The sequence below is a fragment of the Paractinoplanes maris genome (genome assembly GCF_023544465.1).
GTDB lineage: Bacteria > Actinomycetota > Actinomycetes > Mycobacteriales > Micromonosporaceae > Actinoplanes > Actinoplanes maris.
The window spans coordinates 964,649-1,013,972 of the sequence record NZ_JALPVL010000001.1; the positions used below are offsets into that span (position 1 = coordinate 964,649).

The 49,324-nt window shown below is 71.5% G+C and carries 40 protein-coding genes and 1 tRNA gene (1 of these 41 only partly in view); 19 read left to right on the forward strand and 22 right to left on the reverse strand.

From position 1 onward, the window contains the following. Positions 1 to 237, reverse strand: the beginning of a protein-coding gene (locus NAG42_RS04670; protein WP_250028232.1) for an alpha/beta fold hydrolase. The gene continues 2,526 nt to the left of window position 1, outside the view; 237 of the gene's 2,763 nt are visible here — the first part of the coding sequence; its start codon is at positions 235 to 237; its stop codon lies beyond the left edge, outside the window. Positions 238 to 349: 112 nt separating this feature from the next. Here NAG42_RS04670 and NAG42_RS04675 point away from each other — a divergent pair, with 112 nt between their 5' ends. Beyond that, positions 350 to 2,569: an AAA family ATPase gene (locus NAG42_RS04675; RefSeq protein ID WP_250028234.1), complete on the forward strand. Its 2,220-nt coding sequence runs from the start codon at positions 350 to 352 to the stop codon at positions 2,567 to 2,569. On the opposite strand, the gene NAG42_RS04680 is transcribed toward NAG42_RS04675, so the two are convergent. From NAG42_RS04680 to NAG42_RS04695, 4 genes are all read right to left on the reverse strand, one after another. Then, positions 2,566 to 2,904, reverse strand: a complete 339-nt coding sequence (locus tag NAG42_RS04680) for a DUF3263 domain-containing protein (RefSeq protein ID WP_250028237.1) — start codon at positions 2,902 to 2,904, stop codon at positions 2,566 to 2,568. The two genes, NAG42_RS04675 and NAG42_RS04680, sit on opposite strands and share 4 nt — an antisense overlap. A gap of 97 nt (positions 2,905 to 3,001) precedes the next feature. Then, complete coding sequence (locus NAG42_RS04685; RefSeq protein ID WP_250028239.1) at positions 3,002 to 4,012, reverse strand: ABC transporter permease subunit; 1,011 nt, start codon at positions 4,010 to 4,012, stop codon at positions 3,002 to 3,004. Next, a complete protein-coding gene (locus tag NAG42_RS04690; RefSeq protein ID WP_250028242.1) occupies positions 4,009 to 4,998 on the reverse strand; it encodes an ATP-binding cassette domain-containing protein in 990 nt (329 codons plus the stop codon). Before NAG42_RS04690 ends, NAG42_RS04685 begins: the two co-directional genes overlap by 4 nt. Positions 4,999 to 5,049: 51 nt before the next feature. Then, entirely contained in the window at positions 5,050 to 5,835 is a 786-nt protein-coding gene (locus NAG42_RS04695; protein WP_250028245.1) for a DeoR/GlpR family DNA-binding transcription regulator, read from the reverse strand. Positions 5,836 to 6,021: 186 nt separating this feature from the next. Between NAG42_RS04695 and NAG42_RS04700 the strand changes: the two genes are divergently transcribed. Genes NAG42_RS04700 through nagA form a run of 3 tightly spaced genes read left to right on the forward strand, consistent with a single transcriptional unit; the run spans position 6,022 to position 9,022 of the window. Continuing rightward, positions 6,022 to 6,942, forward strand: a complete 921-nt coding sequence (locus NAG42_RS04700) for an SIS domain-containing protein (protein WP_250028247.1) — start codon at positions 6,022 to 6,024, stop codon at positions 6,940 to 6,942. A 20-nt stretch (positions 6,943 to 6,962) separates the two neighbouring features. After that, positions 6,963 to 7,931, forward strand: a complete 969-nt coding sequence (locus NAG42_RS04705) for an ROK family protein (protein ID WP_250028373.1) — start codon at positions 6,963 to 6,965, stop codon at positions 7,929 to 7,931. Next, the gene (gene nagA / locus NAG42_RS04710) at positions 7,928 to 9,022 is read left to right on the forward strand and encodes an N-acetylglucosamine-6-phosphate deacetylase (RefSeq protein ID WP_250028249.1); all 1,095 of its coding nucleotides are present in this window, start codon (positions 7,928 to 7,930) and stop codon (positions 9,020 to 9,022) included. Before NAG42_RS04705 ends, nagA begins: the two co-directional genes overlap by 4 nt. Here nagA and NAG42_RS04715 read toward each other — a convergent pair. Together NAG42_RS04715 and NAG42_RS04720 are read right to left on the reverse strand one after the other, a co-directional pair. Beyond that, positions 8,988 to 9,707, reverse strand: coding sequence for a phosphatase PAP2 family protein (locus NAG42_RS04715; RefSeq protein WP_250028251.1), 720 nt, complete (start codon positions 9,705 to 9,707; stop codon positions 8,988 to 8,990). The genes nagA and NAG42_RS04715 overlap by 35 nt on opposite strands. Positions 9,708 to 9,717: 10 nt before the next feature. After that, positions 9,718 to 11,160, reverse strand: coding sequence for a trypsin-like serine peptidase (locus NAG42_RS04720; RefSeq protein ID WP_250028253.1), 1,443 nt, complete (start codon positions 11,158 to 11,160; stop codon positions 9,718 to 9,720). Positions 11,161 to 11,312: 152 nt separating this feature from the next. Between NAG42_RS04720 and NAG42_RS04725 the strand changes: the two genes are divergently transcribed. After that, a complete protein-coding gene (locus NAG42_RS04725; RefSeq protein WP_250028254.1) occupies positions 11,313 to 12,533 on the forward strand; it encodes a DUF4032 domain-containing protein in 1,221 nt (406 codons plus the stop codon). 140 nt (positions 12,534 to 12,673) lie between these two features. Next, positions 12,674 to 13,657 carry a hypothetical protein gene (locus tag NAG42_RS04730; protein ID WP_250028255.1) on the forward strand — a complete coding sequence of 328 codons (984 nt, stop codon included), beginning with the start codon at positions 12,674 to 12,676 and terminating at the stop codon, positions 13,655 to 13,657. A 64-nt stretch (positions 13,658 to 13,721) separates the two neighbouring features. Here the strand turns inward: NAG42_RS04730 and NAG42_RS04735 are convergent, their stop codons facing one another. After that, positions 13,722 to 16,997, reverse strand: coding sequence for a S8 family serine peptidase (locus NAG42_RS04735; protein ID WP_250028256.1), 3,276 nt, complete (start codon positions 16,995 to 16,997; stop codon positions 13,722 to 13,724). Between the two features lie 323 nt (positions 16,998 to 17,320). Here NAG42_RS04735 and NAG42_RS04740 point away from each other — a divergent pair, with 323 nt between their 5' ends. Beyond that, on the forward strand, positions 17,321 to 20,281 hold the full coding sequence (locus NAG42_RS04740; protein ID WP_250028257.1) for an Hsp70 family protein: 2,961 nt from the start codon (positions 17,321 to 17,323) through the stop codon (positions 20,279 to 20,281). Between the two features lie 58 nt (positions 20,282 to 20,339). On the opposite strand, the gene NAG42_RS04745 is transcribed toward NAG42_RS04740, so the two are convergent. After that, positions 20,340 to 21,425 (reverse strand): ABC transporter ATP-binding protein, encoded by a 1,086-nt coding sequence (locus NAG42_RS04745; RefSeq protein ID WP_250028258.1) that lies wholly within the window; start codon positions 21,423 to 21,425, stop codon positions 20,340 to 20,342. Between the two features lie 137 nt (positions 21,426 to 21,562). Here NAG42_RS04745 and NAG42_RS04750 point away from each other — a divergent pair. Further along, positions 21,563 to 21,636, forward strand: a tRNA-Thr gene (locus NAG42_RS04750). A gap of 778 nt (positions 21,637 to 22,414) precedes the next feature. Here the strand turns inward: NAG42_RS04750 and rlmB are convergent. The 4 genes from rlmB to NAG42_RS04770 all read right to left on the reverse strand — a co-directional run bounded on the left by rlmB (position 22,415) and on the right by NAG42_RS04770 (position 29,390). Continuing rightward, complete coding sequence (gene rlmB, locus NAG42_RS04755; RefSeq protein ID WP_250028259.1) at positions 22,415 to 23,530, reverse strand: 23S rRNA (guanosine(2251)-2'-O)-methyltransferase RlmB; 1,116 nt, start codon at positions 23,528 to 23,530, stop codon at positions 22,415 to 22,417. Then, positions 23,530 to 24,945, reverse strand: coding sequence for a cysteine--tRNA ligase (cysS, locus tag NAG42_RS04760; RefSeq protein ID WP_250028260.1), 1,416 nt, complete (start codon positions 24,943 to 24,945; stop codon positions 23,530 to 23,532). The genes rlmB and cysS overlap by 1 nt, the downstream gene beginning before the upstream one ends. A 72-nt stretch (positions 24,946 to 25,017) precedes the next feature. Continuing rightward, positions 25,018 to 26,373 (reverse strand): class II fumarate hydratase, encoded by a 1,356-nt coding sequence (locus NAG42_RS04765; RefSeq protein ID WP_250028374.1) that lies wholly within the window; start codon positions 26,371 to 26,373, stop codon positions 25,018 to 25,020. Positions 26,374 to 26,411: 38 nt separating this feature from the next. Further along, positions 26,412 to 29,390, reverse strand: a complete 2,979-nt coding sequence (locus NAG42_RS04770) for an AfsR/SARP family transcriptional regulator (protein WP_250028261.1) — start codon at positions 29,388 to 29,390, stop codon at positions 26,412 to 26,414. Positions 29,391 to 29,682: 292 nt separating this feature from the next. Between NAG42_RS04770 and NAG42_RS04775 the strand changes: the two genes are divergently transcribed. Further along, entirely contained in the window at positions 29,683 to 30,192 is a 510-nt protein-coding gene (locus NAG42_RS04775; protein ID WP_250028262.1) for a hypothetical protein, read from the forward strand. A gap of 31 nt (positions 30,193 to 30,223) precedes the next feature. Here NAG42_RS04775 and NAG42_RS04780 read toward each other — a convergent pair whose 3' ends face one another. Both NAG42_RS04780 and NAG42_RS04785 read right to left on the reverse strand, forming a co-directional pair. After that, positions 30,224 to 31,891 carry a fumarate hydratase gene (locus tag NAG42_RS04780; protein WP_250028263.1) on the reverse strand — a complete coding sequence of 556 codons (1,668 nt, stop codon included), beginning with the start codon at positions 31,889 to 31,891 and terminating at the stop codon, positions 30,224 to 30,226. 70 nt (positions 31,892 to 31,961) lie between these two features. After that, on the reverse strand, positions 31,962 to 33,293 hold the full coding sequence (locus tag NAG42_RS04785) for a PQQ-binding-like beta-propeller repeat protein (protein ID WP_250028265.1): 1,332 nt from the start codon (positions 33,291 to 33,293) through the stop codon (positions 31,962 to 31,964). Between the two features lie 180 nt (positions 33,294 to 33,473). Here NAG42_RS04785 and hppD point away from each other — a divergent pair, with 180 nt between their 5' ends. Genes hppD through hisC form a run of 4 tightly spaced genes read left to right on the forward strand, consistent with a single transcriptional unit; the run spans position 33,474 to position 37,484 of the window. Further along, positions 33,474 to 34,628: a 4-hydroxyphenylpyruvate dioxygenase gene (gene hppD / locus NAG42_RS04790; RefSeq protein ID WP_250028266.1), complete on the forward strand. Its 1,155-nt coding sequence runs from the start codon at positions 33,474 to 33,476 to the stop codon at positions 34,626 to 34,628. 10 nt (positions 34,629 to 34,638) lie between these two features. After that, entirely contained in the window at positions 34,639 to 35,229 is a 591-nt protein-coding gene (locus NAG42_RS04795; protein ID WP_250028267.1) for an RDD family protein, read from the forward strand. Beyond that, positions 35,226 to 36,368 (forward strand): RDD family protein, encoded by a 1,143-nt coding sequence (locus NAG42_RS04800; protein WP_250028268.1) that lies wholly within the window; start codon positions 35,226 to 35,228, stop codon positions 36,366 to 36,368. The genes NAG42_RS04795 and NAG42_RS04800 overlap by 4 nt, the downstream gene beginning before the upstream one ends. A 33-nt stretch (positions 36,369 to 36,401) precedes the next feature. Then, positions 36,402 to 37,484 (forward strand): histidinol-phosphate transaminase, encoded by a 1,083-nt coding sequence (hisC, locus tag NAG42_RS04805; RefSeq protein ID WP_250028270.1) that lies wholly within the window; start codon positions 36,402 to 36,404, stop codon positions 37,482 to 37,484. On the opposite strand, the gene NAG42_RS04810 is transcribed toward hisC, so the two are convergent. Then, a complete protein-coding gene (locus NAG42_RS04810; RefSeq protein ID WP_250028271.1) occupies positions 37,481 to 38,692 on the reverse strand; it encodes an MFS transporter in 1,212 nt (403 codons plus the stop codon). The genes hisC and NAG42_RS04810 overlap by 4 nt on opposite strands. A 46-nt stretch (positions 38,693 to 38,738) precedes the next feature. Here NAG42_RS04810 and NAG42_RS04815 point away from each other — a divergent pair, with 46 nt between their 5' ends. Genes NAG42_RS04815 through NAG42_RS04830 form a run of 4 tightly spaced genes read left to right on the forward strand, consistent with a single transcriptional unit; the run spans position 38,739 to position 41,277 of the window. Then, positions 38,739 to 39,851, forward strand: coding sequence for an ROK family protein (locus NAG42_RS04815; RefSeq protein WP_250028272.1), 1,113 nt, complete (start codon positions 38,739 to 38,741; stop codon positions 39,849 to 39,851). Between the two features lie 48 nt (positions 39,852 to 39,899). Continuing rightward, positions 39,900 to 40,247 (forward strand): ArsR/SmtB family transcription factor, encoded by a 348-nt coding sequence (locus NAG42_RS04820; RefSeq protein WP_250028274.1) that lies wholly within the window; start codon positions 39,900 to 39,902, stop codon positions 40,245 to 40,247. Next, positions 40,244 to 40,684 (forward strand): SRPBCC family protein, encoded by a 441-nt coding sequence (locus tag NAG42_RS04825; protein WP_250028276.1) that lies wholly within the window; start codon positions 40,244 to 40,246, stop codon positions 40,682 to 40,684. Before NAG42_RS04820 ends, NAG42_RS04825 begins: the two co-directional genes overlap by 4 nt. Next, on the forward strand, positions 40,681 to 41,277 hold the full coding sequence (locus NAG42_RS04830) for a maleylpyruvate isomerase family mycothiol-dependent enzyme (RefSeq protein ID WP_250028277.1): 597 nt from the start codon (positions 40,681 to 40,683) through the stop codon (positions 41,275 to 41,277). Before NAG42_RS04825 ends, NAG42_RS04830 begins: the two co-directional genes overlap by 4 nt. A gap of 93 nt (positions 41,278 to 41,370) precedes the next feature. Here the strand turns inward: NAG42_RS04830 and NAG42_RS04835 are convergent, their stop codons facing one another. After that, the gene (locus NAG42_RS04835; RefSeq protein WP_308201110.1) at positions 41,371 to 42,255 is read right to left on the reverse strand and encodes a LysR family transcriptional regulator; all 885 of its coding nucleotides are present in this window, start codon (positions 42,253 to 42,255) and stop codon (positions 41,371 to 41,373) included. A gap of 75 nt (positions 42,256 to 42,330) precedes the next feature. Between NAG42_RS04835 and NAG42_RS04845 the strand changes: the two genes are divergently transcribed. Next, on the forward strand, positions 42,331 to 43,635 hold the full coding sequence (locus NAG42_RS04845) for an aspartate aminotransferase family protein (RefSeq protein WP_250028278.1): 1,305 nt from the start codon (positions 42,331 to 42,333) through the stop codon (positions 43,633 to 43,635). Here the strand turns inward: NAG42_RS04845 and NAG42_RS04850 are convergent. From NAG42_RS04850 to NAG42_RS04865, 4 genes are read right to left on the reverse strand one after another with little or no spacing between them, the layout of a single operon-like run. Next, entirely contained in the window at positions 43,628 to 44,677 is a 1,050-nt protein-coding gene (locus NAG42_RS04850; RefSeq protein ID WP_250028279.1) for an outer membrane protein assembly factor BamB family protein, read from the reverse strand. The two genes, NAG42_RS04845 and NAG42_RS04850, sit on opposite strands and share 8 nt — an antisense overlap. Before the next feature lie 14 nt (positions 44,678 to 44,691). After that, a complete protein-coding gene (locus NAG42_RS04855; protein WP_250028280.1) occupies positions 44,692 to 45,150 on the reverse strand; it encodes an SRPBCC family protein in 459 nt (152 codons plus the stop codon). A gap of 33 nt (positions 45,151 to 45,183) precedes the next feature. Next, positions 45,184 to 46,281 carry a fumarylacetoacetate hydrolase family protein gene (locus NAG42_RS04860; RefSeq protein ID WP_250028282.1) on the reverse strand — a complete coding sequence of 366 codons (1,098 nt, stop codon included), beginning with the start codon at positions 46,279 to 46,281 and terminating at the stop codon, positions 45,184 to 45,186. Further along, the gene (locus NAG42_RS04865; RefSeq protein ID WP_250028283.1) at positions 46,278 to 47,123 is read right to left on the reverse strand and encodes a hypothetical protein; all 846 of its coding nucleotides are present in this window, start codon (positions 47,121 to 47,123) and stop codon (positions 46,278 to 46,280) included. The genes NAG42_RS04860 and NAG42_RS04865 overlap by 4 nt, the downstream gene beginning before the upstream one ends. Before the next feature lie 77 nt (positions 47,124 to 47,200). Between NAG42_RS04865 and NAG42_RS04870 the strand changes: the two genes are divergently transcribed. Continuing rightward, positions 47,201 to 48,358 carry a homogentisate 1,2-dioxygenase gene (locus NAG42_RS04870; RefSeq protein ID WP_250028284.1) on the forward strand — a complete coding sequence of 386 codons (1,158 nt, stop codon included), beginning with the start codon at positions 47,201 to 47,203 and terminating at the stop codon, positions 48,356 to 48,358. Here the strand turns inward: NAG42_RS04870 and NAG42_RS04875 are convergent. Continuing rightward, positions 48,355 to 49,038, reverse strand: coding sequence for a hypothetical protein (locus tag NAG42_RS04875; RefSeq protein ID WP_250028285.1), 684 nt, complete (start codon positions 49,036 to 49,038; stop codon positions 48,355 to 48,357). The genes NAG42_RS04870 and NAG42_RS04875 overlap by 4 nt on opposite strands. Positions 49,039 to 49,324: the final 286 nt, after the last annotated feature.

The following is a 49,324-nucleotide window of genomic DNA, read 5'->3' on the forward strand; positions in this document are numbered from 1 at the left end:
CACCCGGCCGTCCCGGTCGCGGGGCAGATAGAGCCGCGCGTCGAGCCGCACGTTCTCGTTGCCCTCGGGCCCGCTGACCACGGTGATCGTCTCGTCCTGCGACGTCCACCCGGTGCGCTCGGGCCACACGGCCCAGCCGACCAGCCCGGCGACGAGCACGAGGACGGCCGAACCGGCGACGACGCGCCCGCGGGTGGGCCGGGGCAGGGCACGGCGGAGCCGGCTCGTCCATGACATGCCTGAACGCTAGCCGCACGCGACTGGGCGATGCTGTGAAACCTCTCAGGGGCGATCGGGCGATAGCGTGGACCCTGGGGACGAGACGATCTATCGACAGGGGCCTGCGCGCGTGGATGAGGAACTGAAGCTGACCGCGGCCCTGCGGCTGGCCGGGCTCGACGACCGCCGGGGCATCGTGCGCCTGCACCCCGAGGTGATGACCGCCCTGGAGATCAACGCGGGCGATCCCGTACGCCTGAGCGGGGTCACCACGACGGCGGCGCTCGCGGCCAAGGCCGAGCCGGGGGCGAGCCGCGAGTTCCTTTACGCCGACGACCTCACCCTGGGCAATCTCGGTCTGCGCGACGGCGGCCAGGTCACCGTCGCCCGGCAGCCGGCGGTGGCCGCCCGGCGGGTCACGCTGGCCGCCGAAGCCGACGTGGTGGCACTGGTCTCGCCCGAGATCCTGCGGCTGGCCCTGCTGGGCAAGGTGGTCAGCACGGGCGACCAGGTCTCGCTGCGCCCACAGGACGTGCTGCCGCTCAGCGGTCGTCCCCAGATGCCCGACATCGGCCGCCGGTTGCGCAACCGGCTCGGCTATCAGTGGAACGTCGCACTGCTCACCGTGGCCGAGGTCACCGAGTCGGACGGTGCCGTGATCACCATGGACACCGTGGTCGGCTGGCAGGACGGTCCGGTGTCCACCCCGGTGCCCGGGCCGGCCGCCCGCCCCGAGGCCCCGGCCACCACCGACCCCGAGGTGCCCCCGCTCAGCATCGACGACCTGCCGGGCCTGCGCACCCAGGCCAAGGAGCTCGAGGAACTGCTCGACCTGGGCTTCAACCACGGCGAGGTGCTGGCCCGGCTGGGCACCAAGATCTCGCTCGGCGTGCTGATCACGGGTCCGGCCGGGTCGGGCAAGTCGGCGCTGGTCCGCGCGGTGGCCGCCCAGGTGCAGGCGCGCGTGGTGCAGGTCTGGGCGCCCGGCCTGGCCGCGCTGACCAACACCGCCGCCGCCGGCCGCCTGCGCGAGCTGGCCGGCGAGGCCCGGGCGGGCGGCGGCCCGACGGTGCTGCTCTTCTCGGACGTGGACGCGATCGCCCCGCGCGACGAGCCGGGACCGATCTCGATCGTCTTCCGGCAGCTGCTCGAGGAGACGCTGCGGACCGGCGTGGCGGTGGTGGCCACCACCAGCCGGCCGGAGTCGGTCGACACGTCGCTGCGCTCCCCCGACCTGCTGGCCCTGCAGCTGGCCGTGCCCCTGCCGGACACGGCCATGCGGCTGGAGCAGCTGCGGGTGCTCACCCGGGGCATGCCGCTGGCCGAGGACGTCCGCCTGGATGACATCGCCGGCCGTACGCCGGGCTTCGTCGCCGCCGATCTCGGTGCCCTGGCCCGTGAGGCCGGCGTCCGCGCCGCACTCCGGCAGACCGACAAGCGCGAGTCCGAGGGGACCGAGGCCCCCGAGGTGGCCATGGCCGACTTCGAGGGCGCGCTCGACGTGGTGCGCCCGACGTCGATGGCCGACTCCACCCTCGAGGTGGCCTCGGTGACCCTCGACGACGTCGGCGACATGGTCGAGGTCAAGCAGATGCTGACCGAGTCGGTGCTGTGGCCGCTGACCTACCCCGATACGTTCGCCCGGCTCGGCGTCTCGCCGCCGCGCGGGGTGCTGCTCTACGGCCCGCCCGGGTGCGGCAAGACCTACCTGGTCAAGGCCATCGCCGGCACCGGCAAGGCGAACGTGCTGTCGGTCAAGGGCGCCGAGCTGCTGAGCAAGTGGGTCGGTGACAGCGAGCGCGCGGTGCGTGAGTTGTTCCGCCGGGCCCGGGAGGCGGCACCGACCCTGGTCTTCCTGGACGAGGTGGACGCGCTGGCCCCGACCCGCGGTCAGGCCAACGACGGCGGCACCACCGACCGGGTGGTGGCCGCGCTGCTGACCGAGCTCGACGGGGTGGAGGACCTGCGCAACGTCGTGGTCGTCGGCGCGACCAACCGGCCCGACCTGATCGACCCGGCGCTGCTGCGGCCCGGCCGGCTCGAGCGGCTGGTCTATGTGCCGCCGCCGGACGCCGAGGCCCGGGCCGAGATCCTCAAGGCGTCGGCCAAGTCGGTGCCGCTCGACGAGGCGGTCGACCTGGTCGAGCTGGGTGCCGATCTGGAGGGCTTCTCTGCGGCGGACTGCGCGGCGCTGATCCGCGAGTCGGCATTGTCGGCCATGCGGGAGTCGCTCGAGGCGACGACGGTCACCGCGGCCAACGTGGCGACCGCTCGCGAGCGCGTCCGGCCGTCACTCGACCCCGGCCAGGTGGCCTGGCTCGCCGCGTACGCGGAAACGCACCAGGCCTAGCGGCGGCGGGTCCGCGCCTTGCTCGATCGCAGGCGCCGCAGGCGGCCGACCAGGACCGGGTCGTGCTCGAGCGCGGCCGGGTTGTCGAGCAGGGCGTTGAGCAGCTGGTAATACCGCGTGGAGCCCAGGCTGAAGGTGTCGCGGATGGCCTGCTCTTTGGAGCCGGCGTGTTTCCACCAGCGCGCCTCGAAGGCGAGTATCTGCTGCTCACGCTCGCTGAGCCGGGGCTCGGCAACCTGGTCGGCAACGGGCTCGGCGACCGGCTCGGTGGTGGGCTCGGCGCGCGGGGCCGGGATGTGCTGCTGCTCTTCGGACGGGTCCGCGGCCGGCTGCATGACGCTCCAAAAGAGAAAGACGAGCACAGATGTACGAAGCGGGGACCGTCAGCATAAGTCCGACGGCCCCCGCTCCGCATGTGCGGTCGACGTTACATCACGTGACATCCCGGCTACGCATAGTCCACATCGCCGCCACCACGACGAGCACGAAGACGCCGGCGAGGATGCCGCCCGCCATCGGCCAGGTGAGCGTGAGCGAGTCGGGCACGCAGCCGGAGGCCGAGGAGAAGTCGCAGGAGTTGTAGTCCTCGACCTTCACCTCCTTGTCCATCCAGGCGATCATCCAGATCGGGATGAGATAGGCCTCGGCGAACTTCACCTCGGCCAGCGAGAGCACGGTGCCCAGTCCGAACTGGAAGACGATCAGCGCACCGATCGTCACGCCCAGCGCCATCGCGGTGTGCCGGCCCAGCGAGGCCAGCCCGAACCCGACCGCGCCGGCCACGATCACCAGGACCAGACCGCGCAGCTCCATCAGCCCGATCGACTGCCAGGCGCCCGAGGTCAGGCCCTCGGTGCTGCCCCGGGCCTGCGCGATCAGATAGAACAACCCGGTCCAGACGGCCGAGAACACGACGGTCAGCGCGGTGAAGAAGGCCAGCAGCGCGACCAGCTTGGTGCCCAGCACGCGCAGCCGTTGCGGCCGCCAGAGCAGCAGGTTCATCATGCCGCCGCTGCTCCACTCGGCGCCGACGAAGGACGCGCCGACGATGAACGCCACCAGGGCGAGCAGCGCAGCCAGCGTGGTCACCATGTCCGGGAAGTTCTCGAGGAAGTCGAAGGTGGGCGGCATGTACCACTGCGCCTGGAAGTCGTCCGGGGTCGGCTCGACCATGCCCTCGCAGCCCGGCGGCCAGTTGCCCGCCCGGTCGGTGCCCTGCGCCGCCCGGCAGTCGGCCATGTCCCGGCCGAACTGCTCCTGTGAGCGCTGGTAGTCCTGCTGCGCCTGGGCCTGGGCCGAGGCGATCTGGGACGGACCGACCTTCTCGTTGGTGAAGAACATCCCGACCGCGACGGCGGCCAGGATCAGCGTCACGCCCAGAATGAAGAGCTTGGTGAAGCGGCGCTTGGTCAGCCGCCGGGTCTCGGCACTGTAGAGGCTCACTGACCCCACCCCCCGCTCGCCGGCGTCGCCGCCGCCGTCTGGTCGACCTGACGGTTCTGACCCTCGACCGGCGCGGTGCCGGTGAGCTCGAGGAAGACGCTCTCCAGATCGGCCGACATCGGGGTCAGCTCGCTGACATAGATCCCGCGCTCGGCGAGGATCCGGGTGATCTGGGCCGGGTTGCCGGCGTTGCCGACGGTGAAGTGGTCGTGCTCGACGCTCACCTGGGCGCCGTTGGCCCGGAGCAACTCGATCGCGGGGCGCATGTCGACACCCGCTTCGAGGCCGACCTTGACCGACGACGAGGTGTGGGTCTTGAGCACATCGGCCACCGAGCCGGCGGCCACCCGGCGACCGGCCGAGATGATCGTGACGGAGTCGCAGATGAGCTGGATCTCGCCGAGGATGTGGCTGGACAGCACCACGGTCATGCCCGACTCGGCCAGGTTGCGCATCAGCGTGCGCATCTCCCGGATGCCGCCGGGGTCGAGACCGTTGGCGGGCTCGTCCAGAATCAGCAGCTTCGGCTCCTTGAGCAGCGCCGACGCCACCGCGAGGCGCTGCTTCATGCCGAGCGAGTAGGTCTTGACCCGGTCCTTGGAGCGGTCCCGCAGCCCGACCAGCTCGAGGACGGCGACGACGCGCTCCTTGCGGACCCCACCGGCGTCGGCCAGCAGCGACAGCGTGTCCTGCGCGGTGAAGTTGCCGAAGAACTGCGGGCTCTCCACGATCGCGCCGACCTGGCCCGCCACCTCGGGGAGGCTCTCGGGGACCTCGCGCCCGAGAATCGCCATGCGACCGCCGTTGGGCTTGATCAGCCCGAGCAGCGTTCGCAACGTGGTCGTCTTGCCCGAGCCGTTGGGTCCCAGGAAGCCGTGCACCTGGCCCGCCTCGACAGTCATGTCGAAGCCGTCGAGCGCTCTTCGCACACCTTTACGGCTGCGATACGTCTTCTGCAGCCCGGCTATCTCCAATACGGCAGTCACGGGCGAGACTCTAGACAGACTCGTCAATATCAGCTGATGGATCGCCGGCAATTACGCCGTGACGACGTGAACTCCAGCCTCCCGGAAACGGGCGACCACCTCGGCCGAGGCCCCGGAGTCGGTCACCAGCGTCTCGATCTTGGTGATCGGGCAGATCCGGGCGAAGGCGTGACCGCCCAGCTTGGACGAGTCGGCGATCACGACGACCCGCTTGGCCCGGGCGACCATGAGGCTGTTCATCGCGGCTTCGCCCTCGTGGTGCGAGGCCGCGCCCAGCTCGACGTCGACCGCGTCCACGCCGAGCAGCACGATGTCGAGGGTGACCTCCTTGAGCAGCGCGCCGCCGAGCGGCCCGACCACCTCGAAGGACTGCGGGCGCACCACGCCGCCGGCCACGACGATCTTCATCCGCGAGCGGACCAGCAGCTCGTTGGCGATGTTGAGCGCGTTGGTGACCACGGTGAGCTGGGAGCCCTCGCTGCCCGCGTTCAGATCGGGGCGTACGGCGAGAGCGCGCGCGACCTCGGTGACCGTGGTGCCGCCGTTGAGCCCGACGACCGTACCCGGGGTGACCAGGCCGGCCGCGGCCTCGCCGATGCGCTGCTTCTCGGCCGAGTGCTTGGCGCTCTTGTAGCGCAGCGGGAGATCGTACGAGACGCCGTTGGCCACCGCGCCGCCCCGGGTCCGGGTGATCATCTGCTGCTGGGCCAGCTGGTCGAAGTCACGGCGGATGGTGGCCTGCGAGACGTCGAGCCGCTCGGCCGCGTCCTCGACGCTGACCCGCCCGCTCTCGGCGAGTAACTCGAGCAGGGCATTCCACCGCGCGTACCGGTCCACCCAGACTCCCCGCTGCACGTTCCGTGATAAGAGTGTGCACATTAGTGCGCGAAAGCCCGGGAAGCAAAGATCGGCCCTGCGCGGTGCGGCGGCGATGGTTGCGTCGGCGCCGGGCTTCCACGCAGAATGACGCTCGAAAGTACCGGGTACCGAGCGCTTATGCGCACGCGGTGTGAAGGGTGGCCCATGACATACGTCAAGGCGGAAATCGCCAGCCAGCCGGAGTGCTGGCGGAAGGCCGCGAAGCTGGCCGACGCCCCCGGCCTCCCGGCGCGGGGCGAGCGCGTCGCCGTGGTCGGCTGCGGCACCTCCTGGTTCATGGCCAAGGCGTACGCGTCGTTGCGGGAGCAGACCGGTCAGGGGGAGACCGACGCGTTCCAGGCCTCCGAGTTCCCGCGCCGCCGCCGCTACGACCGGGTCGTCGCGATCACCCGCTCGGGCACCACCACCGAGGTCCTCGACCTGCTCAACGATCTGGCCGGGGGCACGCCGACCACGGTGCTGACGGCCGACGAGTCGCAGCCGGCCGCACGCCTGGCCGACCAGACCGTGCTGCTCGACTTCGCCGACGAGCAGTCAGTGGTGCAGACCCGCTTCGCCACCAGCACCCTGGCGCTGCTGCGGGCCCACCTGGGCGAGGACATCGAGGCGGCGGCCACCGACGCCGAGGTCGCGATCCGCCTGCCGCTGCCGGTGCACCCGGCACTGGCCGAGCAGATCACCTTCCTGGGCCGGGGCTGGACCGTCGGGCTGGCCGAGGAGGCGGCGCTGAAGTGCCGCGAGGCCGCCATGTACTGGGCCGAGGCCTATCCGGCGATGGACTACCGGCACGGCCCGATCGCGATCGCCGCCCCGCGCCGGGTGGTGTGGGCGTTCGGTGACATCCCGACCGGCCTGGCCGACGAGGTCGAGGCGACCGGCGCGCTCTTCGTGCACAGCCGCCACCACGGCGGGTATGCCGCGCTCGGCCGCTGGTGCGGCGGACGCGCACCGCTCGACCCGATGGCCGACCTGATCGTGGCCCAGCGCGTGGCCGTCCTGCTGGCCACCAGCCAAGGCTTGAACCCGGATCACCCTCGCAACCTCACCCGCTCGGTAGTCCTGTAGGCATGAGCGACTGCACCGGAATGAGCGGAGCGGTTCGAGGGCCAGGAGGGCATGCCACGCCGGCTCAGCGCCGGGTGGTGGTCGCCCTGGATGTGGGCGGGACGGGCATGAAGTGCGCGCTGGTCCGCCCGGACGGGACGGTCCACCACACCGAGCGGCACCCCACCCAGGCCGAGCGCGGCCCGGAGGCGGTGCTCGGCACGATTCTCGACGTCGCCGAGGGACTGGCCGCAAAGGCCCGCGCCGACGGCCTCGAACCGGTGGCGGCCGGGGTGGCCGTGCCCGGCGTGGTCGACGAGGAACACGGCATCGCGGCCTGGTCGTCCAACATCGGCTTCCGGGACGTTCCGGTCCGGGCCCGCGTCGAGGAGAGACTCGCCGTGCCCGCCGTGCTCGGCCACGACGTCCGCGTGGGCGGCATGGCCGAGGCCCGTCTGGGCGGCGGCCGCGGACACCGGCACGTGCTGTTCGTCGCCATCGGCACCGGCATCGCGGCCGCGCTGGTGGTCGGCGGGGCCGGCTACTCCGGGGCGCACGGCGCGGCCGGCGAGCTCGGCCACATCGTCGTCCGGCCCGGCGGCCCGCTCTGCCCCTGCGGGCAGCGGGGCTGCATGGAGTCCCTGGGCTCGGCCCGCGCGGTCGGGCTGCGCTACGCCGAGCTGGCCGGCGCCCCGGGCGCGACCGCGCTCGACGTCGTCACCCGGGCCGGCCAGGGTGACGACCTGGCCCGTACGGTCTGGCGGGAGGCGATCGAGGCGCTGGCCGACGGCATGGTCACCGCGCAGGCGCTCTACGACGTGGGCGTGCTCGTGATCGGTGGCGGCCTGGCCGAGGCCGGCGACGCCCTGCTGCGGCCCCTGGAGGACGCGTTCCGGGAGCGGCTCACATTCCACCGCCCACCCGCGTTCGTCCGCGCCGGCCTGGGGGACGAAGCCGGTTGCATCGGCGCCGCCCTGCTGGCCCTCGACCACCTGGAGAAGCTGTCATGACCCGCATCGGCGGCCGGATCGTCCGGCCCGGCGCCGTCGTCGAGGGATACGTCGAGGTGGACGGGCCGGTGATCCTGTCGGTCGAGGCGGCCGGCGGCGCCGGGGACGACATCGTCGTGCCGGGCTTCGTCGACCTGCACTGCCACGGCGGCGGCGGGCACACGTTCACCACCGGCGACGTCGAGTCGGCGCGCGGGGCGGCCACCTTCCACCTGGGTCACGGCACCACGACCATGCTGGCCAGCCTGGTCAGCTCGTCGTTCGAGCTGATGCGGGACGCCACCGTGGCCTACCGTCCGCTGGTCGAGGCCGGGATCCTCGGCGGCGTGCACTACGAGGGCCCCTATCTGTCCGGCGTGCGGTGCGGGGCGCAGAACCCGGAGTTCCTGCGCGACCCGTCCCTCGACGAGCTGACCGCGCTGGTCAAGCTGGGCGAGGGCGCGGTCCGGCTGGTGACGATCGCTCCTGAGCTGCCCGGCGCCCTGGAGGCCATCGCGTTCCTGCGCGAGCAGGGGGTGGCCGCCGCGGTCGGGCACACCGATGCCACGTACGAGCAGACCCTGGCCGGCGTCGAAGCCGGCGCCACCGTCGGCACCCACCTGTTCAACGGCATGCGACCGCCGCACCACCGCGAGCCCGGACCGGTGGTCGGCCTGCTCGCCTCGCCGGTGGTCTGCGAGCTGATCGCCGACAACATCCACCTGCATCCGGGCATGCTGGCCTTCGCGGTGCGGACGGCCGGGCCCGACAAAGCCGCGCTGATCACCGACGCGATCGAGGCCACCGGCATGGCCGACGGCACCTACGACCTGGGCGGTCAGCAGGTCGTCGTGGCCGACCGGGTGGCCCGGCTGGCCCGGGACGGCTCGATCGCCGGCAGCACGCTGACCATGGACCAGGCCCTGCGCAACACGGTCACCGCCGGCGTCGGGCTGGCCGAGGCGGTGGCCATGGCCTCGACCACCCCGGCCCGCGTGCTCGGCCTCGGCGACCAGGTGGGTGCTCTCGAGGCCGGGCTGCGAGCCGATCTCGTGGTGCTCTCGCCCGACCTGCGGGTCAAACGGGTGATGCGCTCCGGTCGCTGGGTGTGAACCCGGCCGGCCGCTCCCAGCCGCGCAGTGCGGGCAGCGGCAGGCGGTCGAAGGGGATGCGCTCGATCAGGCGGGCCAGCACGACACCGAGCAGCAGGCCGGCGATCGAGTCGGTCAGCCAGTGGAAGCCGGTGTAGACGGTCGTGCAGAAAACGATCACCACCGGCGCCACCCGGAGCGCGTAGGTCTCGGCCCGGCTCAACGGCCGGCGCAGGAGCGCGGCGATCAGGATGGCCAGCACGGCGTACCAGACCAGCGAGTTGCCCAGATGGCCCGAGGGATAGCTCATCGCGTAGCCGCCCTCGGCGTACGGGTTGTGCATGACCACCCGCTCCGGCCCGTCGAATCGCGGTGCGGCCCGGTCGGCCCAGATCTTCAGCGGGCCGATCGTCACGTAGGTCAGCACGAACGCCGCCACGAACGGGAACGCGGCCCGCGCCGACCGCGTCCGCCAGACCAGCAGCGCGCTGAGCAGAAGCGACAGCGGCATCAGGATCTGACCGCCCTGGCCCAGGTAGTTGAGCACGCGGGCGGTCCAATACGGCACCGGCGGCTGGTGGCTCAGCGACCAGTCGGCCACCCGCTCGTCCAGTCGCAGCAGGTGACCGCGCATCAGCGCCACGGTGATCACGACGAACGCCGCCACCAGGACGGCATCCAGCCACCAGCTCTTCTTCTCGGGCACGCCTCTTAAGTTAGAGCAGCTTGCCCAGCTTGGCGGCGAGCAGGTCACCGCGGACGCCCGAGTTGGGGCAGCCGCCGAAGTGGTGCAGCGCCACGACCTTGTTCGTCGCGCGCGACAGCACCGGCGAGCCGGACGAGCCCCCCTCGGTGTCGCAGTAATAGGCCACGTCCGAGCCGGCCGCATACCCGTCGTAGCCCGGGTTGACCACCGCGCAGTTACTGGCCTGCTCACCCAGCGACCCGGCGATCCGGGTCGGCTCGCCCGCCGGGTGCTGCGGGACGTAGAGGGGCTGGTTCTTGGCCGGCCGCTTGGTGTCCAGGGTCAGGTAGCCGAACTTCTGCACCGCCGCGAACTTGTCGACCGTGAACAGCGTGAAGTCGTACGTGCGGTCGGTCGCGATGACCTTGGAGCCCCAGACCTTTGTCGGCTGGTAGACGTCGTACCCACCGCATTTCTCGCACTGATAGTTGAACCAGACCTCGGTGTTGTAGGCCTGGGCCGCGGTGGTGAAGCAGTGGTTGTTGGTGAGCATGCGGTTCTGCGTGCCGATCCGCCACCCGGTGCACAGCTCGGTGCCGTTGATCAGCAGCCGGGCGATAGCCTTCGACTTCGTGTACGCCACCGGGTCGCTCGACCGGTAGCAGGCGGCGTCGGTCGACGTGTCCGACCCGCAGACCGATTCCTCCCGCCCGGTGCGACCCGGGGCGAGGAGCTGCTTCTCCGGTTGACGGTCCTGTTCCGTACGGCTGAAGCCGCGCGCCACCCGGTCGACGTCCACCCCGAGCGTGTCCGGCCGGTTGCCCACCTCGAGCGGGTTGCCGGCCGCGCGGTGCACCTCGAGCACGGCCGTGTCCCCGGTGACCGACATCGCCCAGCGATCCGACTCGGTGGACTCGGCCGGGGCGTCGTACCGGTAGCTCTCGGTGCCGTCGGCGTTCGTCACCGTCACGTAGTCGCCGGGCCGCAGCGCCATCCGGGCGAAGTGCAGCTTCACATAGGACGCTCCCGGGTATCGGAACGTCTCCTGCTTGGGGCCGTCCTGATAGCCGAGCAGCTTGCGCACGCTGACCAGCTCGCCGACCTGCTGCCGGCCGCCCGCCGGGGCCGCGGAGGCCGACTCGACCGGGCGTTCCGCGCTGCCCGCCTCGGGCGCCACCGACTCCGCCTCGGACCGCGCGGTGGTCGTGGTGCTCTCCGGCTCCTCCGGCTCCGGCGCCGGTCCGGAGCTCGACGGCGCCACGATCGGACCCGATCCGGGGGCCGGCGCCTCGCCCGACCGGGTCCGCGCCTGATCGGCCGAGTCCTGCCCCTGGTCGGCCGAGACCGGCGTCCGGGCGGCCGCGGCCGGTGCTTCGTGCCAGGAACCGACCGGCTTCCCGGCGCCGGCGGCCTGCCAGGCGGTGGCCCCGGCCGCGCCGGCCAGAACCAGGGCGGCACACGCCGCGATCGCCATGCCTGCCTTACGTCGACCGGTCTTCAGGGGCACTGTCTCAAACCGCCATTCGCGTCATATCCAGGACGTATGTACTAATCCGGCCTTCTTGCATCTGTGTAACGAGCCACGTGCGACCGCGACGCGCCGAGCGGAACGTGCACACTGGTTCCGTGCGCATCACTTCCGCAGTCGTCGACCCAGCACTGCTGGATCTGCCGTGGGAAATTCCGCTGGAGGATTGGCCGGCCGAGCACCTGGTCGCCCTGCCCCAGGGCATCTCGCGCCACATCGTGCGGTTCGTGAAGCTCAACGACGTCGTCTACGCGCTGAAAGAGACCCGCGAGCGGATCGCCGAGAAGGAGTACGACCTCCTGCGCGCGCTCGAGCGCATCGACTTCCCCGCCGTCGAGGCCGTCGCGATCGTCAACGACCGGGAGGACAAGGCCGGCGAAGCGCTCGAGACCGTGCTGATCACCCGGCACCTGCAGTTCTCGCTGCCCTATCGCGCGCTCTTCTCGCACGTGCTGCGGCCCGACACGCTCAACCGCCTGCTCGACGCGCTGGCCGCCCTGGTGGTGCGCATGCACCTCACCGGTTTCTCGTGGGGCGACTGCTCTTTGTCCAACACGCTGTTCCGGCGGGACGCCGGCGCGTTCGCGGCCTACCTGGTCGACGCCGAGACCGGCAACCTCTATCCCAAGCTCTCCGAGGGCCAGCGCAGCGAGGACATCGAGATCCTGCGGCTCAACATCTTCGGCGAGCTGCTCGACCTCGAGGCGGCCGAGCTGCTGCACGAGTCGATCGACCCCGAGTCGGTGGTCGACGACATCGTGGCCCGTTACGAGCGGCTGTGGCACGAGGTCACCTACGAGCAGGAGGTGCCGCGCGACGCCCGGCACGACATCGAGCGGCGCATCCGGCGGCTCAACGAGCTCGGCTTCGACGTGGCCGAGGTCGACATGTCCACGGTGGACAAGGGCTACCGCATCCGGCCCAAGGTCGTCGACGCCGGCTATCACACCCGGCGGCTGCTGCGCCTGACCGGACTCGACGCCGAGGAGAACCAGGCCCGTCAGCTGCTCAACGACCTCGACACCTACCGCGCCGAGAGTCTGCTGGTCGACGAGCAGCAGGCGGCCCACCGCTGGCTGACCGAGGTCTTCGAGCCGGTCGTCCGGGCCGTGCCGGTCTCGTTGCGGCGCAAGCTCGAGCCGCAAGAGATCTTCACCCAGGTCATCCAGCACAAGTGGCTGCTCTCCGAGCAGGCCGGCCGCGACGTGGGCATGGCCACCGCGGTGCAGTCCTACCTCACCGACGTGCTGGCCAAGAAGCCTGACGAGCAGGCCGTCCTCGGTGTCGAGGTCGGCTCACTGGCCGCCGGCGGGGTCTGAGGCGGGGCCCTCCCGCTGTTCGCCGCGCCGGTTGCCCCGTTCGCGGTCGTAGCCGGGCCGGAACCCGCCCCCGGGCCCGCTCGTTGCCTCCTCCGACGCTTCCCCCCGTTCTCGGGGTCGCTTCTGCCAGGAGGAGAACAGTGCGCAAATTGTGGTACGCCGGAGCGGCTCTCAGCGGCGGGATCATCCTGTTCGGCGCCTCCCCCGCGCAGGCCGATCTGCTGCCCGGCGTGGACGCCGCGGCCCAGCAGGCCGACGAGCGGCTCGCCGACCTGCTGGGGCAGAGCAACGGCGTCAATGTCGACAATCCGCTCGGCCACAGCACCCTGAAGGACACCGCCGCCGGCCAGAGCCCGGTCGCGCGGCTCAAGACCGGGCCGAACAGCCCTGACCTCGACCCGTTGCTGCCCGGCGAACCCGGCGAACCCGGCGGCGCAACCGCCGGCGGACAGCGACGCGGCCTGGTGCCGCGGGAGTCGCGCGACGCCGACGTTCCCCCGGCCGGCGTGGTGCGCCGCCCCGGTCGGACGCTGCCCCTCCAGGACCTGCCGATCTTTGGTTCGGGCGGTCTGCCGCTGCTCTCCGGTCTGATGCCGAACGGCCAGGTGCGCGACTTCTCGGAGCGCCCGACGCGGCGCCAGGCCGAAAGGTTCGACGGCGGGGTGCCGCTGCTCGGCGGCCTCGGCGGCCTGTTCCCGGCCAACGACGGCCCGCGCACCCTCCCGGCCACCGGTGAGCCCGACGTCTCCGGCATGCCGGACGGCGGCGTAGCGATCCTGCCGGCCGCGAAGCCCACCACCGCGCCCACGGCTGACGCTCCGCCGGCCGCCGCCCAGGCGCCGGCCTCCTCCGCTTCCGCCGCCTCTGCCGCGTCCGCGTCCGCCCCCGCCTCCGCCGCCGCCTCCGCCGCCGAACGGCCGACCAAGACCGCCAAGCCCACCAAGGCGGCCAAGCCCGTGAAGCCCCACAAGCCGGCCAAGCCGAAGTCCGCGGCCACGCCCGACGACCCTCGCCTGCACGAGGAGCCGGTCGAGCCGGTCGACGCCGAAACGGACGAGCCCGAGCACCGCGAGTTCTCCTCCGAGGGCCGCCCGGTGGCCGGTGTGGACGAGCAGTACCAGTAGTCCGGCAGCGAAAAGGCCCGCCCGGCAGGACGCCGGACGGGCCTTTCGTATCTGGTGCTGCTTGTTACGGGGTGACCGACGTGATCGTGATCGGGGCCCGGCCGACGACCGCACCCTGGTCGGTCACGATCGCGACCTCGCCCGACAGCTCACGACCGGCCGGCGGCACCGAGAGCGCCGTGACCGTGGCGTCGACCGTGGTCGACGCGCCGTTGGCCAGGGTGATCGGCGTGGCCGGCACACTCACCGAGCCGAGCGCCGGGCTGAAGAAGGCGTCGAGGTAGTCGTACGCCGTGGTGCCCGCGGGCACCGAGTAGCCGTCCACCACGGCGGTGTAGGTGCCCGCCGGCGGGTTGGCCAGGGAGATCGACTCCTCCGAGTCGCCGTCGGCGTCCTGGCCGACCAGGGTGTCACCCTGGTAGAGCGACAGGTCGAGGTCGGCGGCGGCGTCGGCCGGGTTGCCGATCGCCACGTCGAGCCGCGTCGCACCGTCCGGCACCACGATCTCGTACTCCTGGCTCGCGCCCTCGGCGATGGTCGGACGCTGGCGGCTGGCGCTGCCGAGCGGTCCACCCTGCGCGGTCACCGTGACCGGGCCGAACAGGTTCTTGACGGTGAAGGTCACCGGCGTCGGCCGGCCGACCGTCACGCCGGGCAGCGTGACGGACTCCGGCGTCAGCTGAACGCCCTGGACCTTGGCCGCCAGCTTGAACGGGTTGCTCAGCACCGGCGTGGTCCGCCGCGACTCGATCTCGAGCTCCCAGATGCCCGGGATCGGGTTCTCGTAGGCGCGCTCCTCCGGCTTGCAGACGTTCGCGTCGGAGTAGTTCGTGTAGCAGTTCGCGCTGGCGGTGTCCTCGGCCGGCACGCCCCACGGGTTGATCGCGATCCAGCGGGTCTGCGAACCGGCGGCGGTGCCGGACAGGTCCACCTGGAGCGCCTTCGCACCCTCGGGAACAGTGACGTAGAACGAGGTGGTCGAGCTGCGGTCGACCTGGCCTGAGAAGGTGGTCGCGTACGACGGCTTCCTGGTGTCGACACCCGTGACGATCGTGTTGAGCACCTCGAAGTCGACCACGGGCGTGGCCGGGTCGTCGACCTTGAGGATCGCGCTCGCCACACCGTCCTTCGCCCGCACCACGACCGGCACGCTGACCGTCTTGTTCAGCGGCAGCAGGACCAGCGGGGCGGAGACGAACGAGGAACGGTCGCCGATCCACGAGAGCTTGTGCAGCACCGGGTAGCTCGGGCCGGAGGTGCGGGTCAGCTTGATCGTCTGAACCTTCACCTGACCCGGCTTGAGGCCACCGGCGGCCACGGCACAGCGGTTGTAGAGGCCTTCGCCCCGGCCGGGCGTGGCCAGCTGGTCGTCGAGCGGCGTGCAGACCGGCGCCGACGACGTGTACGTGCGGGTGGCCGACTTCCTGGCCAGCAGCTTCCACGCGTCCGGCACGTTGAGCTGACCGTAACCCTGCTCGTTGACCTGCTCACCCGCGATCGAGTCGGCGGTCGAGTAGATCGCCCGCCGCAGCGACAGCGGGGACACCTTGATGCCGTTGGCTTTGGCCGCCGACAGCAGCAGCGCCGCACCACCGGCGGCCTGCGGGGAGGCCATCGAGGTGCCGTTCTGCATCGAGTAGCCCGGCGGCAGGGTGTAGGGCACAGTGGCCAGGCCGGGGACGACCTCCCAGGTCGGCGACAGCGAGATCGCCGAACCGGGGGCGGCGATGTTCGGCTTGAAACCGCCGTCCTCCCGCGGGCCGCGTGACGAGAACGGGATCAGCTGCAACGGCTTGCGGGTGTCCGCGCCGTAGTTGGCCTTCCACGTGTCGTCCGAGATGCTGGCCGCGACGCTGACCACCGCGGTCGCGCCGGACGGCTCGCCGATCGTGTTCACACCCGGACCGCTGTTGCCGGCCGAGATGAACAGCTGGACGCCGTACTTGTTGATCAGGTCGTTGTAGAGCTTGGCCTGCGCGTTGGTGCCGTCGTTGAGCGAGGGCAGACCACCGATCGACATGTTGACCACGTCGACGCCGCGGTTGATCACCAGATCGGACATGCCGGTGGTCAGCGCGACGTTGGTGCAGCCGCCGCCCCACGAGCAGGCCCGCGAGGAAACGATCTTCGCGCCGGGCGCCTGACCGTCGAAGGCCGCGTTGCCGAACAGGTCGTTGCCCGCGGCGATGCCGGCCACGTGCGAGGCGTGCAGGCTCTCCGGGATGCCGATGTTGACGAAGTCGGCCGTGGGCGGGTAGTTCGGGTTCTCCAGCGGCGCGAGGTCGACGTCCTCGCGGTACTCGACGACGAACGGCATGCGCTCGACCACCGCGGTGGCGGCGTTGTCGGTGCCGAAGTGCCCGACGTCGTACTTCTCCTTGTACGGCCGCATGACGGCGTCGTCGGTGAAGTCGAGGTTCTGGTTGGTGTCGACCCGGATGTCGTGGCTCACCGTGTCGTAGAGGATGCCCCAGGTGTCGGTCGTGTCGCCGTCCCGGTTGACGTCACCCGCGGCGTCGGACCCGGCGGTGATCGCCTCGCTGAAGCGGTTGATCCGCCAGGTTCCGGCCGGAGCCTTCCAGGTGCCACCCGCGTACGTGAACGTCGGGCCGGTCACCTCGGTGATCATGCCCCGCCAGGAGGCGTCGGCCTCGAGCAGCGGGTCGGTGGCGGTCACCCAGTCGACGATCTTGCGCTCGCCGGTGGTCGTCTTCGCCAGCGCCGGGTGGTCGATGTCCACACCGGAGTCCATGATGCCGATCGTGATGCCGCGACCGTCGTACTTCGGGTTCTTCTTCTTGAAGTCCACCGAGCCGGTCTCGTCGGTCGGCAGGTACGGGTTCGCGGCCGGCGTCGACGGGCCGGGAGCAGCCAGTTGCACCGGCTTGCCGGGCTTGTCGTGACTACCGGTCTCCGGGAGCTTGATCGTCTCTTCGAGGTCGACGGCGGCCACACCGGCCAGATTCGCGGCGGCCACCACCTTGGCGATCGGCACGGACGCGAGCACGTAGCCGATCTCGTCGAAGTGCCGGGTGACGACACCGCCGAGCGCCTTGATCTTCGACGCGACCTCAGTGGACCGACCGGCGTCGGTGGCCACGATCACCGTGACGAACTTCTTGTGGGCGGCTTCGGCCTTGGCCAGCAGCTCGGCGTCATGCCCGCCGAGGGTGTCGGCCGGTGACTCCTTGGGGGTGGCAGGGTTCTCGGCGGCCTGCAGGGCGCCCTGACCGGGCGCCGCCGCGGCCGGCAGCACACTGCTCAGCGTCGCGCCGGCGGCCACGCCGACAGCCAGCACAGAGGTGAACGTTCGCCGGCCCCAGGTGGATTGTTGTCTCACGTACGGGTCCTCCGGAAGGAAGGCGCCCAGCGGGGGTTCACTGGGCGCATTCCCCGGATCTTCCGATCGATCGGCATAGAAGTCACTACGGTCGATGACGTTGTGACTAGCCCGTGACATTCGGTCCGGCGCATTAATTCGGCCGTGTTACCGCAGGTCACTTCGCATGTCGCTGTATCGACGCATGCGAAAGCAATTGTCCTTGTCGAGAGGCCACTCTCCGCGAGCGTGCCCCTTTCGGACACCGTCGTCCGCCGATCGGCGGCGAGGTCCGGCGTCGCGGGGTCCGTTCGATCGTCGTACCCGGGTCGTAGCATGACGCCGTGACCGAAGGCTTCGAGCTCGGCGTCGACCTGGGCACCTCACACACCGTGGCCATGCTGCGACGTCCCGACGGGCGCACCCGGCCGTTGCTGTTCGACGGCCGTCCGCTGCTGCCCTCCGCGGTCTATCTCGACGCGTCCGGCCGCCTGCACGTCGGGGCCGACGCCCTCCGGCTCGGCCAGGCCGACCCGGGCCGTCTCGAGCCCCACCCGAAACGCCACGTCGACGACGACTCGGTGCTGCTCGGCGACGGCCGCGGCGTGCCGACGCCCGACCTGCTGGCCGCCCTGCTGGGCGCGGTGGCCCACGAGGCGGTGGCCACCGCGGGCTTCCTGCCCCCGGCCACCGTCACCCATCCGGCCTCGTGGGGCGCGCCCCGCCGGGCCGTCCTGGTCGAGGCGCTCGCCCGGGCGGGCTGGCCGGCCGAGACGGCCCTGCTGCCCGAGCCGGTGGCCGCCGCCCGTTACTTCGCCGAGGTGCTGCGCCGCCCGCTGCCGGTCGGCTCGTCGCTGGCCGTCTTCGACTTCGGCGGCGGCACGCTCGACGTGGCCGTGGTGCGCCACGACGGGCCCGGGGCCGGCTTCTCGGTGACGGCCTCGGGCGGCGCCGACGACCTGGGCGGGCTCGACCTCGACGCGGCGCTCGTCGACCATCTGGGCAAGTCGCTGGCCGGGGCCGAGCCCGAGGCGTGGCGGGCGCTGACCGAGCCGGTGACCCTGGCCCAGTGGCGGGCGCGGCGGCAGTTCTGGGAAGACGTGCGGGGCGCCAAAGAGATGCTGTCGCGCAGCTCGTTCGCCCCGGTGCCGGTGCCGGGGGTCGAGCACGCGATACACCTGACGCGCGACGAGCTCGAGGCGGCCGCCGATCCCCTCGTCCGCCGTGCGGTGGGCGAGGCCGGCGCGGTGATCAAGGCGGCCGGGTTGCCGCCATCCGAGCTGGCCGGCCTCTTCCTGGTCGGCGGCTCGTCCCGGGTGCCGCTGGTGGCCCGGTTGCTGCACGCCGAGCTGGGCATCGCGCCGACCGTCCTGGAGCAACCCGAGCTGCCGGTGGCCGAGGGCGCCACCCTCATCGCGTCCTCCGCGGCGCAGCCGGCTTCCGGGCCACCCACGGCGACCGCCGGGCCACCGACTCGGACTGAAGCCGCACCGCCGCCGACTCGGACCGAGGCCGCGCCGCCGCCGACTCCTCTCCCGATCCCCGCTCCGGCAGCGTCGGCCGCTGGGCCGCCTGCTGGCCCGGCCGCTGGATCGGTTGCTGGACCGGCCGCCGGGCCGGTTGCTGGACCGGCCGCCGGGCCGGTTGCTGGACCGGCCGCCGGGCCGGTTGCTGGACCGGCCGCCGGGCCGGTTGCTGGACCGGCCGCCGGGCCGGTTGCTGGACCGGCCGCTGGACCGGGCGCCTCCGGCGACGATCGTCAGTACGCCGAGCCGGTCGACCCGTGGGCCACCGGGGAAGCCGCCGCGATCGCCGCCGGTGGCCCGCCCATGCCCGGCTCGCCGTCCTTCCCCGGCTCCGGCGCGGGCTCGGGTTCCCAGGGCACCTTCGGGCCGCCCAGCGCCGAGCCGTGGCTCGCCTCCGACACACCCCAGCCGGCGCCCGAGCCCACCCCGGCCCGGCCCAACCGCCGCCGCCGCTGGGTCATCGCCGCGGCCGCCGCGACGGTCGTCGTCGTGGCCGCGGGGGCCGTCCTGACCTGGGTGCTCTGGCCCCGGTTCCCGGCCCTTGACTACCAGAACCTGAGCGACCCGACCCACGTCACGCCGGCCGTGCCGATCGGCTCGGCCTGGAAAGACGCCGTCGTCCGCGACGACCGCGCCTACCTGGGCAGCGCCGACTACGACACCGGCAAGGCCGGCGTTGTCGCCATCGACACCGGCGCCGGGAAACCGGCCTGGAGCAACCCCGACGTCGGCACGGCCAAACGCTGGCAGTCGATGGTCGCCCTGCCCGACGGCGTCGCGCTGTTCAGCGAAACCGACTACGACACCGACTCCCGTCAGCTGATCGTGCTCGGCGACGACCGCGGCGAGAAACGGTGGGAGCGCACCCTCGGCGACAACGACCTGGTCTTCTTCGCCGGCGACCACGCTGTCATCGCCGACCGCGCCGGCAAACAGCTGGTCGGCCTCGACCTGGCCCGCGGACGACAGGAATGGCAGATCCCCGACCCGGAGGGCGTCACGGCGCCCGCACTCGTCGCCGTCACCACCCCGGCCGACCTGTCCGGACCGGCCAGCCCCGCCGGGCGCCCGCTGTCCCCCGACTTCGGCGACGACCCCCGCCTCGTCCAGGTCAGCGCCGACCGCACCGCGCGGGTGATCGACGCCGATTCCGGTGAGGTGCTCGCCTCCCGGGCCAACGTCGCCCGCCCCGACGACGAGATGATCGCCCACAACGGCCGTCTCATCGTGCGCGGCTCCGAAGACATCCACCGCATCGTGGCCTACGACCTCGGCCGGCTCGACGGCGACACCATCGCCTACACGGCCCGCTCCGCCACCGCACGGCTGACCGGTCTGGCCCCCTGCGGCGACGACCGGGTGTGCCTGATCGAGGGCACCGGGTCCGGCGACGACAACGCCAAGGTGGTCGCCGTCGACGTGACCGAAGGCCGGCGGGTCTGGGAAGCCCAGGCCCCCGACGCCGACACCGTCATCCCCGTCGGCGAAGCCGTGCTGGTGAGCTACTCGACGACCACCCGGCTGATCGACTCGGACGGCCACGAGATCTGGACCAGGCAGGCCGCCGCCGTCCGGCTCGACGCGGCCAACGTCCTCGAATTCAGCAAACCGCTGGCGGGATACGCCGACGACCCCGCCGTCGCCGGCCGCCACCTCGGCGACGACGCCGTCCAGCTCGGCCCGCTGGCCGACGTCCAGACCGACACCTGCTCGTGGAACACGACCCATCTGGCCTGCGCCACCGCGAAAGACTTCATCGTCGTCCAATACGCCGGATAACGACGAACCGGGCGGCTCCCCCACAGGGGAACCGCCCGGATCATTACTGCTGTGTCGCTCAGATGCGGGCGCCGGACTCCGCGTTGAAGACGTGGATGGCGGTGCCGTGCGGCTTGATGTAGACGGTCTCACCCATGTTGGGCATGTGCTGCCGGTCGGTGCGGACCGTGAACCGCTCCGAAGAACCGTCCAGGTCGGCGTGGCCGTAGACGTTGGCGTCCGAGCCGAGGTCCTCGACCAGGTCGACAACGATCGGCAGCGCACCCTCGGACTCGGTGGTGAGGTCGGCCGACTCGGGACGGAACCCGATGGTGACCTTGCCGCCGGCGTTCTGCGCGGCCGCGACCTGCTCGCGGGTCAGCGGGATGTTGTAGGAACCGAACGCGCCGCCCGACTCGGTCAGCGGAACGGTCTTGATGTTCATGGCCGGGGAGCCCATGAAGCCGGCGACGAAAACGTTGCCGGGGGTGTCGTAGAGCGCCCGCGGGGTGTCCACCTGCTGCAGCACACCGTCGAGCATGACGGCCACCCGGTGACCCATGGTCATGGCCTCGACCTGGTCGTGCGTGACATACACGGTCGTGACACCCAGCTTGGCCTGCAGCGTCGCGATCTGCGAACGGGTCTGGACGCGGAGCTTGGCGTCAAGGTTCGACAGCGGCTCGTCCATGAGGAACACCTGCGGCTCACGCACGATCGCGCGGCCCATGGCGACACGCTGGCGCTGGCCACCGGAGAGCGCCTTCGGCTTACGGGACAGGTACTCGTCGAGCTGCAGGAGAGCCGCGGCCTCCTTGACCCGGCGGTCGATCTCAGCCTTCGAGGTCTTCCGCAGCTTCAGGGCGAACGCCATGTTCTCGTACACCGACATGTGCGGGTAGAGAGCGTAGTTCTGGAAGACCATCGCGATGTCGCGCGACTTCGGCGGGAGGTTCGTGACGTCCTTGCCCTCGATCAGGATGCGCCCACGGTCGACATCCTCCAGCCCGGCGAGCATGCGCAGGCTGGTGGACTTGCCACAACCGGAAGGGCCGACCAGAACGAGGAACTCACCGTCGCCGATCTCGAGGTTCAGCTCGTTGACCGCGGGCCGCTCAGAGCCCGGATAGATGCGCGAGGCCTTGTCATACGTAACGGTAGCCATGCTGAAACAGACTTCCTTTCCACCGGCAGGAACGTGCCGGACGATCCGAGTGGAGGAACAGCCCCGTAAACGTAAAGCTTTTTCCACGTCATGCCAAGGAAGCCCAGCAAGTTCCCAGCCGTTATGCTGGCCCCCACGCCCCTGTAGCTCAGATGGCCAGAGCACCCGTCTTGTAAACGGGAGGTCGTCGGTTCGATCCCGACCGGGGGCTCGTCGGAGTGTTCGTCTGTTTGCCGAAAGCGCAAACCTGGCCGACTCGCATTCCTCCCTGGGGGCCGAGCCCCCAGACCCCCACGTCACGGTGCTGACGGTCGTGGGTGGTCACGCTGGAAGGCCCTTCGGGCCGGGGGTGGGGGCCATTGGCGGCTGCGCCGCCTTGGCGATCACAACCCCAACGTGCGTCGGGTGCCCAGCTCTACATGAGTCGGCCGTTCAGACCGTATAAAGCCGTCCAGTCCTGTGTAAAACAGTCGTGCGGGAAGTAATAGCGACTGGGTCTTAGCTGTGGGCGTCACGGGACGTCTGGCCTGGTGCCCGGCGGGGGTCTGGTTTTTCAGAACAAGGACCCGTTGGGTTGGGGGCTCTCCGGGCGACGGCAGACGTGGCTCATCGTCAGTAGGGGCAGGATGCAAGCCGCCTTTTGCTTGCGTCCTGCCCCTACTGACGATTCGCTTTCGGCTGACGACGGCCGGAGAGCCCCCAAGCCACCCACCGCAACCATCGCCAGGGAGCTCTCCAGCGATGGCCGGGGGTTCGGGGGCAGCGCCCCTGAGGGCTTCGGCCGGAAACCAGTTTCGCCCAGCGTCGTTGGGAAGCGCATGAAGATCAAGTTGTACGTCGCGGTTGTGGCGCTCGTTCTGCTTCCGGCGCCGGCCGCGGCCGTGGTCTCGCTGGCCCCCGCAGCCGTCGCGAGCGCCTCGATCGGGTGAAAGCAGAGCCACCCGCCCGTAACGACGGGCGGGTGGCTCCAGGTCGCTGAGGAGTGCGGGCTAGCCGTACGTGCGGCGGCGGGACACCTCGGCCAGGGTCACGGCGGCGGCGACGCTGGCGTTCAGGGACTCGACGTCGGAGGCCATCGGGATGCTCACCCGCAGGTCGCACGTCTCGCCGACCAGGCGGGACAGGCCACGACCCTCGGAGCCGACCACCACCAGCAGCGGGCCGATCGCGGCCTCGAGCTGGTAGAGGTCGGTCTCGCCGTCGGCGTCGAGGCCGATCGCGGTGAAACCGGCCTGCTGCGCCGCCTTGATCGCGCGGGTCAGGTTGACCACCTGGGAGACCGGCACGCGGGCGGCCGCACCGGCGCTCGTGCGCCAGGCGGTCGCGGTGATGCCGGCCGCGCGGCGCTCGGTCATGAAGACGCCGTGGCCGCCGAACGCCGCGACGGAGCGGATGACCGCGCCGACGTTGCGCGGGTCGGTCACGCCGTCCAGCGCGACCAGCAGCGGGGCGGTCTGCTCGAGAGCGGCGGCGACCAGGTCGTCGTAGTTCTCGTAGGCGAACGGCGGCACCTGGAGGCCGATGCCCTGGTGCAGGACGCCGCCGGTCATCCGGTCGAGCTCGTTGCGGCTGATCTCGAGGATGGGGATGCCGCGGTCGCCCGCGGTGCGCACGATCTCGGCGACCCGCTCGTCGATGTCGATGCCCTGGGCCACATACAGCGCCGTGGCCGGCACCGCGGCGCGCAGCGCCTCGTTCACCGGGTTGCGGCCGAGCAGCAGCTCGGGACCCTCCCGGGTGGGGTTGGAACGGCGTCCGGGGGCGATCCGCGGGCCGCCGCGACCGGGTGCCTTGCCGCGCTGGGCCGTCTGCCGCCCGTACGCGTTGCCGCCGGCCCGGCCCCAGGTGGTGTCCTTGCTGCCGGGGAGGCCGACCTTGGGCGCCCGGCCCTCGGCCGCCGCCGCACGGCGTTCCTTGTCCTGCTTGCGGGCGGTCTTGTCGGGCAGTTTCTCGGTGCCCGAGTATCCCTTGTGCCAGGGACGCTCGTCGGCGGGCAGGGTGCGCCCCTTGCCCTTGAGCCCGGAGCGGTTCTTGCCCCCGGACCCCATCGCGGCGCCCTTCTTGGCCACCGCCCGCTTGCTCGCGTTGCGCGAATTTCCTGGCATCAGTGCTGCTCTCCTACCGTCCAGCGCGGCCCGGCCGGAGTGTCCTCCACCTGAATTCCCGCGTTCTTGAGCTGGTCGCGGACCGAGTCGGCCGCCGCCCAGTCCTTGCGTGTGCGCGCCTGCGAGCGCTGCTCGAGCGCGAGTTTGACCAGTGAGTCGACCACCGGCTTGAGGTCGCTCTGGGGTGTGCCGCCGGTCCAGGCCTCGTCGAGCGGGTCGAGCCCGAGGACGCCCAGCATCGCCCGGACGGCGGTCACCGCCCCGCGAATGCCCGCCTCGTCGCCGGCCGCGAGCGCGGTGTTGCCCTCACGGATGCAGTCGTGCACGACGGCCAGGGCGGCCGACGTGTTGAGGTCGTCGTTCATCGCCTGGGCGAACGCCGGTGGCACGTCCTTGGGGCGGCCCGGGCCGACGACCTCGGCCGCCCGCTGCACGAAGCCCTCGATGCGCCGATAAGCCACCGCGGCCTCGCTCAGCGCCTCGTCGGAATAGTCGATGCGCGAGCGGTAGTGCGGCGAGGCGAGGTAATAGCGGAGCTCGACCGGGCGGATCCCCTGGGCCCGCACGGAGGCCAGGTCGACCACGTTGCCCAGCGACTTGCTCATCTTGGCGTCGCCCAGGTTGAGCAGCGCGTTGTGCACCCAGTAGCGCGCGAACCCGAGCCCGGCCGAGTGGGACTGGGCGATCTCGTTCTCGTGGTGGGGGAAAGTCAGGTCGAGCCCACCGCCGTGGATGTCGAACTCGTCGCCGAGGTAGCGACGGGCCATCGCGGAGCACTCGATGTGCCAGCCCGGGCGGCCCTGACCCCACGGCGACGGCCAGGTGGCGTCGTCCGGCTCGTCGGACTTCTCGCCCTTCCACAGCGCGAAGTCGCGGTAGTCCCGCTTGTCGGGCTCGCCGCCGTTGCTCGGCGGGCGCATGTCGTCGGGATTCTGACCCGAGAGAGCGCCGTATTCCGGGTAGGACGTCACGTCGAAATACACGTCGCCGGAGCCACCGGCCGCGACATAGGCCCGGTCGCGGCGGATCAGCTCGGCGATCAGCTCGTGCATCTCGGGGATGTGCCCGGTGGCGAGCGGCTCGTAGGTCGGCGCCAGCACGTTGAGCTCGCGATAGTTGGCCTCGAGGACCAGCCTGTTCTCGTGGGCGATGGCCCAGAACGGGCGGCCCTGAGCCTGAGCCTTCTCGAGGATCTTGTCATCGACGTCGGTGACGTTACGGATGAACGTGACCTCGTAGTTGGTGTGCCGCAGCCAGCGGCGCAACACGTCGTAGTTGATGCCGCCCCGGAGGTGGCCGATATGGGGAACGGACTGCACGGTGAGGCCGCACAGGTAGATACCGACCTTACCGGGAGTCATCGGGACGAAGTCCCGGACCGATCGGGTCGCGGTGTCATACAAGCGCAAACTCACCTGCCAAGGGTACCGGCCCGGCGATACCCGTTTACGCCCCGCCCGAGCGACCCGGGCGGGGCGCAAGATCGGTTACGGCCGGGTCATCCGCAGGACGTCGAGGGCCTCGTCGAGCTGCTGCTCGGTGAGCTTGCCGCTCTCCAGGTGGCCGCGCTCGACCACGACCTCGCGGATGGTGCGGTTCGAGGCGAGGGCGGTCTTGGCGATCGCCGCGGCCTCGTCGTAGCCCAGGTAGCGGTTGAGCGGCGTGACGATCGAGGGAGACCCTTCCGCGTACGCCAGGGCGACCTCGACGTTCGGCTCGAGGCCGGCGACGCAGCGGTCGGCCAGCAGCCGCGCCGCGTTGGCCAGCAGGCGGATCGACTCGAGCAGGTTGCGCGCCATCACCGGGAGCATCACGTTGAGCTCGAAATCACCCTGCGAACCGGCGAACGAGACCGTGGTGTCGTTGCCCATGACCTGGGCGCAGACCTGGCGCACGGCCTCGGGCACCACCGGGTTCACCTTGCCCGGCATGATCGACGAGCCGGGCTGCAGGTCGGGCAGGCGCAGCTCACGCAGCCCGGCGCGCGGGCCGGAACCCATCCAGCGGATGTCGTTCACGATCTTGTAGAGCCCGACGGCGATCACCTTGAGCTGGCCGGACGCCTCGACCAGGGCGTCGCGGGCGCCCTGGGCCTCGAAGTGGTCGCGGGCCTCGGTGACCGGCAGGCCGGTGCTCTGCCGCAGCCGCTCGATCACCGCCGGGGCGAAGCCGGGCGGCGTGTTCACCCCGGTGCCCACGGCCGTGCCACCCAGCGGCAGCTCGGCCAGCCGCGGCAGCGTGGCGGTGAGCCGCTCGATGCCGTTGGCGACCTGTCGCGCGTACCCCGAGAACTCCTGACCCAGCGTCACCGGCGTGGCGTCCATCAAATGCGTACGCCCGCTCTTGACCACCTCGGACCAGTCGCCGGCCTTGGTCAGCAGGGCCGCGCCCAGGTGCTCCAGGGCCGGGATCAGCTCGCTGGTCACCGCCTCGGTCGCGGCCAGGTGGATCGACGACGGGAAGACGTCGTTGCTGGACTGGGACGCGTTGACGTGGTCGTTGGGGTGCACCGGCCGGCCCAGCTCGCGGGAGGCCAGGGTGGCGATCACCTCGTTGGCGTTCATGTTGGACGACGTGCCCGACCCGGTCTGGAAGACGTCGATCGGGAACTGGTCGTCGTAGCCACCGTCGGCCACGTGCGCGGCGGCCTTGGCGATGGCCTGGGCCAGGTCGTCGTCGAGGACGCCGAGCGCCGCGTTCACCTGCGCGGCCGCCCCCTTGATCTGAGCCAGCGCCTTGATGTGGGCGGGCTCGAGACCGCGCCCCGACAGGGGGAAGTTCTCGACGGCGCGCTGGGTCTGCGCCCGCCAGAGGGCGTCGGCCGGCACCCGGACCTCACCCATCGTGTCCTTCTCGATCCGGTACGCGCTCTCGTCAGTAGTCACCCGTCCATCGTCCCTCCGCGCGCACCAGATCGCAGATGATCCCCGGCACCGAGAACGGCCAGGGACTTCTCGACGTCGCGCAGTTCCGGCGCCTCGAGGCCCGCCAAGCCGGCGGCGGCCTGCTCGAGCAGCCGCCGGGCCTCGGCCGGGTCGTGGTCGATGAGGGAGTCGCCCAGCCGGGCCTGGGCCACCGCGATCGGATGCGGCATGCGGGACTCGTAGGCCAACAGCAACGCCTGCCCGAACATGGCCCGGGCGCCCACGACGTCGCCGCTCAGCAGCAGCGTCGCGCCGAAGCCGCAGCGCAGTCGCGACTGTTGTTCCCGGCTGTTCAGCTGCCCGGCGAGCTCGATGGCGTGCCGATGACCGGCGATCGCGTCGGACAGCCGTCCCCCGGCGGCGAGGAGCAGCGCCAGCTCGTGTCGCGCCTCGGCCTCCCCGTGCAAATGGCCGGCCCGCTGCGTCAGGCGCAGCGCCACGCGGACCTGGCGGCACGCGACGGCCACGCCCACCTCGCCGATCCGATGCTTGATCACCGCGACGTTGAGCAGGGTGTCGGCGATCTTGGTGGGCTCCCGGATCTCCAGCTGCTCGAGCAGCCGCAGCCGGTGGTGGCGCAGAGCCTCCCGATAGTGGCCGAGGCGCTGATAGTTGTTCGCCAGCACGTTGAGCTCGTCGCGGCCGTGCTTCGCTGTGGCCATCCGGCGGACGGCGAGCGCGAGGTCGATGCTCTTCCGCCACCGGCCCGAGTCGCAATGCACGACGGACAGGTTGATCAGCGCCGAGGCCAGAGCGCTTCGGTCGTCCAGTTGCCGGCGCAACACGATGCACTGCTCCAGCAGCCGGGCCGCTTCGTCCATCTGTGACTTCCGGTAGTGCACCGAGGCCAGGTAGTTGAGCACGGTCGCGGTGGCCGCGCGGTCTCCCGTACGTTCGAGGACCTGCAGCGCACGCCGGTTCATCCGCAGGACGTCGTCCAGGTAGCCCCGCGTGAACAGATGACGCCACGCGGCCCGCGGCAGCTGCCAGGTGAAACGGGCCAGCTCGGGCTCCAGCGCGGCGGCATCGACGTAGTCACCCAGCCGCGGCTGCTCCCGTTCCAGCCGGGCGCTCGGATCGGCCACCGCCTCGAGCAGGTCGGGCCGGAGCGGGACGAGGCGGCCGACGTCCCGCTCGACCGCCTCGCGGTAGACCGTGAGGTTGGTCGCCGCCGCCGCGTTCAGCTGCTGGTCGAGCAGCCCGCGAAGGGCCTCGACGCGGGCGCCGGGGGGTAGCTCGGCGGCCAGCGCGGCCGCGTATTGCCGCAGCAGGTCGTGCAGCCGGTAGACCTCCGGCTCCGGCTCGTCGACCAGATGCACGTCGACCAGATCGTCCAGCAGGTCCTGCACCTCGGGCAGGGGCAGTCCGGTCAGGGCGGCCGCGGTGATCGCGTCGAACTCGCCGGCCGGATTGAGCCCGAGCAGGCGGAAGACCCGGCGGGCGGGCGGCGGGAGTTGCTCGTACGACAGGGCGAAGGCGCCGGCCACGGATCTGTCCTCGGCCGCGAGCTCGGGCAGGGCCGACCCACCCAGCCGGCGGACCAGATCGGCGACCCGCCACCGCGGCCGATGCGCCAGCCGCGCACCGGCGAGCCGGATGGCCAGCGGCAGACCGCCACAACGGCGTACCACTTCGGCGCCGGCCTCGGGCTCGGCCCAGACCCGCGCGCCGGCGATCCGGGCCAGCAGCGTGATCGCCTCGTCCGCGGAGAGCACGGAGAGGGACTCGGGGTGCACGCCGTCCAGGCCCAGCAGCCGGCGGCGCCCGGTGACCAGCGCGAGGCTGCCCGGCGCGGTCGGCAGCAGATCGGTCAGCTGGGCGCTCGAGGCGGCGTTGTCGAACAGCACGAGTGCCCGCCGCTGGGCCAGCTCGGTGCGCCACAGGCTGACCCGGTCGACCAGGCCCGGCGGGATGCGGCCGGCCTCGATCCCGAGCTGGCCCAGCAGCACCAGCAGGGCCGCCGCGGGGTCGAGCGGCTGCTCCGCGTCGTGCCCGTGCAGGTCGACGAAGAGATGGGCGTCGGGATAGCGGTCGCCCAGCAGAGCGGACACGTGCAAAGCGAGCGTGGTCTTGCCGCTGCCGGCCATCCCGTCGATCACCGCGACCACCGGCCTGCCGGCGCCGTCGTCGATCGCGCGGACCAGCCGGTGCACGACCCCGGCCCGGCCGGTGAAGTCGCCCACCGTACGGGGAAGGCAGCGGATCCGCGACGGAGCGGACGGGGGCCCGGTGGCGTCTCCGCTGAGCATGGCGGCCTGGAGGTCCCGCAGCTCCCGGCCCGGGTCGAGGCCCAGCTCGTCCCGCAGGACCGACCGGATACGACGGTATTCGGCGAGCGCGTCGGCCGGTCGCCCCGCGCTGTAGAGCGCCCGCATGAGCTGACCGCTCAGCTTCTCCTGCAGCGGGAACCGGTCGACCGCGGCGGACAGCTCGCCGATCAGGTCGCCCTCGTGCCCGGCCGCCAGTTCGAGCTCGGCCCAGCCCTCCAGCGCGGCGACGTGCTGCTGGTCGAGGACGACGGCGGCCTGGCGTACGCCGTGGGCGTCGATACCCGCGGCGGTGTCGCCCCGCCACAGGTCGAGAGCCCGCCGGTACAACGCCGGATCCTGATGCTCCCGGGCCCCGGCCACCAGCCGGGTGAACTCGGCGGCATCGAGCTCACCGGCGCCGGGGGTGAGGCAGTAGCCGGCCGGATCGCTGCGGATCGCGTCGGCGGGCAACGATCGCCGCAGCCGGGAGACGCAGGTCTGCAGCTGGCCGCGCGCGGTAGCCGGCGGGTCGGCGCCCCAGACCGCGTCGGCCAGCGTGCCGACACCGAGAACGCGCCCCGCGTGCAGCAGGAGCATGGCCAGCACGATGCGATCACGGCTGGCCGTGATGGCGACGTCCCGCCCGTCGACAGTGACGGACAGTGGCCCGAGGATGCGATAGCGCATGCCGCCCCTACCGGTTGAGACACATCGAGCCTACTCGACGTGACGAGAGCGGGACGACAGCGGAACGACAGCGAAGTCCGCCAGTCTGTTGGTGACGCCGCCGCATCGTGGATGTTCCGACATCGCCCCAGCACGGTGCGGCGGTCGCAGCGACGGGGGCGAGCAGCCCGTCCGCGGCACCGCGCGGACGGGCTGCCCGTATCTCGCCGATCACTGTCGGTTGGACGATGTGGCGGACGGAACGTACCGTCGTCGGGGCTTGCTCCCATCCCCGACCGAACAGGATCACCTCATGCGACGCGCCCTAGTGGCCGTGCTGGCCGGCGGCATTCTGCTGACCGGAGCCGCCTGCGACAGCGACGCCGGCACCGAGGCGGCCCCCGAGGCCACCCCCACGAGCACCGCTCCGAGCAGCCCGCCGCCGCCGGACTACACGGCCAACACCAAGCTCGTCTGCGGCAAGCTGCAGGCCCTCTATTCGGGTGACCTGCGTGACTTCGGCACCGCGATGGGCAAGCTCATCACCTACCGCGAGGCGAAGCAGACGGCCGAGGCCAAGAAGGCCGAGACCGCGGCGGTGGCCGAGCTCAAGGCCGTCGCGACCAAGATCCGCAAGGAGACCTCGGCCGCCCGCAACCCCGAGTTCAAGGCGGCCGGCCTCACCTCGGCGGCCAAGGTCGACGCGAGCGCGGTCAACAAGGCGTACATCAAGAAGGCGACGACGCTCAAGGTGCTCAACTCGACGATCGAGGCCCAGTTCAAGGAGTGGCTGAGCCCCGTCGCGGGTTACTGCGCGGCCTGACCCGGTCGCCCGGTTCCTGATCCCGTGCGGGTCAGGGCCGGGCGCCGATCCGGAGCAGCGGGTTGGGGCGGGTGACGTCGGCGAAGAAGTCGTTGCCCTTGTCGTCGACGACGGTGAAGGCCGGGAAGTCCTCGACCTCGATCCTCCAGACGGCTTCCATGCCGAGCTCGGGGTATTCGAGTACCTCGACGTGGCGGATGCAGTCCTGGGCCAGCCGGGCGGCCGGGCCGCCGATCGAGCCCAGATAGAAGCCGCCGTGCGTGTTGCAGGACCGGGTGACCTGGGCCGAGCGGTTGCCCTTGGCCAGCATGACCAGGGAGCCGCCGGCGGCTTGGAAACGCTCGACGTACGAGTCCATCCGGCCGGCCGTGGTCGGGCCGAACGAGCCCGACGCGTACCCCTCGGGGGTCTTGGCCGGACCGGCGTAGTAGACCGCGTGATCCTTGAGGTACTGCGGCATCGGCTCGCCCGCGTCCAGGCGCTCGGCGATCTTGGCGTGGGCGATGTCGCGGGCCACGACCAGCGGGCCGGTCAGTGACAGACGGGTCTTGACCGGGTATTTCGACAGCTCGGACCGGATCTCGGCCATCGGGCGGTTGAGGTCGACCTTGACGACCGGCTCGCCACCCAGGTCGACCTCGGGCATGAAACGCGCCGGGTCGGTCTCCAGCCGCTCCAGCCAGACGCCGGACGGGGTGATCTTGGCCAGGGCCTGGCGGTCGGCCGAGCAGGAGACGGCGATCGCCACCGGGCAGGACGCACCGTGCCGGGGCAGGCGGACGACCCGGACGTCGTGGCAGAAGTAGCGGCCGCCGAACTGGGCGCCGATGCCGAAGTCGCGGGTCAGCTCGAGGACGGCCGCCTCCAGCTCGACGTCGCGGAACCCGTGGGCCGACATCGTGCCGTGCCGGGGCAGGTTGTCCAGATATTTCGCGCTGGCCAGCTTGGCCGTCTTCAGCGCGTACTCGGCGCTGGTGCCGCCGATGACCACGGCCAGGTGGTAGGGCGGGCAGGCCGACGTGCCGATCAGCCGCAGCTTCTCGTCCAGGAACTCCATCATCCGCGCCGGGTTCAGCAGCGCCTTGGTCTCCTGATAGAGGTACGACTTGTTGGCCGAGCCGCCGCCCTTGGCCATGAAGAGGAACTTGTAGGCGTCGGGGGCGCCGCCCGGGTCCTCGGCGTAGAGCTCGATCTGGGCCGGCAGGTTCGACCCGGTGTTGCGCTCGTCCCACATGGTGAGCGGCGCGAGCTGCGAATACCGCAGGTTGAGGCGGGTGTACGCCTGGTAGACGCCCTGCGCGATGGCTTCCTCGTCGGTGCCGTCGGTGAGCACGTGCCGCCCGCGCTTGCCCATCACGATCGCCGTGCCGGTGTCCTGGCACATCGGGAGCACCCCGCCGGCCGCGATGTTGGCATTACGCAGCAGGTCGAGCGCGACGAACCGGTCGTTGGCCGACGCCTTGGGGTCGTCGATGATCGCGCGCAGCTGGGCCAGGTGGGCCGGACGCAGATAGTGGGCGATGTCGTGCATCGCCTCGGCGGTCAGCTGCGTCATCACAGCCGGTTCGACGGTCAGGAACCGGCGGCCGCCCGGGCCGTGCACGACGTCGACGCCCTCGTCCGTGACCAGTCGGTACTCGGTCAGGTCGTCGCCGGTGGGCAACAGCGGCGAGTACGAGAATGCGGCGCCTCTGCTCATGACCGGCAAGCCTAGACAAGCGGTCCCGGCATCGGCGAACCGCTCCGCCCCGGTACGCATACCAGTTCGGTCAAGTAAACGGGATATAGGCCATCTCGCGCCCGGCGACGGCGATGAGCCCGCCCGGCCCGACGGCGAAGACCTCGGCCGCCGTACGCAGGTCGGCCAGCACCCGCCCGCTGCCGGGAGCCACCGCCACGATGCGCTCCGGCTTGCGGCTGGTGATCACCGCCGCGTACGGGGTGAGGGCCGCCGCCCCACCCTCGCCCACCGCCCGCGACCAGGTCGTCCGGCCCCGGCTGAAGCCGTATCCGCGCAGCGTGCGCCCGTCCGCGCCGCGGATCACGGCGTAGCTGTCGTTGACCGCGAGCACGGTCTCGCCCCGGGCGCCGCGCCACAGCAGCCGGCCGTCGTGCGCCGCCAGCAACTCCTGCCGTCCGGTCGGGTCGACGCCGAGCACGACGTCCTCGCCACCCGCCGGGTCGTGCTCCTGCTGGCAGTTGGAGCCGTTGTCGGCCGTCCGCAGATTGAGTCCCTCGCGCCGCCAGACCGCCCCCGGTGACGGCGGATCGGTCGCCACCACGCCGTAATAGCAGGTGCCGTCCTGTGCCGTTCCGGTCACCGTGAGCACCCGGCCGCCCGCGATCGCGACGCGCTGGTCGACGGCCGGCTCGGCCACTTGCACGACCTTGCCGGTGGCGGTGTCGATCACCCGGATCTTGCCGTCGTCGGGCAGCCCGATCAGGCCGGGCATCAGCCGCGGCCGGGCCACGTCGTCGTCGACCCGGTCGGCCGTGAGCGGGCGGGTGTCCGGCAGGTCGGGGTTGGCCGCGTTGAGCACGAAGCCGATCCCGCCCGTGTCGACGGTCCAGAGCGGCTTGGCGCCCCGGGGGTCCCCGGCCGTGAGCCGGCAGTCGCCGCCCTTGGCGCAGTGCAGGTCGAGCAGGGCGTTGCGGTAGGTCCAGACCGCCGTGGCCTCGGTGTCGACGCGCAGCTGGGCTCCGTTGCGCGGGTCGAGCACTTGATATCCCTTGGTCAGCAGCCGGCCGGTGGCCACCACCGCGTCGTTGCCACTGCCCGAGACCGCGGCCCAGTCGGCGTCGCTGTCCCACAGCTTGACCCCGGCGGTCAGGCCGTACGCCTCGACCGAGGTCCGGTATTCGACGACGACCGCGTCGCCGACCACCGAGACGCTCTGCGGGCTGCCGCCGATGCGCTGCTGCCAGCGGGCCGCGCCGCCCGCGATCGGCTCGCTCGTGTTGACCCACGCCCAGACCTGTGGCCAGGGATTCCACACGCCGGTCGTGGCCAGCACGATCACGATCACGATCGCGACCAGTGCGTACCCCTTCCAGGGGCTGCCACCCGACGCCATGCGCGACACGCTAGCCAGGTCGATCATCAGGACGACGGATCTAGATTCGCCCGTGTCGATATGATTTGCCGTATATAACGGTCATGGCGCGCGAGACATTGTGCAAGTTGCACCGGCCGACCGGCCCGGCCCGGGCTCGACGGCGCAACCTGCCCAGTCCCGCGGACACATGTTGAATCGGCCTGTGACCTGCGACAACATCGGTCAATGACGCAGACGATGGCACACGGGACCCGCACCGACGACGTCTTCCCCGTCAAGGGCGTCGACCACCTCAAGTTCCTCGTGGGCAACGCCAAGCAGGCCGCTCACTTCTATTCGACGGCCTTCGGGATGACCTGCGTGGCCTACCGCGGACCCGAGCAGGGTTACCGCGACCACGCCGAATACGTCCTGGTCAGCGGGGGCGCCCGGTTCCTGCTGGTCGGCGCGGTGCACGCGGGGGCACCCGGCGCCGAGCACGTGACCAAGCACAGCGACGGCATCCAGGACATCGCGATCGAGGTGCCCGACGTCGACAAGGCGTACGCGCACGCGGTCTCGGCCGGAGCCCGGAGCGTGACCGAGCCGTACGACATCAAGGACGAGCACGGCACCGTGCGCATCGCCACCATCGCGACCTACGGCGACACCGTCCACTCCCTGATCGACCGCTCCCAGTACGACGGGCCCTTCCTGCCCGGCTTCGTCGCACGCCGGCCGATCGTCGACCGGCAGCCCGCCATCGCCGCCGGATTGCAGCCCAAGCGCTTCTTCCAGGCCGTCGACCACGTGGTCGGCAACGTCGAGCTCGGCCGCATGGACGAGTGGGTCGAGTTCTACGGCCGCGTCATGGGCTTCACGAACATGGCCGAGTTCATCGGCGACGACATCGCCACCGACTACTCCGCGCTCATGTCCAAGGTCGTCGCCGACGGCACCCGCAAGGTCAAGTTCCCGCTCAACGAGCCGGCCGTCTCGCAGCGCAAGTCGCAGATCGACGAATACCTCGACTTCTACAACGGCCCGGGCGCCCAGCACATCGCCGTCGCCACCAACGACATCATCGCCAGCGTCGACGCCATGCGCGCGGCCGGCGTCCAGTTCCTGGACACGCCCGACTCCTACTACGAGGACCCCGAGCTGCGCGCCCGGATCGGCCAGGTGCGGGTGCCGATCGAGGAGCTGCAGAGCCGCAAGATCCTGGTCGATCGGGACGAGGACGGCTACCTGCTGCAGATCTTCACCGCGCCGGTGCAGGACCGCCCGACGGTCTTCTTCGAGCTGATCGAGCGGCACGGATCGCTCGGCTTCGGCAAGGGCAACTTCAAGGCGCTGTTCGAGGCCATCGAGCGGGAGCAGGAACTGCGCGGCAATCTGTGACACTGGTCGCGTGACCCAGCCACCGGGGTACGGGCCTCCGCCGGGCTATCCGGCGGGGCCCTCGTACCGACCGCCACCACCTCCGCCGCCCCTCAGCCCAGCCGGGGTGCCGCTGGCCGACTTCGCCCAGCGCCTGCTGGCCTACCTGATCGACTCGGCGCTGCTGAGCGCGGTGCTCTTCGTGCTGGCGATCCCGGCCTTCCTCGTGGTGCTCCGGCAACTGCCCGAGGTCGATCCGTCCGGGCCGGAACTCACCGCCGAAACCATCCTCGCTGAGTTCTTCCTGCCGCTCGTGCTGGTCGAGGCGGGGTTGTTCGTCCTGTTGCTCCTGGTCTACTACCTGTACGAAGTCGAGTTCATGCACCGGACCGGGCAGACCGTGGGCAAGAAGGCCATGCAGATCCGGGTCGTGCCACTGGAGCCCGGCCGCACGCTGACCCGTGGCATGGCCGCCAAGCGCTACCTCATCGAGTTCCCGGCCGGGCTGCTGGTGCCGTTCTTCAGCTGGGCCGACGGATTGTGGCAACTCTGGGACAAGCCGTACCAGCAGACCCTGCACGACAAAGTGGCCCGGACCGTGGTCGTTAAGGTTTCTCCATGAGCTCGCTGCCCGCCGGTTGGTACAAAGACCCCGCCGACCCTGATACCCAGCGTTACTGGGACGGCGAGGGATGGCTCGGGAAGGCCATCCCGGCCGACGCGGTGCCGCCGGACGGCCCGCCGCCCGTGGAAGAGGAGCCGCCGCCCGCCCCGGAGCCGGCACCGCCGGCATCGGCCACGCCGGCCGCGCCACCGGCCGCCGCCACACCGCCGCCGGGCTGGGGCCCGCAGCCGCCGCCCCCGCCGGGCTGGCAGCCACCCCCGGGATGGCAGCCGCCGCCGGGTTGGCAGGCACCTCCCGCGTGGCAGCCGCCGCCCCAGGGCGCGCAAACCCCACCGCCGGGCGCGCAACCGTCGCCGGGGTGGCAGCAGCCGTCGGCGGGCGCACAAACCCCGCCCGGCTGGCAGCAGCCGTCGGCAAGCGCGCAACCGCCGCCCGGCTGGCAGCCTCCGCCCGGGTGGCAGCCTCCGCCCGGGTGGCAGCCTCCGCCCGGCTGGCAGCAGATGCCGCCCGGCATGCGCGCCGGCATGTACCCGACGGTGCAGGCGCGCCCGCACGGCTTCGCGCTGGCCGGTCTGGGCCCGCGCCTGGTCGCCCGGCTCCTCGACATCCTCGCGGTGCTGCTGCTCAACGTGGTGATCAACGGCTGGTTCGCCTATCAGTGGGCGAAGGAGTTCGTGCCGATGTACCGCGCCACCATCGACGAGATGGCCAACGGGGGCAGCGCGTGGGACGTGCAGGCCTCGGGCCGCATGGACGGCCTGCTCTGGGCCATGCTGATCATCGCCACGCTGCTCTGGCTGGCCTACGAGGCGCCGGCCATCGGGAGCAGCGGTCAGACGCTGGGCAAGCGGGTCATGCGCATCAAGGTCGTCGCGGTCGAGGACACCAAACCGCTCGGTTTCGGCCGCGCGTTCGGCCGGTGGGCCCGGCTCGGGCTGTGGACGCCGGCCTGGGGCTGCGCCGGCATCGGCTTCATCCTGCAACTCATCGACTGCGTCTCGCCGGTCTTCGACCAGCAGCTCCGCCAGGCGTTCCACGACAAGACGGCGCGCACGGTCGTGATCGCGCTGCCCCCGGACGACCGCCGGCCCGTCGACGCCACCGCCTCCGGCGGCGGCACCTCGCACTCGCAATAAGGCCAGCACCCACACTCACCCTGAGGACGGACGATGACCCGCCTGACCCGCGCCGACCTGGATGGCCTGCCCGCCTACGTCCCCGGCCGCAGCCTGGCCGACCTGACCCGTGAGCTCGGCATCGCCGAGGCGATCAAGCTGGCCAGCAACGAGGTGCCGTACGGTCCGCTGCCCGGCGTGGTCGAGGCGGTCACCGACGCGATGCTGCACTCGCACCGCTACCCCGACATGGGCTCGGTGGCCCTGCGGGACGCGCTGGCCGACCGGCTCGGGGTGGCCGCCGACCGCATCGTGACCGGCTGCGGGTCGGTGGCGCTGGCCGAGATCCTGGTCAAGGCGACCTGCCTGCCGGGTGACGAGATCGTCTATTCGTGGCGCTCGTTCGAGGCGTACCCGATCATCTCGGCCGGCGTGGGGGCGACCAGCGTGCGGGTGCCCAACACGGACGGACACGGGCACGACCTGGAGGCGATGTCGGCCGCGATCACCGACCGGACCCGGCTGGTGATCGTCTGCAACCCCAACAACCCGACCGGTACGAGTGTCCGCAAGGCCGAGCTCGACCGGTTCGTCGCCTCGGTGCCCTCCGACGTGCTCATCGTGCTCGACGAGGCGTACCGGGAGCTGGTGACCGACCCGGAGGTGCCGGACGGCGTGGCCACCTATGGCGACCGGCACAACGTCCTGGTGCTGCGCACGATGAGCAAGGCGTGGGGTCTGGCCGGTCTGCGGATGGGTTATCTGGTGGCTCAGCCCGAGGTGGCCGCGGCCATCCGTAAGGTGCTCACCCCGTTCTCGACCAGCCTGGTGGCCCAGGCGGCGGCGATCGCCGCACTGGCCCAGGAGGCCGAGGTGCGCCGCCGCTGCGCGCTGGTGGTCGAGGAGCGGGCCCGGGTCACCGAGGCACTGCGCGGGTTCGGCGCCGACGTGCCGTCCAGCCAGGCCAACTTCGTCTGGCTGCCGCTGGGGGACGGCGCGGTGCCGTTCGCCCAGGTCTGCGAGGCCCGGGGCGTCATCGTCCGGCCCTTCCAGGGCGACGGCGTCCGCGTCACGATCGGCACCCCGGAGGAGAACGACGCCTTCCTGGCCGCCGCCGAAGTGGCGCTGAAAAGCTAGACGAGCGCTTCGGTGCGGTGGTGGTCCTCCGCGCTCAGACGAGCGGGGAAGGTCCGCCGGCCGATCGTCACGATCAGCACGACCGCCAGGACGGCGAAACCTGCGGTCACCAGGGGTAGCACGCCCAGGTGACCGGTCCGCACCAGGCGCTCGCCGAGGAAGGCTCCGCCGCCGATCCCGATCTGGAACGCGACCACGTAGAGGGCCGACGCCGCGTCCCGGGCCCGGGGCGCGATCCGCAGCGGTGCGGCGGCCAGCAGCACCGGGATGGCCGTGAAGGCGCCGCCCCAGAGCAGGGTCACGATGATGGTCGGCACCAGCCCGAGTACGGGCGCGAGCAGCACCACCGAGACCGCCAGCACGGTGAGCAACCCGACCAGCATCGTCCCCGGCCGCCGGTCCACGAACCGGCCGACCGCGTAGTTGGTGATCAGCCCGGCGAAGCCGTACCCGAGAAGGAGCACGCTCAGCCCGGCCCCCTCCAGCCCGGCGTCGCGGCGCACCAGCGGGGCGATGTAGGTGTACGCCGAGAAGTGGCCGATCACCAGCACCGCCGTGATCAGGCAGAGCAGCAGCACCTGCCGGTCACGGCCGACGGCGATCGCCGCCCGTAGCTGAGCCGCCGGGCGCAGGGCCAGGTCGTGCGGGCGCGGCGGCAGCTGGGGCAGCACCTTCATCAGCCCGAGCACACAGATCGCGCCGCCGATGACCATGGCCCCGATCGCCGCCCGCCAGCCGAGCCACTGGCCCAGCGCGGTGCCCAGCGGCACGCCCAGCACGATCGCCAGCGAGTTGCCGACGAAGACGAGCGCGGTGGCCCGGCCGGCCTGCCCGGGTGGGGCCAGGCGCGCGGTGACCGGCCCGATCACCGACCAGAACACGCCGTGGGCCAGCGCGCAGATCAGCCGGGCCAGGACCAGCACCAGGAAGGTCGGCGCGAAGGTGGCCGCCGCCTGCGACACCACGAAGATGGCCATGGTGATCGCGAGCAGCAGGTGGCGCGGAACCCGCATGGTCAGCGCGGTCAGCGGGATCGTGCTCACCGCGGCTACGACCGCGTAACTGGTCAGCAGCAGGCCGACGTCGGACTCCGCCACGTCGAGACCGTGGGCGATCTCGGGCAGCAGCCCCACCGGGAGCGTCTCCGCGGTGACGTAGAAGAACGAGGAGGCGCCCAGAATGGCCAGGGCGGGGCGGTTCAAGCTCACCTCCGCAGAATAAGCTCTTAGTCAGAGCAAAAGAAGGGAAGAGTTGGTGACGACGCGATCCACCGAGCTGCTCCGCGTGGTTCACGGCCGGCCCGGCGTCACTCGCGCCGACACCGCGCGCCTGCTGGGCATCGGCACGGGCGCGGCCACCGAGCTGGTCGCCCGGCTGACTCAGGCTTCCCTGCTGGCCGAGGTTCCGGCGGCCCGCAGCGGCACCCGTGGGCGCCCGACCACCGCGCTGGTCGCACATCCGGACGGCCCGGTCGTGCTCGCGGTGGAGATCACCCACCGTGCCTGGCGGATCGACGTGACCGAGCTGGGCGGGCACACCCTCGCTGCGCTGTCCGGCCTCCATGCGGGCGCCACGTGGGCCGAGGTGCTGGCCGGCGTGACCCGGGCGATTCTCGGCCTGCACGAGACGTACGGCGACCGGCTGCGCGCCCTGGGCGTCTCGGTCCCCGGTCCCGTCACCGCCGACCTGCGCCTGGACGCCACCACCTCGGGCTGGCACGACGTCGACCTGCGCGACCTGTGGCCGGACGCCCCGGTGCTGGTCGCCGGCAACGACGCCAGCCTGGCCGCCACCGCCGAGTCGGCCCGCGGTGCCGCCGCCGGCGCCTCGGTCGCCCTGCACCTGCTCATCGAGTACGGCCTGGGCGGCGCCGTGGTCGACCAGGGTCGCCTGGTCATCGGCGCCCACGGAGCCTCCGGCGAGTTCGGCCACATGCCGTTCGGCGACCCGGCCGTGCTGTGCCCGTGCGGCGCCCGCGGCTGCTGGGGCACGGCCGTCGACGGCACCGCCCTGGCTCGCCACCTCGGCCATCCGGCCCCGCCCGACCCGGTGGCCTATGCCCGTACGGTCCTCGCCTCGACCGGCCCGGCCGAGCAGGCCGCCGTCCGGGTCGTCGCGTCAGCGCTCGGCCGCGGCATCGCGGGCCTGGTCAACGGCCTGGACCCCGATCTGGTGACCCTGGGCGGCCTGGGCGCCGACCTGATCGCGGCCGCCCCGGCCGAGCTCGACGCCGCCTACCGGGCCGGTCTGATGGCCCTCCGCCGCGCCACCCCACCGCCGCTGCTCCCGGCCGCCTTGGGCGCCGACGGCCCGATCGCCGGCGCCGCCGAAGCCGCCTGGTCGAGTCTGCTGCCGCGGCTGACTTAGAGCTTTGTCCAGTTGACGCTTGATAAAGCAGATGCTTGAGTAAGCGGCATGACCACGACCGTGGACGACGACCAGCAACTCGATGCCCTGTTCACGGCGCTCAGCGACCGCACCCGGCGCGACATCATCGCCCGGCTGAGCCGGGGCGAGGCGACGGTCAAAGAGCTCGCCGAGCGATACACCATGAGCATGCAAGCCGTGTCCCAGCACCTCCAGGTGCTCGAGCGCTCCGGCTTGATCAGCCGGGGCCGGCACCGGCAGACCCGGCCGTGCCGGCTCGAACCCGAGCGGCTGGAGGTCGCGGTCTCCTGGATCGAGGACAGCCGGCGCACCTGGAGCGAGCGGATGGACCGTCTGGAGACCCGCCTCGCCCATCTGCAGGAGGGCGAGCTGTGAACGACGACGAACTGGTCTACGAGCAGGTCTTCCGAGCGCCTCGCGACCTGGTCTGGCGGTGTCTCACCGAGCCGTCCGAGCTCGCGCACTTCTGGGGCCCCCGGGGGATGACCACGCCGGTCGACGGCATCGTGGTCGAGCTTCGGCCCGGCGGCCGCTTCGAGACCCTGATGCTCGGCCCGGACGGCAGCTACCGCATGGTCGCCACCTTCACCGAGATCGTTCCGCCCGAGCGGCTCGCCTGGCTCGAGCCAATGAGCGGGATGCACACCACCAGCACGCTTGAGGACCTCGGCGACGGCCGGACCGCGGTCGTCATCCGGCAGCGGCACGTGCCCGAGGCGATGCGGCACCCCGAGGCGCGAGCCGGCTTCGCCACGTCCCTCGACAAACTCGACGAGCGCCTCACGCATCTGACACAGGGAGACCGACCATGACCGACCCGCAGACCTGGGTGGCCTCGACCTGTCTTGGGTTGGCCGATCTCCTGGGCGCTGCGACCGCCGAGACCTGGGACGCGCCCTCGCTGTGCGAGAAGTGGCTGGTGCGGCACGTCGTCGCGCACGTCACCATGCCGGCCCGGCTGAGTCCTGAGCAGTTCGGCGCCGAGATGGCCGCGGCCGGTGGCGACTTCACCGTGCTCGCCGACACCGTGGCCGCGCGGGATGCTTCGCTACCGCTCGACGATCTTCTCGGCCGGCTTCGATCGCCGAAGCTGCATGCCTGGTTGCCGCCGGGCGGTGGCGCGGCCGGAGCCCTCAATCACGCCGTCATCCATTCCCTCGACGTGACGATCGCCCTCGACCGGCCCGCGGTCGCGCCACGAGAAGCGGTGATCGCCGTTCTGGATCAGCTCGCCGCCGCCGACGGCAGGCTGTTCGGCGTCGACCTGGCCGACAGCCGGCTCGAGGCCACCGACACCGATTGGAGGCGGGGAGAGGGCCGGCCGATTCGCGCCGACAGCGCCTCGCTGGTCGCCCTGCTCAGCGGCCGCACCCTGCCCGACGGCCGCAAGCTGGCCCGGAGCTGATCGCCGGGCGGGCGACCCGACCGGCTGACGTTGACGCTGTTGCGCAGGGCGGCCACGCCGAGGAGCAGGACCACGCCGGCGCGCCCGGGGAGGTCAAGGGCTGCGCAAGGCGCTGAGCACGGCCGTGATCTCCGGGCGCGGGGTGGACGGGCGGCGGGCGGCGGCCGTGATGCGGCGGGTCACCGCAGGCGTCAGCGGGCGGGTCGTCACGCGGTAGCGCGGGTCCACGGCCAGGCCCGGCAGCAGGGCGATCGAGCGGCCGGCCTCCACGTGGCGCAGCGTCAGCATGTAGTTGTTGAAGCGGCAGATGACCGACGGCTCGAAGCCGGCCTCGCGGCACAGGCGGGTGGCCAGCTCGGACATGTACGAACCGGCCACGTCGAACGTCCAGCGCTGATCGGCGCACACCTGGAGGGGGACCGCCTCCAGGGCGCCCAGCGGGTGACCCGGCGGCAGCACCAGCACGACCTCGTCCTCGGCCAGCGGCACCAGGTCGACGGCCGGGTCGAGCTCGGCGCCCACGAAGTCGGTGGTCGTGACGATGACGTCCACCTCGCCGCGGCGCAGCGCAGGCATGCTGACGTGCGGTTCCATCTCGAGCAGCACCACGGTGACGTCGGGATGGCGGGTGGCCAGCCGCGCCACCGCGGGCTCGGCCACGGCCGGGATCGCGCTCTGGAAGGCGCCCAGCGTCACCGTGCCGGCCGGCTCGTCGAGCAGGCCGCGCAATGACGCCTCGGCCGCGTCCATGGCGGCCAGGATCTCGCGGGCCCGGCCGGCCAGCAGCACCCCGGCCGCGGTCAGCCGGACCCGGCGGCCGGTGCGCTCCAGCAGCGCCGTGCCGGTCTCCCGTTCCAGCGTGGCGAGCTGCTGGGACACCGCGGACGGACTGTGGTTGCCGCGCTGGGCGACGGCGCGGACCGTCCCGTACGTCGAAAGGTCGACCAGCAGGCGCAACCGCCAGGGATTGAGGGCCACTGTGCGACTTTACTTAACAGCCAGGCCGGAAAAGCGAGATGGACCCGACGCTTGATCCGCCTCTAGCGTCGATGCATGGAGTTCTGGTCCGACGCCGAGCGTCACCTCGTCCGCTACTCCGGCGCGGGGACGTTCACCCCCGAGATCATCGAGCGCGCCGAGGGCAGCTTCGTCTTCACCGCCGACGGCCGCCGCGTCCTCGACTTCACATCGGGGCAGATGAGCGCCATCCTCGGCCACTCGCACCCGGCCGTGGTGGCCACCGTGCAGCGCCAGGTGGCCACGCTCGACCACCTGTTCAGCGGCATGCTCAGCCGGCCCGTGGTCGACCTGGCCCGCCGCCTCGCCGAGTCGCTGCCCGAGCCGCTCAGCAAGGTGCTGTTGCTGACCACCGGGGCCGAGTCGAACGAGGCGGCCATCCGGATGGCCAAGCTGGTCACGGGGCGGCACGAGATCGTCTCGTTCGGCCGCTCGTGGCACGGCATGACCCAGGCGGCGGCGAGCGCCACCTACAGCTCAGGGCGCAAGGGGTACGGTCCTGCGGCGCCCGGCAACTTCGCGATCCCCACCCCGAACGCGTACCGCCCGGACTTCACCGACGCGAACGGCGAGCTCGACTGGCGCAGGCAGCTCGAATTCTCGTTCGAGCTCTTCGACGCGCAGTCGGTGGGCAGCCTCGCGGCCTGCATCGTCGAGCCCATCCTCAGCTCGGGCGGCGTGCTCGACCTGCCGCCGGGCTATCTGGCCGCGCTGCGGGACAAGTGCCACGAGCGCGGCGGCCTGCTGATCCTCGACGAGGCACAGACCGGTCTGTGCAGGACCGGCGACTGGTACGCCTTCCAGCGCGACGGCGTCGTCCCGGACCTCCTGACCCTGAGCAAGACACTGGGCGCCGGCCTGCCGCTGGCCGCCGTGGTGACCAGCCCGGAGATCGAGCAGACCGCCCACGACCGCGGCTTCCTGTTCTTCACGACGCACGTCTCCGACCCGCTGGTCGCCGCGGTCGGCAACACGGTCCTCGACGTCCTCACCGGCGAGCGGCTCGACGACCAGGCCAGAAAGCTCGGCGAGCACCTGTCGGCCGGGCTGCTCGAGTTGAAGGACAGCCACGCCGTCATCGGTGACGTGCGGGGCCGCGGTCTGCTGGTGGGTCTGGAACTGGTGCTCGACCGGCAGACCAAGCAGCCGGCCGACGAGCTGGGCGCGGCCGTCACCCGGCGCTGCCTCGAGCTCGGCCTGCACATGAACGTGGTGCAGCTGCCCGGCATGGGCGGCGTCTTCCGGATCGCTCCGGCGCTGACCTCCACGGCCGCCGAGCTCGATCTCGGCCTGGAGATCCTCGACCAGGCGATCGGCGACGTGGCGCCGCGGTTCATCTGATCGACGCGACGATCACCGGGTCGGCCGTGAAGTAGTGCCCGGGCGCCGCCGGGTCGGCCGGCCCGTCCCCGGTCAGGCGCTCGATCGCCACGTAGTCGTCGGTGACCTGCCACCGCCCCGGCTTCCAGGCCGGCTCCTCGGCCCTGACGGCCAGCGTGAAGTCCAGCTCGCCGCCGATCCTGAGGTGCCGGTCGGCGGTGAGGGTCACCAGCCGCCCCCGGGAGAACCCGAGCACCTGTACGCCGGGCGGAGCACTGTCCAGGGCGTCCGACCGCTGAGGTGCCGCACCGCCGGTCAGATAGCCCTGCCCGGTCCCGTCCCGCAGACCAGCGCAGCCGGAGAGCCCAGCCGCGCAGCCGACTGGGACAAAGGGCCCCTTCGGGTACGGCGTGAGAGCCGCCCCGTTGGCCACGGAGTACCCACCCGTGGCGCAGAAGTACTGACCCCCGGCCGTGGTGAACCCGTCCCCACAGCCGGCCGGCACGTCGATCTGCCAGCGCCGGACGCCACTCGCGACCTCGTACGCCGAAAGCCGCCCACCCCCGGCGACCAGCACCGCCTGGTCACCGACGTGCAGCCCGACCGGTGCCCAGACCGTCGCCGCCCCGGTGCGATGCCCCGCGAACCCCGGCGCGGACCGGCCCGCGGCGGTCCGCCAGGCTTCCTTCCCGGTACGCCCGTCGATCGCGATCAGCTGGCCGTCGGACCACCGGCTGATCACCGTCGTCCCCGCCGCGACCACCCCGGAGACCTGCGCCGGCCAGCGCCGCAGCGACCACCGGGCGGTGTTCACGCTCTTCGCGTCGACCGGCCCGTCCGCGCGCACCTGCCGCTTGCTCGCATAGACCCGGAGGCGATCGTCGACGATCAGCGGCGCCTGATTGAGGCGCCCGGTGACCTGCGGGACCCGATCGGCCCGCGCCGGATAGGCCGCGGCCGCGGGCGACCACACCTCGGCCGGCGCCAGCACCCGCCAGCCGATCAGACCGGCCGCGGCGGTCAGGACGAGCGCCGCCAAGGATCGCAGCAGCACCCGGGACACCCCGGCAGCGTATGTCAGGCGACCGCGGCCAGGTCGTCGAGGTCACGGCGCAGCGCACCCTCGGCGGTCTCGGCGGCCAGGCCCCCGAAGATCAGTGCGAGGATGCGGCCGGCCGGCGCGGTGGCCGAGCCCTCCTGCTTCACGGTCACCATCGTGCCGCCGCGGTGCCGGCCCGACTTGACCGGCACGAACGAATACGTCATGCGGTAATCGGCGCCGATGCCGGGCGACGTGACCACGAATTTCTCGGGCACGTCGCACTCGCGGACCCGGAACTCCTCGGTGACCTCGCCGCCGTCGGCCATGCCACGAGTCTCGCGCCAGACCGTGCCCGCGCCGAACGGCCCGTGGCTGCGCACCTCGACCCGGGTGACGGCGGTCAGCCACTCGCGGCGCCGGCTCAGATCGGTGAACACCTGCCAGACCGCCGCGACCGGCGCGTCGATCAGACGAGTCACCACGACCGTCGACATAGCGTCACCTCCGCGTACACCGTACGACAGAAATCACGCCACGATGGTGCCCGAAACCGAGCCCAGCGTGATCTCCTTGCCCCCGGCCGAGCGCGCGGTCGCGCCGATGCGCACCCAGTCACCGTCCTCGAGATAGCCGCGCGACGTGCCGTCGCGCAACCGGACCGGCTCGGCGCCGTTGCGGGTGAGCTCCAGGAACGAGCCGACCTCGCCGCGGGCCGGACCCGAGACGGTGCCCGAGGCGTAGAGATCACCTGTGCGCACCGAGGCACCGTTGCTGGTCAGGTGGGCCAGCTGCTGGGCCGCGGTCCAATACATCGAGGCGAACGGCGGCGTGCTGACCAGGGTGTCGTTCCACTCGACGGACAGCCGCAGGTCGAAACCGGGGCCGGCCGGGCGCAGATAGTCCAGCGGCTCGGGATCCTGGGCGACTCCGGGCACCGTGGCCAGCGTGCTGAGCGGGGTCACCCAGGGCGACAGCGTGGTGGCGAACGACTTGGCCAGGAACGGGCCGAGCGGACGATACTCCCAGGCCTGCAGGTCGCGGGCGGACCAGTCGTTGACCAGCACGACACCGAACACATGCTCGGCGAAGTCGGTGGTCGCGATGCGCCGGCCGGGCACACCGACCACAAAACCGACCTCGGCCTCGACGTCCAGCCGCCGGGTCGGCCCGAAGACGCTCTCGGCGAGCTGACCGCTGGGCCGCTGGACGGGTGTGCCCGAGACGACCACCGTCGCCGACCGGCCGTGATAGCCGATCGGCAGGTGTTTCCACTGCGGGGACAGGCCGGGCGAATCCGGGCGCAGGATCTTCGACACGTTCAGGGCGTGGTGCTCGGACGAATAGAAGTCCGTGTAGTCGGCCACCTCGAACGGCAGGTGCAGGGTCACGTCACGCAGCGGGATCAGCGGCGGCTCCGACGCCACCAGGTCGTCGACGGCCTCACGGGCGGCCGTCCACTCCCGACGGCCGGCGGCCATCAGCGGGTTGAGCGACGCCGCGGCCAGGTGCCCGCCGAGCGCCGACAGATCAACGACCGACGACCACAGCCGTACGCCGATGCGCCGCTCGTCACCGGGCCGGCTGAACACCCCGTACGGCAGGTGGTGAAGCCCGAAGCCGCTCACTCGTAACCACCGTTGATCAGGCCGAGGCGCACCAGCTCGGTGAGCGGCTCGACGACACCGACCGCGCCGAAGCCCGCGAACAGCGGCCGCGGCTCGCTCCGCCGGGCCCGGCACGCCTCCACCAGCGGCACCGGATGGGTGGCGGCCAGCACCTCGGCCACCTCGGCGACCTCGCCGCCGTCGTGCGCGCTGATCGCCGCGGTGAGCACGTTGAGGAAGCCGTGATGGGTGAAGCCGGTCTCCGGATCGGTGTGCCGGATGGCGTGCCGCAGACCCGCGGCCAGCCGGAACGGCAACCGGCGGTCGCGGCAGGCGCAGAGCACCGCGGCCAGCTCGACCGGGGTCGGGAAGAGCTCGGCGGCCAGCCCGCCGACCCGGAACTTGGGGGCCAGCCGCACCCCGGCGTCCCGCGCCTCCACAACCGTGTCCAGGGCGCTCAGCAGCCCCCAGCTCAGCGGGATCTCGGCGTACACAAGAGGGGTCTCGTCGTTCTCGGCCAGCTCGCGCAGAGCGCTGAGGCCGGGCTGCGGATCCTCGCCGCGACGAGCGACCGCCGCCTCCAGGTGCAGCACCTGCGCGCCGGCCGCTCGCAGCTTGTCGACCGCGATCGGGAGCGCGCCCAGGCTCACGTCGCCGACCAGGGCGACGGGCAGGTCCTGAGCATGCAGGTCGGCGCCGATCAGCGAGGCGGGCACGAGCAAGGAACCGAGCAGACCGGCGAACCAGCCTGCACGGTGCTCGTCGTGCTTGACGACAGCCTCGGCGACGCCGGTGGGGCTCGGCGGCAGCAGAGACGCGTCGTCCACCAGCCCGGCGAAGAGCGGAGGCACCAGCGTTGACACGAATCCGAACCTAATGGACGCTTCGAGAAGCGGACAACCACGTCCGAAATGTCGGATCTCGAAGGTGAGTGGCAACGATGCCTTTTTACCGCAGCATCGGCGAGGTGCCCCACAAGCGGCACACGCAGTTCCGGCGGCCCGACGGCGGCCTCTACAGCGAGGAGCTGATGGGTCAGGAAGGCTTCTCGTCCGACTCGTCCCTGCTCTATCACCGGCACCCGCCCACGGCGATCGTGTCGGCCGAGGCGTACGAGACACCGGCCCTGATCCGGTCGGCCAACCACCCGCTCAAGCCCCGCCACCTGCGCACCCACAAGCTCGACGCCGGCCCGGCGGACGCGGTGCTCGGCCGCCGCGCACTGCTGGCCAACGACGACGTCCGCATCGGCTACGTGATCGCCGACCGGCCGTCCCCGCTCTACCGCGACGCCGTCGGCGACGAGTGCCTCTACGTCGAGGACGGCCGGATCGTCGTCGAGACCAGCTTCGGCGCGCTCGAGGCCGGCACCGGTGATTACGTGATCATCCCGACATCGGTGGTTCACCGGATCGTGCCGCTCGACGGTCCCGCCCGCCTGTTGACGATCGAGGCCACCGGCCACATCGGACCCCCGAAGCGCTACCTGTCGGTGCGCGGCCAGTTCCTCGAGCACGCGCCCTACTGCGAGCGCGACCTGCGCAGCCCCGGAGAACCGCTGCTGGTCGACGCGACCGACGTCGAAGTGCTGGTCAAGCACCGGGCCGGGTGGACCAAGCACGTGTACGCCCAGCACCCGTTCGACGTGGTCGGCTGGGACGGCTGCCTCTACCCGTGGGCGTTCTCGATCCACGACTTCGAGCCGATCACCGGTCGCGTGCACCAGCCGCCACCGGTGCACCAGACCTTCGAGGGTCCGAATTTCGTGATCTGCTCATTCGTGCCCCGCAAGGTCGACTACCACCCGCTGGCGATCCCGGTCCCCTACAACCACCACAACGTCGACTCCGACGAGATGATGTTCTACACCGGCGGCAACTACGAGGCCCGCCGCGGCTCCGGCATCGAGCAGGGTTCGATCTCGCTGCACCCGTCCGGCTTCACCCACGGCCCCCAGCCCGGCGCGGTCGAGCGGGCCCTCGGCATCGAGGCCTTCGACGAGCTGGCCGTCATGGTCGACACGTTCCGCCCCCTCGACCTGTGCGAGGCGGCGGTCGCCGTCGAAGACACCGCGTACGCCTGGACGTGGAACCGCTAGACGCCGATCACCGACATCTCGACGTCGATCCTGGCCGGGAGCGGCTTCTCGGCCGGGAACGACGGAACCCGGAACACGAAGACCACAGCGTCATCGCCGGCCTTGTGCAGACAGTAACCACGCCCAGCGGTCAACGGCAGATATCCCGCCTGGTACTTGACCCCGTTGCTCTCCTGACAGGCCGCCGGATCGGCGAACGGGTCGCCACTGGCGGCCCCGATCGTCGCCCGTCCTTGCAGTGGTTCCGCACTCCAGACCCGCTCATCGGCGCCGGCACAGTTCTGCACCTTCTCGTCCTTGCCGGGCGTGGAGCACAGTAGGGAGAGGTCCCCGGTGTAGGCGTCGGTGCCGGGTCGTGGCGGTTGCAGCCAGAGCGCACCCTGCGGGTATTTGTCGCCGCTACCCATCGGGACCTGAACCTTCAGAATCGCCGTACCCAGGCCCTGCTGAGCCGACGCGGACACCCCGACGACGGGGGACCCGAGCACCGTGGGGAGGTCCTCAGTGTCCGATGTGGTCTGACTGCGATAGAGGGCCACCGCGAAGCTGCCGGCCGCGATCACCGCAACAGCAAGAGCCGCCGAAACGCCGGCCCGGCTGAGCCTTCGCACCCTTACCAGCACCACAGCAACCGCCACCAACACGACCACCGCCGCCACAGCGATCACCAGATCCACCATGCCGCCCAACCTATTGCACGCACCGCGTTTCCCGCGGCCCACTACTCTTCGTAATCAGGCATCGAGCCGCCTCACTGTGGGTAGACCCCAGGGCTCTGCCCCGGACCCCGGCCATCGCTGGAGAGCTCCCTGGTGATGGTTGCGGTGGGGGGCTTGGGGCAATGCCGCGTAGCTTAAGTTGATCTTGTTGTGGCCTGGGTGAAGGTGCGTAGCCGGATCGTGGCTGGTTTGTCGTGGCGGATGCTGGGTGTGTCGTGGGGTTTTTTCACGCGGTATTGGTTGTGGC

Bases quoted from the DNA above. Each gene is read 5' to 3' on its own strand.
- NAG42_RS04680 (WP_250028237.1), bottom strand. From the start codon at position 2,904: ATGCAGCCGGCCGCGGACCCGTCCGAAGAGCAGCAGCACATCCCGGCC.
- NAG42_RS04700 (WP_250028247.1), top strand. From the start codon at position 6,022: ATGACATACGTCAAGGCGGAAATCGCCAGCCAGCCGGAGTGCTGGCGG.
- NAG42_RS04705 (WP_250028373.1), top strand. From the start codon at position 6,963: ATGAGCGGAGCGGTTCGAGGGCCAGGAGGGCATGCCACGCCGGCTCAG.
- nagA (WP_250028249.1), top strand. From the start codon at position 7,928: ATGACCCGCATCGGCGGCCGGATCGTCCGGCCCGGCGCCGTCGTCGAG.
- NAG42_RS04720 (WP_250028253.1), bottom strand. From the start codon at position 11,160: ATGGCGATCGCGGCGTGTGCCGCCCTGGTTCTGGCCGGCGCGGCCGGG.
- NAG42_RS04745 (WP_250028258.1), bottom strand. From the start codon at position 21,425: ATGGCTACCGTTACGTATGACAAGGCCTCGCGCATCTATCCGGGCTCT.
- rlmB (WP_250028259.1), bottom strand. From the start codon at position 23,530: ATGCCAGGAAATTCGCGCAACGCGAGCAAGCGGGCGGTGGCCAAGAAG.
- NAG42_RS04765 (WP_250028374.1), bottom strand. From the start codon at position 26,373: ATGGGTGAGGTCCGGGTGCCGGCCGACGCCCTCTGGCGGGCGCAGACC.
- NAG42_RS04770 (WP_250028261.1), bottom strand. From the start codon at position 29,390: ATGCGCTATCGCATCCTCGGGCCACTGTCCGTCACTGTCGACGGGCGG.
- NAG42_RS04775 (WP_250028262.1), top strand. From the start codon at position 29,683: ATGCGACGCGCCCTAGTGGCCGTGCTGGCCGGCGGCATTCTGCTGACC.
- NAG42_RS04780 (WP_250028263.1), bottom strand. From the start codon at position 31,891: ATGAGCAGAGGCGCCGCATTCTCGTACTCGCCGCTGTTGCCCACCGGC.
- NAG42_RS04785 (WP_250028265.1), bottom strand. From the start codon at position 33,293: ATGATCGACCTGGCTAGCGTGTCGCGCATGGCGTCGGGTGGCAGCCCC.
- hppD (WP_250028266.1), top strand. From the start codon at position 33,474: ATGACGCAGACGATGGCACACGGGACCCGCACCGACGACGTCTTCCCC.
- NAG42_RS04800 (WP_250028268.1), top strand. From the start codon at position 35,226: ATGAGCTCGCTGCCCGCCGGTTGGTACAAAGACCCCGCCGACCCTGAT.
- hisC (WP_250028270.1), top strand. From the start codon at position 36,402: ATGACCCGCCTGACCCGCGCCGACCTGGATGGCCTGCCCGCCTACGTC.
- NAG42_RS04820 (WP_250028274.1), top strand. From the start codon at position 39,900: ATGACCACGACCGTGGACGACGACCAGCAACTCGATGCCCTGTTCACG.
- NAG42_RS04830 (WP_250028277.1), top strand. From the start codon at position 40,681: ATGACCGACCCGCAGACCTGGGTGGCCTCGACCTGTCTTGGGTTGGCC.
- NAG42_RS04845 (WP_250028278.1), top strand. From the start codon at position 42,331: ATGGAGTTCTGGTCCGACGCCGAGCGTCACCTCGTCCGCTACTCCGGC.
- NAG42_RS04855 (WP_250028280.1), bottom strand. From the start codon at position 45,150: ATGTCGACGGTCGTGGTGACTCGTCTGATCGACGCGCCGGTCGCGGCG.
- NAG42_RS04870 (WP_250028284.1), top strand. From the start codon at position 47,201: ATGCCTTTTTACCGCAGCATCGGCGAGGTGCCCCACAAGCGGCACACG.
- NAG42_RS04875 (WP_250028285.1), bottom strand. From the start codon at position 49,038: ATGGTGGATCTGGTGATCGCTGTGGCGGCGGTGGTCGTGTTGGTGGCG.